The organism is Vibrio sp. (genome assembly GCF_984391705.1).
Window position 1 is genome coordinate 1 of sequence record NZ_CFHWOM010000014.1, and the last position, 57,671, is coordinate 57,671.

The following is a 57,671-nucleotide window of genomic DNA, read 5'->3' on the forward strand; positions in this document are numbered from 1 at the left end:
GTGGCATGCAGCAGCTTCAGCATTGCGTTGCTCACACCTTAACAGAGCGTTATGTAAATACAAATACACAAACAGTTTGTAGTTCGGTATAATTGAGGTGTTATTAAACTAGAGCTATGTCATACCATGAAATTCGTCGTTCCAATTACATTGATATCTACGTTATTACTGTCCTCAACGGGTTATAGCGCAACAAAAATTGATTCCAAAAATGCTCCTTTCCATGTGGGGGAAGATGTTATTGCTTGCGGTATTCTTAAAGAAGTTTCGCGCTTTAAGCGAGGAGTGTATCTAAATATGGATAATCGATTCCCTAAGCAATCTGTAACTTTTGTTGTATGGGAAGACGATTTGTCTACCTTTAGGCAAGAACATGGTGCGTTTCAAAGCCTCATTGGTCAGAGAATTTGTGGCAAAGGCATTGTTAATGAGTACAAAGGGCGCAGCCAAATAAGTTTGTATAACGCATTTTCACTGAAGTTAAGTAATTAGTTAAATAGTCTGATTTTTGTATCAAGGTAGTAACGCCATGAGCGATCATGTGTATATCACAAGAAGTAATATGCAGAAACTGGAGTCGTCTGCTAAAGCAAATACACGGAATGTAAGTGAACTTGTCCAATGTTATGATAGTCAGTTGACAAACTTATTATCGAAACCAGAGTTGGAGTTTTTGTCATCGACTAAGCTAGTGCTAGAGACCATTAACGAATCATATGCTTTACTCGAAGTTGAGTATTCTAAACTTCAGATTAAAACTACGCGATTACCACCGAACTCTAGATGGGTTTATCTTGGAGGAGCTCCTGCTTACCACAAAGATAAAAACTGCTCTAGACTGCATCAAGATTATCTGAACTTTGAAATACCGGAAGAGCTACCTGAAAGCCGAATCTCGGAATATAGGAAGTTTTTCATAGATAATCTCTCGCTTTTTCATGAGGACGCGGAAAGGTTTTATGTGCGAATTTCAACGAGATTTGGTTTAAAAACTAGTCAAGTTAGAACAATTCAACACGATAATTCCGGATATAATGAAATGCGTAACTCAGTATTCAATGTGGATCTTGCAACCCAAAATATCCGCGCGCATATTACTAAGATGCTTGATTACAAAAATTCTGATCCTACAGTACATAAACTAATTCACTCAGTTGGGTTTGCTACTCATAAAGCTATGGACTACAAATCCAATAAAAAGTACATAGACTTAGATGGTGATAACCCAGTAAAACAATGGCACCAGCTCAAGTTGCAGCTGAAAATCTTGTTAATAGATCACATGATAGCAGTAACGAACCCTGAGCTTGCCTTTAATCAATCAGTGCTCGATACAGCAGGTTTTATTTCTTGCAAAGAGTGTTCGGGTTTTAATAGCACTATTAAACTGTAGTAGTTAAGAAATCGCCTGCATGTAAGTATTTACATAACAAACTGCTCAAGAGGGATTCGCAACGCGTGGCATTTTCACTATGCGTTGAATTTAGTGATTAAGGTGGTTTGCGGCGGCTTTTGTATTGCGTTGCTCACCCCTTAGCAGGGCGTTAGGCAAAGGGCAGAAAAGTTCTTTGTTTTAATCTTCTTACTCCCTTTGGCCTTCGTTTTCCTTAGTCGGCAATTCAGCATTGTCGGCTTAAATTCTTGAACCTCTCCAACCGCAAAACATGCCAAATTTTGTGGGTTGCCTCATTGGGTTTCAGTGTTGGTTGGTGGTGAATTTCACTGGCTTAATTTGTGGGAAGGGTAAGGCAAGCAAAGCTTTCGTTTTTGTGGCTGGTCCTCAGCTTTGAGCTTCTCAGATTCAAAAGCAACTTAATCGCTGAAAGGCTGTGTTTCGTGAGCGTTGAACGTGAGGCTGTAACATAGTGACTTCAGTGGTTCTTGAATCACAAAAAGTCAGTGGGTGATTGGTTTGCTTATCGTGTTTAAGGTATTCTGTTTTCAAACTAAGTTAGTGAGTACGTGGAAAATTTGCCTAACAAACAATTCAAGCTGATTCGCAACGCTCGGCGCTTTCGGTTTCAATTGGTTTGGTGATTACGGTGAAGTGTTTGAGTACTTTGGCAGCGTTGCTCACAACTTAATTGGGCGTTATACGTTCAAAGGAGGAACGGTGGTAGTAATATATGGAATCAAAGAGCGTTTGAACCCTATCAAAGCTCAATTATCAGATGTAATTCAGACATCTATGACTCAAGTTCTTGAACTTCCTGAGAGTAAGCGCGCTCATCGGATCGTTCCACTGGATAAGTCAGACTTTTACTACCCAGAGGGTAGAACTGATGCCTACACGGTTATTGAAATTAACATGATGGCTGGGCGTAAAGTCGAAACCAAGAAAGCACTGATTAAGGCTCTATTTACAAATATTGAGTCTAGCCTTGGTATCTCACCAATCGACATTGAAATTATCCTCAAAGAGCAACCACCTCATTGTTGGGGCTTTCGTGGTATGACTGGTGATGATGTTCAAGATTTAACTTACAGCGTAAATGTTTAGGGGCTTCAATGGGGAAAGTGATTTTATCGGGCTACATTGATATCCCAGAAAATGAACTAGAAGTTGTCACAACAGCACTTGAGAAGCATATCGAGCTAACTCGTAATGAAGCGGGTTGCTTAATCTTTGAAGTAACTCAAAGTAGTGAGCTTTCAACTCGGTTTACTGTATACGAAGAGTTTACAGATAAAGCTGCGTTTGAGAGTCATCTGGCAAGGGTTAAAGCCTCAGAATGGGGGCGAGTAACAGGTAATGTGAAGCCGCACGTACAGTATCGAGGAACAGAACGTATAACAAACAATTTAAAAGTGATTCAGCACGCTTGGCATTTTTGGTTTGGGTTGAGTTCGGTGTTTACGGTGGTCAAATTAAGTGTCGTGGTCGCGTACTTCACACCTAAATAGGGCGTTATATGCTTGGAGCGCATCGAATATATATCATTTTTTAAAATGCTCATAGATTGGTATTGAGTATTCAACTAGAGTTTTGAGAATCGTGCAGTGAATTATAGAACCAATCATTACTGGTAGCCAATCAATGGCAGATTCTTGTCCATCCAGCAACTGTGCCAATGAAATCTCTATATCGTTGTTCGCTAAAAAGAAGCCTAATGCTGTGGCTCCCATTAGCATTGACAGCCAAGGTAAATTAGGTTCAATGTATTTATCGTTTTTCTCTTTATCTTTCTGTTCGCCTTCTGATAATTTCCAAAATAATAATTTTGTAAGGTTAATAATTATTACAAACGGGACTAATGATACAAAGAACCACTCAATTCCTATGTTGCGTCCATAAAGGTTATAAATTGCCCATAAAAAAATTAAAGATATAATATTGTCAATTTTTGCATGTGCTATTTTTTTAAGCAGAGTATATTCCAGTTTAGTATCTCTAAAAATATGTAAGCCGGGAGAAAATATAGCCAAAAATATACTGCTAACAATAGCTAACTGGACAGTTTCTTTATCAAATAGAAGATGCCCTAAACATAATGCTGCTCCATAAATTGCTGCTGTAATCTTGATCATTTTCTGTCGTTTAGAAGAAACTGTGGCGTGTTCAACCGCAGGAATCCAGTCCTGCATTTGTCCTATGCTATAGGCAATGAAAACGATAATAAATACATTTGGGTGCATGTTAATCACTTTCTAAGTGGAGTATTCTTGTTATTCTAGATGTTTATAAATAGAAGAGATGGTTATGAGGCTGAGTTCTCATTGTTGAGAAATCGCATATAACAAAGCATTTAAGAGTGATTCCTTACGCTTGGTGGTTTCGCTTCGCTCAAGTATAGCCAAGCGTGCGTCACACCTTAATGCGGCGTTAAGCTTTTTGGAGAGGATATGGAAATTCGAAGAATCTGTTCTGATGACTTAGATGGATTTTGGGAGCTTTGGCAAGAGGTGTATGACGAGGGTGTATATCTACGGAGCCCGCCCCCACCAAAAGACAAAATTGAAGTTGTTCTAAATAGAATCACCAAACAACAAATTCCTCAATTTATAGCAATCGTTGATAATAAGGTTGTTGCTAGCATAGAAGCTTTTCCGGGAACTATGTGTGGCATGGATACAGATGAAATAGGATTTGTAGGTGCTCAAGTTCATGCTGATTTTAGAGGACGGGGGATTGCTAAAAGATTACTGGAAACAGTATTGCTGGATGGTCAGCGTTTTGGTTTTAAAGAGTTAAGGTTAGATGTATATAAATCAAACCTCGTAGCTCAAAATTTGTATGAAAAGTTTGGCTTTAAATACACAGGACTAGACGGCGAAGTGATTTTTGAATCAGGTCGAAAGGAAGCTAGTTTAGGTATGAGCTTGTCTTTGGCGTAAGCATAACAAATTGTTCAAGTGTGATTCTCAACGCGTGGCATTTTTACTATGCGTTAGGTTTAGTGATTAAATTGGTATGCGGCGGCATCAGTATTGCGTTGCGCAGGCATTAGCAGGACGTTATAAAACAAGGAAAATTCAGAAGTGAAATTACAAACAGATAGATTGGAGATGGTTCAAATTACGGTTGATGACTGGGGATTGTTTCAGTCTTTAAATCAGGACCCGGCGGTAATCAGCTTATGCTTTGATGAGCCATCGCACGAGGCAATGAAAGAAAGCTTTGAGTCCAGGCTTCCTGCTTGGAACAAAGGATCAGAGCATTGGTTGTGTTTGACAATGACTCAAAAAGAAACGGGCCAAAAAATAGGTGTCACTGGTTTTCGTATCGTTAATGGCACTGCAGAAGTTGGTTATTTGATTCTGCCTCAATATCATGGTCAAGGTTTTGGAACAGAATCGTTAAGAGCTTTGGTTTCGTGGGCATCTGAAGAGCAAGGTATTCGTTCCTTTGGCGCTATAGTTACAGAAGGTAATATTGGCTCGGAGAAAGTATTGACCAAGAGCGGCTTTACTTTAAAAAAGGTCGTGCCGGAAGCCTATGAGATTGGCGGTAAACTGTACGCAGACCATATCTACAGTTGCGAAAAATAGATTAGTTGCAACTAAAGTCTGAGTCTTCACCCTATTAGCGCGTCTATGATTCCGATTTTGTTTAGTTACACATTACTCCTTTGATGGGGGCTGTTCTGAGATTGTTGCAATATCTTTCCTCTAAATTGATTTTTTACACTCAAAATTATCATGTGCACCTTGAGTGATAGCTCCTTAGTCAGGATAAGGTGATGGTATGCGCCAGTAAAACGATCATAAAGGAGAAAACATGAAACACCTGTTGACGGGGTGGGTTGCCGCAAAAATTTTAGTAGGCTGTAAGCTTGAGTATACTGGCTCATTGTCACATACCAGTTCAGTCAAGAGTCAAGGCCGTATTGATAGGGACTGCATCGAGGACTCTTTACTGAATGATCCCCAGTTTGAATCGGCTAATTATTAGAGAGATGTGGTGATTGTTCACTCTAACGGCTTTGATGTGGAAGTGACCTTTGATGAAAATCAGTTGGCGATATCCACAACTCGTAAACGTGAAAGTGAGGAGGATGGTATGGATATGAGCGTATTAAGTAATGTGTCTGAAAATATTAAAGAATCACTTCTACACTCCTGTCCTTTGCGCTCATGACTAGTGCGTAAATCAGATTTCTAACACTTGGCGTTGTCAGTTTGCTTTAGATTTGATGGCATGAACTAGTATCCTATATTCCGGCCAATAGTAAATTTTCGCTCAGAGCCTCCCATACGCATGTGACAGCGCGGCTACGCCCCTTTTTACCTAAACACACCAAATGGATTGGCTGCTTATCTGGGTGCGAGTAGTCTACAAATATAGGCACTAACTCGTTTGAGCGTAGTTCGCGTTCGATAAATACAGGGTCTACCATTATTATCCCTTGCCCTAGAGTCGCAAGCTGCACAAGTCCTCTGGCGTCATCACTTATCATGGTTGGATTCACTTTGATAGTATTGACTTCACCTTTGGGGTGCAGGAATACCCATTTGTCCAGCGTTACGGCATTGTTTTTAAACACTAAGCAGCGATGGTTAAGGAGGGATTGCGGTGAATCCGGTGTGCCATTTTGAGCTAAATAATGTGGGCTAGCAAACCAACCAAAAGTTTTCTCACCAATCTTTCGAGCCAACAACGAGGAGTCAGGTAAGTGGCCAATACGAATGGCTATGTCAACTTGATTATCTATAAGATCAACGACTTCGTCAGTCAGATTGAAGTCAAAGCAGATATCTGGATAGGTTTGACTGAGCTCAGTAATGTGCGGCAATAACAGGCGCTCTGCCATTAGCGTTGAGCTACCGATCCTAACCTTTCCTTGCGGACGAGATTGAACTTGTTCGCTGAGAGTTTCCGTATTGTGCAACACATTTTGAAGCTGCTCGGTGCTTTTTAGAAGTTCCTGTCCACTTTGTGTCAATGATAACTTTCGAGTGCTACGTTCCAGCAAGCGAAGATTAAGCGTTTGTTCAAGTTTAGCAATACGCTTGCTAACTGAAGAACGTGGCAATCCGGCTTTGTCAGCCGCACCTTGAAAACTGCCGCAAAGGGCGACAAGGTGAAAAAGGTATAAGTTTTCTAACTGTTTATGAAAAGCCACTAATTGTTTCTCTTATGGAACATATTAAATTCATTTTTGGTATCTAATTAGATTTAATACTACTTGGTATTCTTATTCAACTTAATAAATGGAATTTAAGGAATACTATGTCTTCTCAAACGATTTTAATTACAGGGGCAACTTCAGGAATTGGTTTTGAAGCTGCAAAGCACTACTTAAAACAAGGCTGGCGGGTAGCTTTTACCGGCCGGAATAAAGATAGAATTGCTACCGCTACCGCGATGCTACTAGATGAAGCCGATTCAGATGATCAAATACTTGGCGTATTGTGTGATAATGCGAATCCTCAGGATTATTCAACACTTGTGTCTGAAATCGTTAACGAAATGGGCAAACTCGATGCGGTTATCTTAAATGCCGGTGTGTTTTACCCCAAGCTTTTTAGTGAGACTGAACAGGATGAGCTGGAAAATACCATGTGCGTTAATTTCACAGGCCCAGCGATGTTGCTTCAAGCTCTGTTGCCTGTTCTCAATAATCCATGCAGCGTAGTCTATGTTTCAAGTATTGTTGTCGAACGAGCATTTCTGACGGTTTCAAGTTACAGTGCCAGTAAAGCCGCATTTGAAGCTTACGCTAACGTTTTAAACTTGGAACTCGCACCCCAAGGAGTACGTATAAATTACCTAAGACCGGGCGTCACTGCCACGGAGATCCAAAGTAAGGCGGGTATGAGTGAGAGCCAAGTCGATGATCTAAACGCTAGCTTAGCGAATATACCGTTAGGCAGAATGCTAGAGCCAAAAGAAATGTTATCAAGTCTTGAGTTTCTGACTAGCTCAAATTCACTGGCACTTAGAGGAGCGCATATCACGGTTGATGGCGGTTATTGTTTGTAAGTCTATAAGTATCTTATTTCTCGTCTATCTCTTTATATCTGCTAAGACTTACAAACTGAACATCAAAGCCTCAACAATGACTTGAGGCTTTTTTGTATGTCGAACTTCTAAGTGACTAGCCGCACATCAAATGGGAAATGAATAACCTGAACTATTTTTGCGTTCATAGCCGCAGGGTGGCTTGAATTGAATAGGTAGTTGGTAGATTCAGGAAGAATTGCGCTCGGAACTCTGGCCAGCAAAGTATTGCGCCCTTTTAGCCAATCGTTGCCAATGGTTTGTGTGGTTCGCTCGTTTGTTGTCCAATCGCCATTTAAAGTCGGTAAGAAGCTTTGAGTTAATTCATCATCATCGATCTCTACTTTGAGCAATTTAAATCGGTCGGGTAGATCTTCCAGATCTATGTCTAAGCCAGCCATAACTTCAAGCAGTGCTAGAGCAGGGTGTTCCGCCAGGTAGACGATTAACTGCCCTTGCGAGTGCCAACGACCACTTGCCTTGAGTCCACCAATGCCATGAAGATCCTCAAAGTCGGATATACGCCAAAGTATCGCCATTAAAAATACCCAGATTCGATTCTTAGCAGCAGTTGTTCGACAATGCTCGCGCCAAACTCATCTTGCATGGCCTCTTTTGGTGTGCGACCTTCTAGCTTTTTCTTTGGCTTACTGAGCCAGTTATTGGCTTTTTTTTCATTACCAAAAACAGCGACAGCTTGCGCTGTTAAACGTGCTGCTCGAATAATTTTTGCACTTTCATCGCGGGTCAGCTTTTCTGATTTGCTGACTCGGTGAGACAAGGTTCGGCTTGGTATAACCCAGTTAAGTTCTTGCTTATTGAACCCATGCTCCATCAAGGTGTTAATCACTGAAGGATCCACACCGTCACGAACGAGGTTTGATAGATCTAACTCGTTGTCAATCGACCATCCAAACCAAGCGTTTAAGTTGGCATTTGCTGCTATTTCCATTGCTGTAGACATGATTTGTTACCTCTTGGCAATATGCCTAAATATTAGCGCATATTGCTAATCTATCAAACTATTCAACTGAGTTGTGTCGATTTCAATCAAAATCATTTGAGAAAGAATGTCAAATAACGTAACTGGTAGCACGTTAAAATTCATTGATAATCAACTTAGTTTCAAAGGGTTAGCACCTAGTTCCAAAGTCGGACTGCAAACATAGATTACCGACTACATTTTTTGTTGCAGCTCGTTTTATGATGCATGACTGACTGGTAATTTATAAAGGAACAAGTATGAAAAGGACAATACTAGCATTAGGGCTTTGTTCAGCATTTATGGGGAACGCAAACGCAGCGCAGTGGAGCTACGACGGCCAGCATGGCCCATTACACTGGGGAGAGTTTGCGAGTGAGTGTGCTACAGGGGTAAACCAAAGCCCGATTAACATTGAGTCAGCGACGCAGGCTAAACTGGCAAAGCTGGCGTTTAATTATCAAGGAAAGGTTGTGTCGTTGCTTAACAATGGTCATACGTTGCAAACAGAAATTGAAGGGACCAATACGATAACGATTGATGGCAAGGTGTTTACGCTTAAGCAATTCCATTTTCACACCCCATCAGAGAATCATATAGACGGCAAGGAGTATCCCTTAGAAGCGCATTTTGTCCATGCAGATAAAGCCGGTCACTTAGCTGTAGTTGCAGTCTTCTTTGAACTAGGGGATGAAAATGTTGAGCTCGCCAAGTTGCTCAAGAATACCCCTAAGAAAGGAACGAATTCACCAATAGATGTTCCGTTCAACGCGGACGCTTTGTTAAGTGACACTATGGATTACTATCGTTTTAACGGCTCTTTGACAACACCACCTTGCTCTGAGGGGGTACGGTGGATCGTTTTAAAAACGCCTCTATCTGTGTCTGATGAGCAAGTAGCGTTATTTAATAAGGTGATGGGGAACAACAACCGTCCATTGCAGAGTTTGAATGCTCGGCTTGTCACTCAAACTGAATAAAAGAACGCCAGCGTTGTGCTGGCGTTCTTTATCTTTGGCCGATTTGCGAATACTGACGAAGTAAATCGGTTAATGTTGTCACCCACTCAAGCGCATTCTTGGGGCTTTGTTTAAGAATGACTTCAACATGATTACAGTGCGTTTCAAGGGGAATCGCGCTTTCAAGTTGGAATGACGATGCGTAAAAATGCCAAAGCAGTAAACGCTGCATACGAATTATGTTTTGCGCTTGGTTCTCAGATTCGCTAAACAACGCGGGAATCTCACTGAGAGCAATAGCGCTCATACGTAGCATTGCATCGAAGCGAGCCTCTAGTAACTTATCTTCAGACTCTGTCTCGTCTGCGTCAAAAGTAAACAGTTCATTCATAGACTCTTCAGGGACTAAGCGTTGAATCATGCGCATGCTTAGTTCTTCCAGTTCCTCACGAGGGGACCCAGATAGAGAAGCAAAAGTGTAATCGCGTTCCATTGTGAATTCTCAGGTATTGTTTTGTGCGTATTGTATCGAGCACTCATGGGAGAGCAAGGGACTAAACAAAAAAAAGCCCCACGGTAAATGGGGCAAGGTTTTGTTGTGTTTGTCTAAGCCGCTGACGTTGTTAGGAAATGAATTATGTTCACTAGTACGTTAGTTGACACATCTATAAAGCTAGAAGGAGTTCTGATATTTGCCCAATTTTATTTTGAAATGATAACGATTACATATGCTGAAATGTGATCTTGCTTCACAATTTTTGAGCAGTCAATTGTATAAGAACATTGTGTGTCATCATTCCAATTTCTATTTTTTACCAATAAAGCGTCACAGATCGTATAGAGAGTGAACGCTTGAACGTTTGCGTAAAAATATGTGATGAATATCTCATTCTGTTCGCTATACTTTCCGCCCGGTTAAGAGCAACTGCTCTGCCAATACAAGCCGTCACACGGAAAGGTGAATGACCCCACGGACCGGACCAGCTACCTATTGAATGCTTGTAGAGGTGATCTTTGATGAATGTTTTATTCGGTTTAATCGGTGTTGTGGCCCTGTTGTTGTGTGCAGTGCTGCTTTCTGAGAGTCGTAAGTCGATCAATTGGAAAACAGTGTCTCGTGCTTTGTTGCTCCAAGTCGGTTTTGCTGCTCTTGTTTTATACTTCCCTTGGGGCCAAGCTGCGCTAACCAGTCTCAGCAGCGGTGTTTCTAGCTTGTTAGGCTTTGCGGATGAAGGTATTGGCTTCCTGTTTGGTGATCTCGCGAATACAGGCTTTATCTTCGCTGTTCGTGTCCTCCCTATTATTATCTTCTTCAGTGCTCTAATCTCCGCTCTTTACTATCTCGGCATAATGCAAAAAGTCATCGAATTTATCGGTGGTGGTATCCAAAAGTTCTTGGGTACAAGTAAAGCTGAATCCTTAGTTGCTACTGGCAACATCTTCCTTTCTCAAGGCGAGTCGCCACTTCTTGTTCGTCCTTTTTTATCTCGCATGACTCGCTCTGAACTATTTGCGGTAATGGCTGGTGGTATGGCGTCAGTAGCGGGCTCCGTACTTGGTGGTTACGCAGGGCTAGGTGTCGAGCTAAAATACTTAATTGCTGCAAGTTTCATGGCTGCGCCAGGTAGCTTAATGATGGCTAAAATCATTGTTCCTGAGCGTGATACGCCTATTGATCAATCAGACATCGAAATGGATAAAGCGCAAGAAAGTAACGTGATTGATGCCTTGGCAAGCGGCGCGATGAACGGCATGAAGGTTGCTGTTGCGGTAGGTACCATGTTAATCGCATTCGTAAGTGTCATTGCGATGGTTAACACGGGTTTAGAAAGTCTTGGCGAAGTAGCGGGCTTTAGCGGTATTACACTGCAAGCATTGTTTGGTTACCTGTTCTCTCCACTTGCTTGGTTAATTGGCGTACCTTCAAACGAAGTGCTTATGGCGGGCTCATACATTGGTCAAAAAATTGTAATGAATGAGTTCGTGGCGTTCATTGACTTTGTTGAGCACAAAGCGCTGTTGTCTGAACACACCCAAGTGATCGTCACATTTGCACTTTGTGGATTCGCAAACATTGGCTCAATCGCTATCCAGCTTGGTTCGATCGGTGTTATTGCCCCTGAGCGTCGTGCAGAAGTGGCGAATTTAGGTATTAAAGCTGTACTAGCTGGTACGCTAGCTAACCTAATGAGTGCTTGTTTGGCTGGTATTTTTATCCTTTTATAATCAAACAATACGCATTTAAAAGCCCAGTAAGGAAACTTACTGGGCTTTTTTCGTTATCGTAAAAAGAAAGCAGCATTGGTTGCGAGGTAGTTAGAACACATCTCGCATTGGACGTAGTTGTTATGCATGGTATTGCGCTTATCACCTAAAAACTGATTTATAGCAAAATCTCACAATTTATTAGGCGTAGGATGGATGGTTGATGACGAACTATAAATTATAAATTAGAGATTTAGCTATGAATGAACTTGTTCAACGATTCCTTCGCTACGTAACGTTTGATACCCAGTCTAACCCTAGTAACTCTACTTGCCCGAGCAGCCCTGGCCAATACACCTTTGCTGAGTTTCTAAAACAAGAACTGATTGAACTGGGCTTGGCAGACGTTTCTCTCGATAACAATGGCTACTTAATGGCAAAATTGCCGAGTAATGTTGATTATCACGTTCCCGCAATTGGCTTTATTGCCCACATGGACACTGCGCCGGACGCCTCGGGAAAGAATGTTAAGCCTCAATTTATCGAAGACTACCAAGGTGGTGATATAGCTTTAGGCAAAGGAGATGAGGTTCTGTCTCCAATCCAATACCCAGACCTTCACAAGCTTCACGGTCATAACTTAATCACGACGGATGGAACAACGCTGCTTGGTGCCGATAATAAAGCGGGTATCGCTGAGATTATTTCTGCGATGGCGGAGCTGATTGCCCATCCCGAGATCCCACATGGCGATATTTGTGTCGGCTTTACGCCTGACGAGGAGATTGGTCGTGGAGCGAATCTGTTTGATGTCGAAAAGTTTGGTGCTCAATGGGCTTACACCATCGACGGTGGCCCTGTCGGAGAGTTGGAGTATGAAAACTTCAATGCCACCAGCGCAGACGTGATTTGCTATGGTACGAACGTTCATCCAGGTACGGCAAAAAACAAAATGGTTAATTCCATGAATGTTGCAGCCCAATTTCAACTAATGATGCCACTTGATGAAACACCTGAAACGACAGAAGGGTATGAAGGCTTTTATCACCTCAAATCAGCAGATATGTCAGTAGCACTGAGTGAATTAGGCTATATCATCCGTGATTTTGACCGTGAAGGGTTAGAAAAGCGTAAAGCATTTATGCAGCAAAAAGTTGATGAATTAAACAAAACCTTAGCTAAAGGAAGTGTAGAGCTGAAACTTACTGATAGCTATTTCAATATGAAAGAAATGGTCGAGCCCCACTCGCATATTATTGACCTAGCTAAAGAGGCGATGGTTGCCTGTGATGTGCAACCCCAGATCAAGCCAATTCGCGGTGGAACAGATGGTGCGAGATTGTCGTTTATGGGATTACCTTGCCCAAATATCTTCACTGGTGGTTACAATTTCCACGGTATTCATGAATTTATCAGTGTGGAAGGGATGGAGCAGGCAGTGCAGGTAATTGTGACCTTGTCAGAAAAAACAGCATTAAGTTTTCGATAATTTATCTATGCAACACTGATATCCCATTGATTATCGTGTACATTTATTCGATGTACATGAAAGTCAATGGTGATACGAATGAAACGAATTTTACTTGTTGCTAGTCACTTAGTTATTGGTGGCATAGGGTTCGCGCTAGGTATTTACGCATTGCCGATTCTTACTGAGCCTCAATCTCCCCCTATGCATGAGGTGGAGAACGTCACCAATAACGCCATCTTTACCGGTACTTTCCAGCGTGATCGTCAAGATAGCGACTTTCTTCATTGGGGTGAGGGATCGATATCGATAAGCGAGAAAAAAATCGCTTTTGTTGGAGAACTCGCCCCTGGCCCTGATTACAAGCTGTACCTCTCTCCTCAGTTCATTGAAACAGAGCAAGCTTTCAATCAGCATAAAGCGTCAATGGTTCAAATTGGGGATGTAAAAACATTCCAGCGATTTACGCTTCCATTGCCTGAAAGTGTGGATGTCACCAACTACAACACCGTCATCGTTTGGTGTGAAACCTTCGGTCAGTTTATTACTTCCGCAAGATTTAAGTAGTTGTTTGTAGGGGCTTTCTTACAAATTTTAAGGTGTGTCAGCCATAACCCTAAACCTTTGTCATATTTTGCTTTTATCAGATACATTTTGACACAGAAGTGACATTTGGTTTGAGCTCAAACGAATAATACGTGGCTTGCTCAACTTTTGTTAATTGCTCCCGAAATATAATACCTACTTGCAATAACGAAAACTAATACATGGGATAGCTCAGTTTTGTTTAGTCACCTATACACAAGATTAAGTACATTCTTTTTATTTCTACTCGTTGTGACGTCAGTGAACGCAGTCGCCGCAGAAATAGAAGTATCCGTTTCGCCTGCTAACGCTAGCTATGAAAATGGTAAAGCGATCGACTATCAAGTCACGCTAAAAAATACCACTGCAAAGCGAATCGCAGGTATCTCGATCGAGGATTATGTTGCAGATACAGAGGCAAACTCTGAGTCTGGTTTAGCAAAAGCCTTCAGTACAGTAACGATTACACCATCAAACAGTTGGGGTTCAACTCCAGGGTCTTCATTAAATAGTGATGGTAACCTTGTTGTAAATGATGCGGTATTGTTTCCCTACGGTGAAATCACCTACCAGTTTTCTGCAACGGTAAATGATACGATTATTGGTCCTATTGAGCTTGGCAAAGCGAAAGTCACTGTTGACCTTGATGGCGACGGCAGCGCAGAGTCTTTTGCACCAACGACAAGCAGTGTATTTAACCCAGTACCTTATGAGTATTCGTTGGCACTGAGCGTCGATAAAGCTAACTATACTGTTGGTCAGCCACTCACTTACACGCTAAAAGTAACCAATACGGGCTCTTATCAAGTGCAGGGCTTAGATATTGTGCAAGCATTTGAATCTCTGACGGTCGATGAGGTTAATGGTGGCAAAGTCGGTCCATTTAGCAATGTAGCGATTAGCGGTAAAAAGTCCGGCTCAGGCAGTAACTTAGGGCAATTTGCTAAAACGGGTGACTTGAGCGTGGAAAATGCGAAGGTTGCGGTAGGTGGCAAACTGACTTACACCATAGTTGCAGATGTTGTCGACTCTATTGTCGGCAATATTGAAACATCAGCGACAGCACATACTAAAGATGGCGATGTTGTCAGTGAAACTAAGGTAACGCCTCCCGCTGAACCTAACGTATCTATTACTCATGAAATTAACAAAACCAACCCATACCTAGTCAGTAGTGAACGTCAATTTACGGTAGAAGTGAGTAACAGCGGCGCCGGAATAGCTCATGATTATCATGTAAAACAAAATATCGCCGATCTAATATCTAACTTGGGGCTAGCGAATAACCTTAAGCCAGAACACAATCACAATGATGTGAGTGGTAATCCATTTGCGAGCTGGACAATTGATGTTACAGACTCAGGTGAAAACTCACTGTCGAGCTATAAATCTTCAGGTACACAGACGGATGTTGCTTTTGATGACACGATTTCTCTCTATCCAAACGAATCGATTACTTATCTCGTTAAGGCTAAAGTATCCCCGGTTGCTATTGGCGAAATTCAGGGGGCGAATGCCGGTGTATTCGATGAAGCAGGTAAGCTTGTTCAAGATGCTCAAGTAAGTGCGCGTGTTATGCCTGAGCGAGTGCTCAGTGTTAATGATCCTGAGATTAACATCGTTAAAAAAACGAAAGCGTCTGAATACGTACCTGGCAACACTGTTGAATACGAAATTGAAGTATCCAATTCATCGAGCAAGTACTTTGCTAACGATCTGGAAGTTGTTGATGATCTTACCTGTGTACAGACAGAACAAGCTGGTGGAGCAGGCGAGGGAGCTGCATTCAAACGTTGGAAACTAGAGCCACTTAGTTCTGAAGATAACCTAGGAACCGATCATGGCAGTTACAGCTATGGTAGCTGGACAACATCATCTGTGACAGTGTCACCCGATATCGCGCCGGGCAAGTCAGTTGTCTATAAACTGACAGCCGAGGTAAGTGATTCGAGTATTGGTCTTATCTTGGATAACAATCCGGCTTGTTCCGATAATGTGACTGAAGATGGCTCCGGTATTCAGATGCCTGAAGATAACCTGCGTGCGAGCAAAGATGTGAACTCGCGTTACTACTCTTCAGGTGATGTACTGACTTACACTATCCGTGTCGATAACGATGGCGATGGTTTTGCGAACCAGGTACAAGTTATTGATAAAGTAGGTGATGTTCAAACCGTCGATATCTACGGTAATGTCATTAATTCGTTCGATTCATGGGAAATCACAGCAGAGGCATTTCATTCAGATGGTTCCGCTTCAACGGCGTCAATTACTGGTATTACGGGCTCTGTGATTGATAAAGACCTTAATGTTGAAGCGACGATTGAGCCTCATTCTTACATTATTTACACCGTGGAAGCGAAAACGAATCCACTTGCTAATGGCCATATTCAAAACAGTGTGACCGTTGATGGTTCGGTCTACGCTGACCGCGGCTCTGATCCAAAAGACTTTAATATCGAATTGGTAAAAGAAGTAAAAACCAACTCAGATTCTGGTTTCCATACCGAGCATACGAGTTACTCGAAAATGGAAAACGAAGTGACCTACCGAATTCATTTGCGTAATGAAAAGGGTAACGGTTACGCGACTAATGTGAAGGTTAAGGATACCATTTCGGCAATTGAAGCGGGTTTGTTGGAGCCTGATAACGTCTCGAAAAAAGTGTTTAGTTCATGGACGATCACAGCGGATATCATTTCCGATGATCCTCTATTGAATGGTAACAGTAAGTACACTGATGTCGGCAAGTTTGAAGACAACAAAGACCTAGACACCGTAGCTCAAATTGCACCAAATGTTGAAGTTGTGTACACCATTACCGCGCAAATTGATCGCAGCAATGGCGACGAGATTGTATATAAGCAGTTTGAAAACAGCGCTGTCATCGAAACGCCGGATTCAGACTCACAATCTGGTATGCAAGATGCGGCGATCGTTTATCCAAAAGTACCCAATGTTGTTGTAGTCAAAACCACCAAAGAAAATGAATTCGTACCTGGTCAGTGGGTTGAGTTCGATGTAACGGTTTATAACCGTGGAGCAGGCTATGCCAATGAAGTTCGCGTGACCGACGATATCAAAGGTATGGATGTTTTCTCTAAGTGGGAGATAACCGCTTTTACCGATAAAAACAATTCACCTTACAAAACGGGCAGTTACCCTGATTCCAAATCCAATTACCCAGATAACGGTAATATCAATACTAAGATTGATATTGACCCTCAGACTGCTCAAGGTATGGGCTTCGTTACCTATAAGATTCGTGGCTTAGTTAAGAACGATTATAAAAAAGATGAAATCTCAAACACCGTAGAAATCCATGATCCGGTGAATAACCTAGATCAATCTGCGACGGCGGAAATCGGTGACAGTGGCGATGCTAAGTTGAATGTATCGATTCTCAAAACTGCAGATGTGACCCGTTTTGTACCTGGACAAGATGTGACGTATTTCATCTATCTCCAAAACAACAGTGAGAACGTTGCTGACAACTTGAAGTTAATCGACCCTCTTACAGAGATCAAAGCGACGCTAGCGAACAAAAAAGATAACACGATTGCGGACTACGATGGTCAATCTCCATTTGAATACTGGGAGTTTGATTACGGAGACAACAAAGGGTGGCAAGGTAAAACAACGGAAGATCTCGTTTACCCATTGGGTGGCGTGGATACTTCTTTTTCGCTAGAGGCCGGTCAAACGCGGGTTGTTAAGATTAGAGCGCGAGTCAAAGACAATGTTGTTGGCACCCGTAACGCTGGTGGCATCTTAGAGCCGATCATCGCTAATGATGCATACATTTTCCGCGACTATAAGCAAGTGACTGAAGAATCGCATATATCTCACCACGAGATGGAGAGAGTTGATAGCGGAGCTGACACCACTCGTGAGTTGTTAGTTAACGGTAAGAAGAGCCAATATTATGCTCCTGGAGATACGCTAACATACACAGTAAAAATCAGCTCGAACCGAGGTTATTACAATAACCACCGCGTAACAGAAAACATTAAAGGGGTAAACGTTCTTCTGTTGGACGGGACGACAGCAAATCCGTTTAAGGATGTTTTCTCGGTTGACGTTGAAACAGAAGATAGCGATGGAGGAGAAGGGACAACTGATGGCACTTTAGACGGTGTGGTGAAGGACAATGAAAACATCACGACTATGGTTGACGTTGCGGGTGGCGACTATGTCCTATTTACCGTTGAAGGTGTGGTGCGTGATGACGCCGCCGGAGATATTACCATCGGCGGTATTACGGTAGAGCCTTATGATTACCACCTAACCTTCAGCAAAACGGTTGAACAGAAAAACTATCAGCCCGGTCAGCCTCTAGTCTATCACCTCACCATTACCAATGATGGTAAGGGTGGCGCATACAATGTGCCTGTAGAAGATAAGATTTCAGACGTTAAAGTTGACTTGCTCGATGGCTCGAACGATTTTGCCTTTATTAATGGCTGGACGGTTAAGCCCAAAGTGCATGGTGGCAGTCCTGCTGCGCAAGTTGACTTGGATGGCACCATTGCCGATAACCAAGATATCATCACTCATGTCTCGGTACCTCCAGGTGAAACTATTTCATATACGGTAACGGCACCGGTTAATAAGTATGCAGTAGGCAGTATTGTTAACTTACTGAAAGTTGACTCGGATACAGTGAGTGCTGAGTCCAAAGCGGATACTAAGAAATACGATTTTGAAAAACACGTAACTAAGTTGTTCGATAAAGATGGTGTAACAGAACTGTCGGGTGGATATACACCGGGTGGCTATGTTGAGTATGAAATCCTACTTAAAAACAACAACAACGTTCACCTACAAGCGGTACCGATTGTCGATGATATTCAAGGCATCACCACAGACTATTTTGATGGCTCCATTGGTGCAGCCTTTGATTCATGGACGATCAAAACTGAGGTAGATGGCAGCCCAATGTCTAACGCTGGCTCTGTCTCAGACAACCACAATATTGATACTCAGTTTGATATCGCAGCGAGCAGTTTTGATCCAGCGGGTACTTTCGTGAAGTATACGATCAAAGCCAAAGTGTCTGAGAAAGCGGTCGGTTCCATCAAGAACGTTGCAAAAGTAGACAATAACCATAATTTGTCATCTGAACGCGTGGATATGCTCCCTTCCAAGCTTGCGAAGCAGCATGCCGCTTTTGAAGACGACAGTTATTCGGTCAAGAAAGTGTCTTTCAACCATAACCCAGATCAGCAAAAAGTGGTTTATCACCTACGTATCGAGAACAAAGGTAAAGGTACAGAATACAACGCGAGTTTGCTGGAGAAGTTTACAAAGCTGAAGTCTAAAATCGCTCAAAATGCTGCAGGTGAAAGTGACAACCAACATGGGGTTGTTTACGAGCCAGCAACATGGACGATAACGGCAACTAAATCTAATGAAATAGCCACAAGTATCGGCGGGTACACTGGAGGCACTAACCTTGATATCGACGTACCTGTTTTGTCGATCGCTGCGGGAGGCTGGATAGAGTTTAAAGTTGAAGGTCAGATTCGTGATGATGCGATGACCGCAATTACCATCACCCCAAAATATAACGGTAGCGGCTTTGGTAAATCGCAGATTAAGCCGGATCATTCAAATTTAGATGTATCGAAAGAAATCGTATCGATAGGTGGCAGAGCATACAGTAAAGGTGACACCTACAAGCCAGGTGAAGAAGTGGTTTACCGCTTTGTGGTGAAAAATACTGAACCAGTGTGGCGTGATAATGCGGTGATTAAAGATATTGTATCAGACATCAGCGTAGAGGTGATTGGTGGCAGTGAAGAGAAAGCCTTTGTTTCAACAGAGATTTCACATGTTATCAGCAATGGCTTAGACAGTGATGTTGATACCTACTTACCGAGTTATGACCCAGCAGGGGACCTGGATTTAGTGGCTGATATTGCGCCAATGGAAGAGCTTACCTTCACGATTAAAGGCACGATTCGACCGGATGCGTTAGGTGAGATAGATGCAAACTCAGCGACTGGCGGCGATCACACGGTCGAAACGGATGTTATCCCACCCGTTGCACCTAAATTGGTGTTTGAAAAGCTAGTAACAAGTACAACTGCAGATAGCAGTACTTGTCGCTTCCCGTCTAATACGGGCAGTGGCTGTGAATACAACCCAGGTGGTCAGGTGAGTTATACCATCACGGTGGAGAACCAAGGTGAAGGTATCGCGAATGACGTAACAATTGTCGATAGGCTCAGCAGCATTAAAACCTCAACAGGGGAGAAGGCGTTTAGCGGTCTTTCTACCACAGTGATGGAGCAGCCGAGTGCAGATCGTTTTGATATTTCGGGGAGCTATGAAGGTGCGAAGCCACTTGATGCCCGTTTCGATCTGATGCCGGGCGACAAGGTCGTGTTTGGACTTTCTGGAACGGTCGATGCAAATGCTACCGGAACGATTACCAATATTGCGAAAGTTGATGGTAAGAACTCCAATGAGATCATCCTTGGTCAAGGTGAAGCAGAAATATTAGCCCAGAAGAGTACAGACACCCCAACTTATGTTCCTGGCGGTGAGGTACGCTTCACCATGTTAATTGCTAACAAGTCTGACTCGAATGTTGATATTCAACTTGAAGATGAAATCTCTAAGTTCCTAGTCGAAACCGCAGATGGAACAATGCAAACAGCGTTAACTTCGTGGACCACGACAGCTGCGTTTGTCGGTAACTTGAGTGCAGCTCACAATGACGCAAGTGCAATCCAAACATCGGGTGATATCAATGCGTTGGTTAAACTTGGCGCTGCTGCATCAGCGAGTGAACCAACTATCTTGAAGATAGATGTGGTTGGTAAGGTACGTGATGACGCAGTAGGTAAGTTTGGCAATACCATGTATATCGATAGCAAGCCTTACGACCTACGCGAACACTTTATCTACCCAGAGCAGGGCGTGCTGGAAGTTTCTAAGCAGGCTTCTATCTCACCTGCGCTATACGCTCCAGGGGATTCAATCGGATTTGATATTGAGGTTGAAAACAGTGGTGCAGGTTATTTAAAACATGTCCGTATTGCTGATCTTGTTAAGAATATTAGAGCGGACGTGGTCGATAGCCTTGTTCCGGGTAGAGTTTTTGATTCTTGGAATGCAGCTAAGAGTTCGATCACTATAAAAGATCCATCTGCGAGTAAAACGTTCACTGTTTCGCAGACGCCGTTTGACAGCGCTGAGGGCTTTGCTGGTGAATATCAAATGGCTCCAGGGGCGACGATTTCCATCCATCTAGAAGGGACAGTAAACAGCAATGTCGTTGGTCCAATTACCAATACCGTGATGGCAATAGCAGACGGTATTGACCAAGTCCAAGACAGTGCAGTTTACCAACCGATAGATGCAGAAGTGACAGTGTCAAAGGTGGTCGATAAAGCTGTGTACCAAGCGCAAGATACGCTGACTTACACGGTCGTATTAACCAACACTCAACGAGTTTGGGCGACCAATGTTCAAGTGAGTGATTTAATTGATCGAATCACGGCTGAAACTATTTATGGCAGCGAAATGTCGGTATTTGAGCCGGGCAGCATTGAAATCACCGGTGTGTCAGATAAAGGCACCACGACGCTGCCAGCATTGTCGGGAAATTACATCGACAACACGGTTGATATTGCTCCAGAAGACATCATTACGCTCACAATCAAAGGTACACTAAAACCAGAAATTATCGGTGACGTTAGCAATACCGTGAGCGTGTCGTATGACGGAAAAACGCTTCAAGATGAAGCGGCAAGCACTCCCTTAACTCCTGAAATAGAAGTCACTAAGGAGCCGATTGAAGAGTTCTATTCTCCGGGAGAAATGAATGGCTTCACTATAACTGTACGTAACAAAGACGCAGCATTTGCAAATGATATTAGCGTAGAAGATTTAATTTCTGCCATTATGGTCAAGACCGCAGACGGTGTGGAGCGACAAGCATTTACTCGCTGGACGTATTCATACAAAGCTAATGACTCTATGACCAACGTAGATGTTAAAGCATACAGTTGGAATTCGGACATCGACAATCTTGTTGATTTAGCCCCTAATGACACGATTGTGTTTACGATTGAAGGCGAGATCGATTCAAAAGCGATCGGTGAAATCACGAATACCGCTAAAGTAACATTTGATGGAAAGGTCTCTGAGCCAACAGCCGTTATCAAGCCTAAGCCTGCTCAGATCTCTGTTACTAAAAACGCAGATCAAGAGTACTATCAAGCAGGACAACCGGCGCAGTTCGTCGTGACTGTTAAAAATGACGGGGAAGGTTTTGCTGATGATGTGGCGATCAAAGACATCATGAACGATGTCAAAGTGACGCTAGTGGATGGAACCGAAGGTAATGCGTTCGAGAGTTGGACCATTAAGACAGATGTTAGCTCTATGGACACAAGCCTTTCAGCGATACCATCAGGCAGCAACCCTGATATTGATACCATCGCGGATATGGCACCAAACAGTGAGATTACCTTCACGATTGATGGCAAGGTAAACCGCTACGCTACAACCGATATCTTTAACCGAGTGACAGTTGATTTCTCTTCCCAAGCGCAACTTTCCGCTGATGCTTTGATTAAGCACCGTCCAATTTCTTTAACCTTAGAGAAGTTCGTTGGTGAAACGGGTAATGAGACGGAGATGTCTTATGAGCCGGGTAAAGAGTCGACCTTCCGAGTGGTGTTGACCAACCAAAACGCAGCATTTGTTGCGGGCATCCAGTTGAAAGATCTGCTTAATTCCATGACAGTTGACACCGTTCATGGCAAAGGGGAGAAAGCTTTTGAAAACTGGACAGTTCAAGTCAATAAAGGCAATGAATTAACCACCATCGCTCCTGATCCAAGTGGCAGTAACCGTGAAGTCGATTCCATCGTTAACTTGGCGCCAAATGATACGTTAGAGTTAGTGATTACGGGTAAGGTTAACGACTATGCCATTGGTCAAATCGATAATAAAGCCTCGATGACAGTCAATGATGGTCGTTCGCAACGGTTTACTGCGACAGCGAGCTTACTGCCTGAGCCTGACAAGGTGGTGATTACCAAACAGGCGGATAACCCAATTTATACCGCGGGTGACAAAGCTACTTTCCGCATCAAGTTAACCAATGAAGGCAAAGGTTTTGCTAACGATGTCTTGCTTCGCGATGCTATGTCTCGCATTAAGGTGCAGACACGTCCGGATCTTACGTCAGGTAATCGCGAAGTGGTGTACGCATTTACAGATTGGACAGTCGAAATTAATAGCGCGGATGCTCGTACCAATGTTGAACCGAGCTCGATCGCCGCGAATTCAGACATAAATGCAGCCATGGATATCGCTCCGGGTGATACGGTTGAGTTTGTCGTCACAGGCACTGTCGATCCACGTGCTATGGGTGAGATCATCAATACGGCGCATAAGATTGATGAGTCCTCATCTAACGTCAATGTTGATGCGAGTCAGCCACGCAACGCGTCGGTTGAAAGTGTTAGCGCAATGATCGTGCCTCAAGCGGTGAGTTTCGCCATTGACAAAACTACGACCAAAGGCGAGAACGCTGAATATACGAATGATGATGACGACTTAACCTACCTGTTACGAGTGAGTAATGAAGGTTCAGCGTTAGTTTCTGGCGCTCAAATGATTGATGAGATCAGCAAACTAATGGGCGCGAACGGCAATAGTCTTTTTACCACCTGGGTGATGAAAATCGAAGAGTGGCCAACAGGGCAAATCAAAGGTCAGTTCACTGACAAAGACCTGCAACTACCTGATGGAAGCCTGTCACTCGATTTACTGCCTTATATGGGGAACGGCTATGTCATTACCATCACTGGCCAGCTCAATAAAGGGTTGGATGACAATATCACCAATACCTTTACTGTTACGGACCCTGCAACAGGCATTACCGCTTCAGACGATGTGACAATCCACGTTAAGAAGTTTGCTGACAACGAGGGTGAGCTGTTTGTTTCGAAAGAGGCGCTGAAAACGGATGCTCAAGTCGGCGATGTGGTCGAGTATGAAGTCATTATTCAAAACAACAACGAATCAGAGTTTAAAGGCGTTAAGTTAGTTGACCGATTCCCAGCAGGTTTTGCTTATGTTCCTGGTTCGACAGAAATGACCAATAGTGGTCCAGATGGTGAGTTTGATACTGGTGATGATGTCATTAGTACGGACGATCCAGCGGTAACCAGCAGTTTAACGTTTAACGTGGGAGATATGTTGGCGTATGGAACGGCAGACAAAACGATCACTGAAAAAGTTCGTATTCGTTACTTGTTGCGTGTTTCTGTTGGTGCGACGTTTGGCAAATATGTAAACACGGCTGTTGCGATGTCGCCTCCTGAAGGGCAAGTCACAGGTGCCTTAATGGTGAAATCGAACACAGCCACTGCGACGGTAGAAGTGTTGCCTGACAAGGTATTTGATACAGCGTCCATTATAGGCAAAGTGTTTGAAGACCATAACAAAGATGGCTTCCAAGCCGACGCAACCGCGTTTGATGTGGTTATCGCAGCGAATATTTCAGACCGAGACTACATCCCTGGCTCTACGGTTGTGGTAAGAAATGGCAAGGAACGCGTTCTACAAGATAGCGAGCATCAGGGCGGCAAACATCAAGGTCATGTCTATGGCGTCAAGATGGAAAAAGCGGGCGATTTTCAACATAGCTACAGTCATGCTACGAAGGAAGCAAACAAAGCAAGTTTCTATGACTCGGCGTTAGTGAAAGGGGCTGAAATCGACAAGTTGTTTGGTGTGTCGCGAAACAGAACTTTGCCGGAAAGTAATAAGGTGGCGTTCCAGGTTTCGACTAAAACGGATAGAGGCTTTAGCTTCAGTGTCGTTAGTGATGGTGGTAGCCGAATTGTGTTTGACCGGGAAGGAAACATTACCACCCAGCATGTCGGCGATCGTCAGCAAGGATTGTCTGCAGAGAACCTCGATGTCACGAGAAACCTATATAAAGATGGCGACCATTACCTATGGGAAATTGTTATCGAGAACAAAGGCATCTATGAAGACGGTATTCCTGGTGTTCGTTTGTTGACAGTCGAAGGCATAGTGATTGAAACAGACCAGTACGGTCGTTATCACGTGCCGGACCAATGGGTATTGGACAAGAAAGGCAAAAACTTTTTGGTCAAGGTGGATACTGACTCATTACCAACAGGCATGAAAGTGATCAGTGAAAACCCAAGAGTGCAGCGTATTTCGCCGAACAAACTGACGAAATTCAACTTTAGTATTTCTGTTGAAGAATAACAGTAATCGTGGAGACAACAATCAAAATAAATCACGATTGATGGGAAAGTTATGAATAAACTAAATAAGACTCAACTCGCAGTGTGTATCTTGGCTGCCATCCCAATGATGGCGGTCAGTAAGGATACGAGTAAATTGCAAAAGCTGGATTCCGATACGACCGGGATCGAGGTTGAAGCGCATAAACAAGAAGACAGCTCTCGTATTTATCTTGATGAAGGTGCCATTTGGGCAAGTCGAGATATTACACGCTTTAACCCGGTACTGGATGTCAGTGTCGGTGACGAGTTAGAAGTGGTTGAAGGCACTCTTAAAGATGATGTGAGTTTTACAGTCAGCTCTAACTACAGCTACTACATGGAGCGCTACCAGATAGAAATCTATCGGGGGGAAGATCGTTCACTATCCCAACCTTTAAAGGTAATTGAAGGTACAGAAGTCGCCAATGACATCGACATTAACTGGGATGGAAGCACTGACATTGGTTATGAATTTGCAATCGGTAACCAGCTTCAGTTTCGATTTAAAGCGTGGGACAAAGACGGCAATATGGATATCACCACCGTTGGGGTGATTGATTTGGTTCGTCCGGACTCTGAAATCGATATCGATCGTAATGATGCTCAAGAAGGTATCGGACGAAGCTTTGGTCGTGCAAAGCTAATGAGACATAACATTCCAACGAATGCTGGCTTGGCGAAGTTTATTGGCACCGGTTTAAAAGGGGTGGATAAAGTCGTCATTGGAGAAGATGAGTTTGAAGTCGAAGATGGTGACTTGTACGCTGAGCAGTTTTTGCCAGCTGATGCTTACATGTTCCCGACTAAAGTTATTTTTGACAACGGTGATGAACGTCGTTACCAGCTTTATGTTCGCATTCCGGAAACTTACTATGTACAAGCGGGTTTAGCTGACTTTTACATTGGTAAAAACAGTGTCACGGGGAACACAGGCGCGCTAGGGGTAGATGAACAATATCAAGATGACATCTATAACCAAGGGCGTATCGCCTATTTCAGTCAAGGTAAGTTTGGTGACAAGCTTCGTGTTACCACCCACTTCGACAGCAAAGATGGTCGAATCCAAGACATATTTAAGCATCCATTTGCCGCAGACTCTTCAGACGTTTTCGATATTCTCGAAGATGATGATGAGCTGTATTACGGGGATTATGGCGATGGAGCCAACATCCATAAGGTTGTAAATACCAAAGGTAAAGTCTACCTAAACCTTGAATACGATAAGTCTCAGGTTCTGTGGGGCAATTACAATACAGGGCTGACAGGAACGGACAACAACGACTACAACCGAAGCTTATACGGTTTTAAAGGTGACTACCGCACTCGTAGCACTACTCAGTTCGGTGAAGATAGGTTAAATGTGGTTGGCTTTGCTGCCTCCGCAGACTCCGCGTTTGCTCACGATGAACTACTAGGGACTGGTGGTTCACTGTACTTCTTGCGTCATGGTGAAGTTGTTCCGGGCAGTGACAAGGTGTACGTAAAAGTTGTTGATAAAAACAGCAGTATCACTAAACAAGAAATTCCGCTTCAGTCTGGACGAGACTACGAGATTGACCCATACCAGGGGCGAATCATTTTAATGCGTCCACTAAGTAATATCATTGCTGATAACTTTGGGAGTGTTATTGATGACACACCAACGGGCGGCTATGAAAACTACCTAGCGGTGGACTATGAATATGTGCCACGAGGTCAAGATGCGCGCGATGCCATGACCTATGGCGGCCGTGTTAAAGGTTGGGCGAACGATTACATTGGTATTGGCGCCAACTACGCGACTGAAGAGCGAGATAACCAAGACTATGAATCTTATGGTACAGATCTAACGCTTCGTGCGACCGAAGGTACCTATTTGAAAGCTGAGTGGGCGCACAGTAAAGGTCGTCAAACCGATTCAAATTATGTTTCATTTGATGGTGGCTTAACCTTTAGCCCAATTGGCAGTGACTTGGACGAACGTGAAGGTGACTCGTTGCAAGTGAAAGGTGTCGCAAACCTTTACGATATTGCACCGAATCTCTTTGGCGCGGTAGGTAATGACGTAACCGCTTGGTATAAATCCAAAGATGCAGGCTACAGTTACGCGAGTCAAAGCGATGATTTAGAACAAGAATCGTACGGCACAGAATTACGACTGCAAGCCACAGATCGCTTGAGCTTTGCGACGCGCTTTACCTCGATTGAAGAAACTGAGCTCGATGGGACGAAAACCACCGATACTCAACAGGCTGAATTGGAAGGTCAGCTGAAAGTAACGGACCACATCAAGCTGTCGGCGGCAGGTAAGCAAATTGAAGAGCTCAATAGTGAAAACGAGAAGGGTAAGGGAACGCTGGCCGGCCTTCGCGCAGATTACATTTGGGATAGTGACAACAGCGTGTATGTGAAAGGGCAGAAAACGGTTGATAAGCAAGATCAGTATGACGCCAATGACAGTGTCTCGGTGGGCGCTGAATTTAGAGTCTTTGAAGATTTAAAGCTTGGCGCAGAGTACACCACGGGGGATCGTGGTGATGCGACAGAAGCGACAGCGACTTATGATATTACCGATAACTACTCAACTTATTTGACCTATGAAGATGACACGTATGAAGGGGCAAACAACGTTATCATTGGACAACGAGCGGACCTGACATCTAACGTCGACTTTTACCAAGAAAACCAGTTTGTCGATGAAAACAACGGCAAAGGACGTATAGACTCGTTTGGCTTTGGCTACGACATGACGGATGATGTCGATTTCGGTATTGGATATCAACAAGGCTTTATTGAGAAAAAGAACGACCAAGATCCAACCAAACTTGAAGTTACAGAGAGAAAAGCGATAACCTTTACCACTAATGTGGATGTTGACGATGTGTCGTTCAAGAACAAGGTTGAATTCCGAGTTGATAAGGGCAACGAGAACGTCGATCCTGCTAAACGTAAAGTCGAGCAGTTTGTTACGACCAACCGTTATACTCAGCATCTAACTGAAGAATACACCCTCTTTGGTAAGTTCAACTATTCGAAATCTGTCAGTAAATCTACGGATGAAACGCTAGAGAGGTTCGTGGAAGGGACCGCGGGAGTCGCTTATCGGCCTATCTATAATGACCGCCTTAACCTACTAAGCCGCTACACCTACATTGCTGACAAAGACAACTTAGATCGTGATGTTGATTACTCCAATGAGCAGTCACATATCATTGAAGTTGAGGGCATCTACTCGGTCAACGCTAAAGTGGATGTTGGTGCTAAATACGCGCACAAAGACAAAAAAGAAGACTTTGAGCGTGCTTCCGGAAACGTTGAGACCGTCGAAAGTAATATTAATTTGTATGGTGTGAGCGCTTCTTACCACGTTATGAAAGAGTGGGATGTTACGGGTGAGTATCACTGGAAAACAGACACATTAAATGATGAATTGGAGCATGGTGCTCTGATTTCAGTGAACAAACACCTATCGGACAACTTTAAAATTGGTGTTGGTTACAACTTCTCTGGATTCGACAGTAATTTAGCGAATGACGATGATTACGACGCGCAAGGCGTATTTATTAACTTAGTTGGTAAAATCTAAGGATCACCCATGAGAAAGAACAGTATTAAACTTCTGATTGCAGGCTCGATCCTGGGTATTTCCGCTTGTTCGACGGATGCGTACGTGAGTAAAGAAAATATCGATAAGTTTGGCGATCCTCGAGTAGAGAAGTTTCTCATCCAAGAGTGTATTGTGCCTGAACGAGATATTCGCATTGCCATGGCTTCGCACTTTGAGTTTGATAAGTCTGATCTGCAAGCTGAAGACAAAGCGTCCATTGACCAACTTATCGAGAGTATTCGCCACTTGCACGGTCAAATTGCAGTAGTAGGGCATACGGACTACCAAGGCAGTGATGACTACAATGTGAAGCTGTCTCTGCGCCGTGCAGAAGCCGTAAAAGCATATATGCAAACTCAACTTGACCCAGTCCGTTACGATTGGGAAGTGAAATATTATGGGGAATCAAAACCGCTGGTGGCAGGGACATCTAAGCAGGCGAATGCGGAAAACCGTCGAGCCTATGTGGTATTCGAACAAACGCAAACGAAACAGGAAAATCCGTTCTGTGATCCCCCAAAACCTGAGCGTAAAGTTTTTGTTGCTATGACCTCACACTTTGACTTTGATAAAGCAGATTTAAAAGAAGTTGATAAGCCATCTTTGGAGGAATTTGCAAATAATCTCAAGGGGTTAAATGGACGCGTAATGATAGCAGGTCATACAGATTACCAAGGTTCATTGAGCTACAACGAAAAGCTAGCGGAAAGAAGAGCGCTATCTGTGCAACACTATTTGCAAACGAAACTAGACCCTAACCAATATGTGTGGGAAGTTAAATCTTTCGGAGAACTTAATCCGGTCACGCAAGAGCAATCGGTGGATGCTAACGCGTTAAATCGTCGAGCATTCATTGTCTTTAAGGAAGGGGAGTTACCGCCTCAACTTTAAACACACTACGCGTCAAGTGTTATCCAAAGGGGCTTAATGCCCCTTTAATCATAATAAGAAAGGGAGTAGAGAATGGAGAAAGTACAGGTCGTTATTGATTTTCTTCTGACTCATAAATTGGTTTTCACCGCACTTATCATATTCATTATCGCTTTGATAAGAAGATTAGTGCTGTGGAAAATTCGTGGTGATGTTGCGTTTGTATCGGAAGAACAACGTCACTGGATGTCACGGACAAAAAATGGCACATTTGCCTTAACGGTTCTTTTACTGTTTGTCCTTTGGCAATCTGAAATCAACGAGTTTGCACTCTCGGTAACGGCAATTGCAGTTGCGATAGTTGTGGCATCTAAAGAGATCATTCTCTGTTTCACGGGCTCTATCCAGCGAGCAAGCTCTCGTTCGTTTCGTATTGGAGACTGGATTGAAGTAGGTAAGATTTGCGGGGAAGTCATCGAACACAACATGATGGCGACTGTTATCCAAGAGATTGACCTTTACCACGGTCATTACCACTACACAGGTAAAACCGCCACACTACCTAACAGTATGTTTTTTACTTACCCAGTAAAAAACCTCAACTTCATGAAACGCTACGTTTACCATGACTTTTCAATAGTGGTACCTGCGTTTGTGAACCTCTATCCGATGATCCCGGACATGCTTGAGAAAATTGATAGCCATATCAGTTACTTCAGTGATGTGGCGAAACGATACAACACCGTTATTGAGAAGCATGCAGGAGTCGACCTACCGGGCTCTGAACCTCATATACACATTACAAGCGGCTCGACTGGCGAGCAGATTGTTCATTTCATGCTGTTCTGCCCAACAGACAAAGCCACACACTTAGAGCAAGAAATCCGAGCGGACTTTATGCAGCTTTACGAGGATAGATTCCCCAAAGAAAGCGAGAATAACTAAGGCTCATTGAAGAAAATAAAAGGAGATCAAGGATGATCAAGCAAGTTGGCCCAACCCTAATCAAAGAGAAACATAAGCTCACGTGCCATTGTGGAAGTGTGGAGTTAGAGCTCTCTCTTCCTAATGGTATAGAGAAACCTCGCCGGTGTGATTGCTCTATGTGCCGTCGTCGCGGAGCGATCGTTGCGTCGGTAAAATTAGATGGTATTAAAGTCCTCAAAGGGGACAACGAGCTTAGGCTGTATCAGTTTAATACCCACACCGCGAAGCATTATTTTTGTTCTAAATGCGGCATTTATACCCACCATCAAAGACGTTCTGCTCCAGATGAGTTCGGTTATAACCTAGGTTGTCTTGAAGGTGTGAATCCATTTGATATTGGTGAGGTAGTAACCAACGATGGGGTGAACCATCCCGCCGATCGCTAGCTATATCGATTCAGCACCTCTCGGCGTCAAATGGCTGTTATTGTGACGATAAAAAACGTGATTCGACCTATTGCCTGAAAGGGAGTATGTTGCGCCTGATTGCTTATATCTGTTATTTGCGTGGTGCAGCGCTTTGCTTCGCCCAGGATAAAACTACTAACTAAGGACTCGCTACTTATATAAGCCTTGCTCTTTGCGGAGCAAAACACCGCACCCGCAGGTGAAGTTCTATCCATAGAGCCTTTTGTACAGCTCAACTTGGATTTGAACTAGGCATTGCCATCACTCTGTGGTGCACGTCTTTAATTGTGATTTGACGTTAGGCTTAGTCAATGAAGTTCCTGTTGGACAATAAGCTAGTGTACGCATTCTTCGTCCGTATTTCGGAAAATGCTTATCTAAATGGCTTATGCAATGTATTTGTCATGCTACTTCCTGTCTCTTTACTCTCTGCGTTTAGCATGCTGATTGGAAATGGCTTAAATCTTGGTGGTTATTCTGAAATAGGCAGTCGTGTGCTGTTTGTTAGTACATTGGTTTGGAAAATGTTTCCAATCCTACTCTTGGTCTATTTTTCAGATTTCTTGGCGCGTTTACATCGTCTTTCTCGTACGACGGTGATTACTCCGTCACTCCTCATCTACGTGATCTTATGCAACGAGTGGGGATTGCTTCACGCAGGCTCGGTTCTGCCATCTAACTACCCATTGGCAATCATAACGCCAGTTATGATTGCGTTTTCAGTTCGCAGGTTGTTACGCAGTAAGCTAATCATTCGTTCAGAGCTCCCCAATGTTGTAGACCAATCGCTAAACTTAGTGATTGGTACATTACTATTGGTCACGCTTTACGTTGCGGCAGGCTATGGTGTCGGTTATTGGCTAGAAACCAATTCCTATCTTCAGGGGTTGTTGCCATCACTTGATACACATTCACTGTTTGATGCGGTTTGGTATGAATTTCTAAGAAATCTATTTTGGTCGATTGGGATCAACGGTCATATTATTTTTTCTCCTTATAAGTCAGAGCTGTACGCATTAACTCAGTCTAGTTTTGAGATGAATGCACAATTTGGTACGCCATTACCAATTTTGACCAGCAACTTTTATGACATCTACGCAGGGATCGGTGGTGCAGGTAACACTTTGAGTTTGGTGTTCTGCATGTTGTTCTTTGCAAAAAATAAAGGATATCGTGCATTGGCGTTGGCGGCGTTTGTACTGAGTGCATTTAACATTAACGAACCAATACTGTTTGGTTTGCCTGTTATTTTTAACCCTGTTTTGCTGATTCCTTTTATGCTTGCTCCGATTGCAGGGATCTTGATTGCATATTTTGCTATTTCGATGGGGTTTGTTCAGCCAGTATCAGAGTTTATCAGTTGGATGACACCGCCTTTATTGAGTGGCTATATGGCAACAGGCGGAGACTTCGCAGCGAGTATCCTTCAGTGCATTATTGTATTGGTAGGTATGGTGATTTACTTGCCGTTCTTTAAGCAAATGGATCAAATAATTGGTCGCCACAAAATCTTTTCTAAAGATACGTCGGACGAATTCTTTAACTACGAAGAGTTGGGTAGTGGGCGTAACGTGACTGGATTGTTCCCTCATATGAGCGGGAGTCTGGTGGCTCAAAAGGTCATCCGAGATTTGCAGGAAAATGGCGATTTTGTTCTTTTTTACCAGCCGCAATTTGATGTGAACAAAGAGTGTGTCAGCTCTATGGAGGTGTTGATTAGACATCGCGCCTACGACGGTACAATCTCGCCACCTACTTTCTTATCGAGTTTTGCAAAGCTTGGGCTAACGGCCGAAATGGACTTATGGGTCTTAAAGGAAGCTTTGGGTGAAGTTGGGCCATTGGCGAGCAATCCAAGTTTTAAAGTGTCCATTAACATATCACCCGATACTTTCTTGGTTCCAGGCTTCGCTAAAACGGTCATAAGACTGATTGATCAAAGTGAATTAAATTACCATCAAGTCGAGCTGGAAATTACCGAAGAGCTGCTCATTCAAGATGAAGAGACAACGTCTAGCGTTTTGCAAGAGCTTAGACTCTTAGGGATCCAAATTGCGCTAGATGACTTTGGTTCAGGTTATTCGTCAATTGGTTACTTGTGTAAATATGAGTTCGATAAAGTAAAAATTGATCGTTCTCTTGTTATGAACTTGAAGCACAGAAATGGTCGCGAATTATTCCGATTGACGAGTGAACTCGTGAGGACGACCGGCGCGGCAATTGTAGTTGAAGGAGTAGAGACTGAAGAAGAGCTTGAACTGATTCAAGAACAAGGTATTGGTTTAGTTCAGGGTTACTATTTCTATAAACCGATGCCATTAGAACAAATATGCCAGACGGTCGATTTTTGCAGCGAACGCTCTCATGAAGCGACGACTTTGATGGCTGTATAAATGAAAAGAGGAGCTTACTGCTCCTCTTTTGCTGCGTTTTTAACTAAGTCTATACTTGGCTTTTTTCTTTAACGCTATATTAACCAGTGCTATCAATACTGGCACTTCTATAAGTGGACCAATTACGCCAGCGAAAGCTTGATCAGAATTGATACCAAAAACAGCAATTGAAACCGCTATAGCGAGTTCGAAGTTATTCCCAGTAGCTGTGAAAGCGATAGATGCATTCTTATCGTAATCAATGCCAAGCTTCTTACCCACATAGAAGCTAACAAAGAACATCACCACAAAGTAAATGGCTAATGGAAGCGCAACGCGTAAGACATCCATTGGCAACTCAAGAATCATCTCACCTTTTAAGCTAAACATTAGTACTATGGTTGCGAGTAACGCGATAAGTGTTATTGGCGAAATACGTGGAATGAACTCGTCGTTGTACCATTGTTCACCCTTTTTAGCGACCAGGATCTTACGGCTTAAAAAGCCAGCAAGAAAGGGTACACCAAGATAAATCAGCACACTTTCTGCAATATCCAACATAGAGATATCAACGGCAAAGCCTTGGTAGCCAAATAGTGGAGGTAGCACCGTGATAAACAACCAAGCCATAAAACTGTAGGTCACAATTTGAAAAGCGCTATTAATGGCGACGAGTGCCGCGCCATACTCTTTATTGCCGCCACCGATATCATTCCAGACCAGTACCATGGCGATACAACGGGCAAGACCAATCAATATAATGCCAACCATATAGCCAGGGTGATCGCCTAGAAATGTGATTGCAAGAACGAACATGAGAATTGGACCAACAATCCAGTTCATGATGAGCGAGAGCGTTATCGCCTTTTTGTCTTGTTTGACTTTACCTAGCAGGGTGTAGTCAACTTTGGCCAATGGTGGATACATCATCAATAACAACCCGATCGCAAGAGGAATGTTCGTACTCCCAACTGAGAGAGATTCGTTCCATTCAGCCACGTTGGGGAAGAGAGCGCCGATACCTACACCAATAGCCATCGCAACAAAAATCCATACGGTCAAGTAGCGGTCTAAGAAGCCCATGTTATTGGCGGCACTTTGTTTCATCACTTGTGTGGTCATAATTTTGCCTTTTCGTTTATCGTCGAATGACGATTAATTGGTCGTGCTAAATACGGTTATAAACCCGTTAGATGTCGGATTAATTAAAAATGGAACCAAACAGCTGGTTGAACTCTTCAAGCGTGTCTCGCTTCACGCGGTAACACACTTTGGGAGGGTTAGGCTCAGCAAGAATAAAGCCTGCTTGCTTCAATATTCTAAGGTGTTCTGAAACAGTCGATTGAGCGAGTCCTAGCTCAGATACGAGATCGCTGTTTAAGCAACCACCAAGTTTATCTAGTGTAAACAGTATCTTAAGTATGCGTACGCGAGCAGGATGTGCTAATGCTTTGGCCTGCTTAGCGAGCAAAGCTTCTTGCTCAAGTTGGGCTTGAGTTGAGCTAAGAGCCTGTTGGTTGGCGAAGTTACATTTATCGGACATATATTAAATAGTTCATCGTCGAATTGCGATTAATATAGCGGGAAAACGAGGTCTCTGCAAATATAAGAATTGCTTTTATAAATTCATTGTAATTTATAAACAAAATCATAAGTTTGAGTTATATTGCTCTACAAACAACTAACAGATGTATGGCTATGCGAATAATAATACTCTTAATTTCTTTGATTTTAGTCGGATGTACTCAGCCCAAAGTCGTCACTCCAATTCAACCGGATACTAATTGGACTCAGGGTGAGCTAGGCAACGGGCTTAAATATCACATCTATCCGACCGATAGTGAACCCGTATCGTTGCGTCTCTATGTTCACGTTGGTTCTGCTCAAGAAAGTGCTCAGCAAAAAGGCTACGCTCACTTTTTGGAACACATGGCGTTCAATGGAAGCAAACATTTTACCTCTAACGATGTGGTTAACATGTTTGAGAAAGCTGGCTTAACCTTTGGTGCCGATATTAATGCCTACACCAGTTACTATGAAACCGTCTACAAGCTCGATTTACCTAACAACAATCAAGTTAATGAAGGGGTTATGTGGCTACGTGATATCGCAGACGGCTTAACCTTATCTTCTTCAGAAATTGAGAAAGAGAAAGGGGTCATTCAAGGCGAAATCCGTCGTACTCGACCTGAACACAAAAGCTTGTCTGAAAAGTACTACGATCATTTGATTAAAGGTACTTCGCTTGAGGATCTTGACCCGGTTGGTTCGGCATCGTCGGTGAGCAATGCGACAGCAGAGTCAATTAGTGAGTTTTATAAGACATGGTATAAGCCTCAGTATACAGAAGTCGTTATTACTGGTGACGTATCTGTAGAAGAGGCCAAGCAGCTTGTTGAAAAGCATTTCTCAAGCTGGAGTAAAACAGACGATGTTAAAGGTGACAGCACTAAGCGTGATACTCTTGTGTTGTCGGACTACACAGACACTATAGGCGAGTTTGATGCGCCAAGTCTGAGTTTGGTGATGGATCGCGCGCCAGCGAGAGTTGATACTCGTGAGCAGTTGTTGGCGTCTTGGTTTGACGAGATTGCTTTGCAGATCATTCATCAACGAGTGGAATCTGTTTTTCAAGAGTCGGCGATCCCACTGCAAAGCCTTGCTATTACACCTTACTACATGAATTACCGGCGTAATGCTTTGTTCTCTATCGCATTTAGCGTGGATAGCCGTCAAGCGGTGCAACAGGAATTCATTGATACCTTAGCGTCGCTGCGCGATTTTGGTGTCACTCAAAATGAGTTAGATACGTCTCTTGCGTATTATCAACAGTTACTCAAGGACATTGATTACAACTGGAGTCAGCAAGATGCGATTACTTATGCTGAAGACCGCGTGTGGGCGATTTCAACGCAGCAAACCAGCCAATCAAAACAAGACTATCAAGCAAGTTTAGATGCTTTGCTATCTGAGGCGAGCATGGAGCGCATTAATCAACAGGTCGAGTCGATTTTGACCGATGAGTACTTTATCATCTTTGGCGCCGATGAAACTGAGTCAGTTGAACAACTTGCTTCACAAATTCCGTTGCTTCGTGACGCCATGTTAGTGAAAGGAACGGCACCTGTCGCTTTGATTCAAACTGCAAAAGAGCTGACTGCACCTTCTCAAGCGGGCAGCGTGGTTAGCCAACAAACTCATAAGTATGGCTCGCATATTTGGACACTGTCGAATGGTATCGAAGTATGGTTGGAGAATGACCCAACGACGTTAGATACAGTCAACATTGTTTATGCGAGTCAAGGTGGTAAAGCGTCACTGCCTCCAGAGCTGTTTGCCGCTTCTCAATTAGCAATACCCGTTGTCGTAAGAAGTGGGGTTGGCGAGTTTAACGGCACTGAGTTTGACTCTTACCTCGCGAAGAATAACTTGGAAGTGTTCCCGTTTATTAATTTTACCCATCATGGCGTTGAGATGGGCGCGTCAAAAGATAAACTTGCTGATGCACTTAAAGTGATTTACAACATTGCTACTAACATCAATGTTGACCCACGTCAGATCAGTGCAATTCAGCAGGAAACGTATCAAAACCAAGAGCGTTACCTGGCGACACCATATGGCCAATGGGAACGAGCGATTAATCGCAACACTTACCAAGCCCGCAGTCGTCACTACTTCCAAACCGCACCTGATTTCGCGGCGGTAAACGAAGAACAGATTCGTCAAGTTCACCATGAACTGTTTGCTAAGAACCGCGGCAACAAGTTAGTCATTGTGGCTGATTTGACGCCAGAAGAGCTGACTCCGCTACTAAGTCATTTCATCGCTTCAATCCCACTGGAGAGTGCTCAAGCACCAGATTACCAAGTTGCTTACCAAACAAAGCCAGAAAAACGTGTTGATCTGGCTATCCACAATGAGCAAAGTGGTGTTTATTTGCTTCGTGTGACTAATCCGACTGCGCAAATGACGAGTGCAAAAACGGCATTTATCGACGATATGATCCAGAGATTATTGGCTAAACGACTGACTAGCTACGTACGCGAAGAGTTGGGCTTAGATTATGCGCCAGATGCTTACTCAGTGTCACATGACCAAGAGCCAAGTACCGATTGGTTTATAGAAGCGCAGGTCGCGCCTCAAGATATTGCTAAGATTGAAGCAGCAGTCGATAAGGTGATGGCGGATATTGTCTCACAGGTAAGCACGCAAGACTTTGAATTGGTTTCAAAGCAACTTTCAACCGCGCTGAATCCGCTGAAAGATAAGCCAGTTGATAGAACGTGGTTCTATGCTCGTTACTTGATTCATGGTTACGGTATTGATTCTTTGAACGATGTTGATGCGATGATTAGCTCGATTAAGCTTGAAGACTTTAGAGCAAGAATAGAAGAGTCCTTTGGCAAAAACGCCATTAGAGCCAAGTACACCTTAACACCAGAGGTTAAGTAACCCAGCTAGTAAAACAGCCGCTTTGAAGCGGCTGTTTTTTTACTTAGAATAACGCGCGAGCTTATGCCCAATCGCGAAACTGATGACTGCAATAGTCACAGTAATTAGCACGCTATACACATAACCCACTGTGGTGGAAACGCCAAATCCCCATACTAAAGAAAACACTAAACCTTGAAAAGCCTGATATGGCCACTGCAAGAGCGGAAAGTGTGAATCGCCTGCAAGGAGGTATGTCATGTCAGCTAAGCTGATTAGCACAAATAGTAGCCCGGTAAAGTTTTCTCTGCTCATTGGTGAAAATTGTAAATCTTGAGGTAAGTTTTAAGTAGTTTACCTCCATTGTTTTTTACGAGCTATTAGAATCCAACCTGCTAATGGCGAAAAGAATCATGCTTGATAAAGTGATCAATCTGATCAGGAACAAAGGTGCTGTAAATTAAACTGGTATGGCTTTTAGGCGTTTCTATGTGATCAGACATCCCATCAATTTTGGTTTCTTCAACGGTCACCGTTCCGTCCGATGGAAGTCGTCTGTCCATTAAAAGTAGCGCGCGAGCGCCAATTGGCAAGGTACCCGCAATACTTCCGAGTTTTTGAGGGAAGTGCCATTCACCTTGATGCTCACTTAAGCCAAAGTGGGGGGAGTTTCCTAGGAGTGTTCCCATGCCTAGTTCCTGAAGTCGAGTCACTATAGAAGCTCCGCGCAGAGGGGAGCCTATCGCAATAACATGAGAGATTTTCGAGTGACAACTTTGGCGAGATTGGAGGTATTGCTTAATGACTAGTCCTCCAAGGCTATGTCCGACCAAAATATTGGGCATCGTTGGGCTTAGCGCATTGTCTATAAGAGAGAATAGCCTGTGCTGATTGATAGCTACACTATTGTAAGTCAGTACTTTAGTCCGATAACCAAGGCTACGCAGATTACGACTCAACGGTTGCATCACCATTCCGTGCATGTATAGCCCATGTAATATGATGATTTTCATATAAGCCTCCTTGGGACAGGTGAACTAATAATACAGTGTTTTTTTGTCTGTTATCCAATAAATTTCTAATGTTTGAGCTAATAGTCTAAAAAGTTGAACAGCCAGAGAGCTATTGAGTTCACTGGCTGTTCGCTTATTAGGATTTAGTAAATCGGAACGTTTGAAGCTGGTTTTGGCTGCCTTCTTGGAATGCATAGCTGGACAGTGTCCATACGTTAGGCCCCGCAAAACCAAGCTCTACGTGTATGTCAGCTGTGTTGATGTTTTGGTAGACCACGTCATTAATGTTAGTTGGGTAGAAGTTGTAGCGGTTTGTACTTGATTGAAACTCACCGGCAAACTTCACTTCGATGTTCTTTGCGTTATTTGAAATATTTAGCTCATAGCCTGATTCTGGCGTATAAGAAAAGGCAGCAGTGAGGTTAATTCCTTGGTCATTAACCACGTTAATATCTGCTTGGGTTGTTTTAGCAAGCGAGCCTTGAGCCGTGACTGGCTGAACATTTCTTAACGTCTGGTCATGATTTTGAATCGTTACGTTCCAGCTACCAACAAAATGATTCAGCTCCGCCCAGTTTTGCTGGCCTGCTGGCTGTACTTGCGTACCGCCGATGGAAGCAATAGCGTCATCGCGAGAATTTGAACGTATAGACTCTCTATTGTTTTGAATATCGGCTTGGGCACCCGCCACACCACCTGTTACGCCTCCAGCGATTGCCCCTTGAATTGCTAGCTCCGGATCACCGGTAAGAGCACCCAATGTTAACCCCAGTAACGCACCACCTGCTGCTCCTTGTTTAGTTAGAGCATTAGGGTCGTCTTCACCAGGGGTGACACAACCTGTTAAAAGTGGCAAAGAAATAGCGGCGGCAATGGTAGTTTTAAGTGCTCTGTTCATCATATAGCTCCGGAATAACAAATATTGTTCTAACCTAAACCACCAATGTCAGGTGACCTTTAAGAAAGCGGCTTCGTTTGTTGCGAACTGTTTCTTAGTGTCTCTATTTCTTTAGTCGTAATAGGTTCGTGCTTTAGCTATAGATTACGTAAATGCTTTAACGGAGGCTAAACGTTGGTGGTTATAGCGCTGATAACCACCAGTTATTACCATGAGTGGATGTCACAATGAAGCTTTATATCTAGATGTAGAATTTACCTTTCGAGTAAAGTATACCGTCACCACCAACCGTGACCTTTTCGGGGGTGACATGGCAATAGAGGGTGCCGCCACGTTGTGATGCTTGATAGGCGATCATATGGTCTTTGTTTAGTATTTCTGACCAATAGGGAGCTAGCCCAGCATGAATAGAGCCGGTAACCGGATCTTCGTCACCACCATTGGCAGGCCAGAAGTAGCGTGAGACAAAGTCATAGTCTTCTGATGGCGCTGTTGCAACGACGTCGTAGGGAGCAAGCGTTTTTAGGTAGTCACTCTTTGTTTCGAGCGCCAGTATATCTTCTTCCTTATCATAAATAGCGAAATAGGCTTGTGCGTTTCGCAGCACTTGTTTAGGAGGAACAGATAGACCTTCTAAAAGATTGGCTGGCGGCGCAATAGGTGTTGGTGCTTGCAAAGGGAAGTCCATTAAAATCCTGCCTGAGTGATCTTTCTCCACTTCAATTGGACCAACAAAACGTGTTTCAAACATTAACCGGCATCCAGCATTAAAGAAGTGGAATAGGGTAAAAGCAGATGCGAGTGTTGCATGACCGCAGAACTCAATTTCACACAGTGGTGAAAACCAGCGAATTTCGTAATGGTCAATGGCGATTTGTTTGATAAAAGCCGTCTCAGACAGGTTGTTCTCTTGAGCGATTTTCAACATGATGTCGTCGCTGAGCCAGTCATTCAGTGGCACGACAGCCGCAGGGTTGCCCTTGAATCGCTCTTGTGTGAAGGCATCACATACAAATATTTCAAATTCCATATCTATTCCTTACCGATGTAGTAACACTCATTGAAATAGATTATTAACTTTTGTTACACACCTTAGGTGAGATAACTGGAGACTTGCGAGGTAGATCGGCTCAAATCATACCTCTGATACAAGCGCTCCAGCTAGGATTGGGAGCCGGCTAGAAGTTATAACGGGCTACTTACCTCATCAACCAAGTAGAGAATCGATTGATATGGGATACCACTATGATGAGACAAGCCAATTTCGCAGGTTCGGCTATTACTAAAGCCTCGTTTACAATTAGTTGGGACTTGTTCCTTTAGAGGGTGGACAGCGGCGGCATTGAGTTCTGGCGTGGTAAAGCCTTTATCGCCAGCCCAACCACAACAAGCAATGTGTTCAGGGACGATCACATGGCTAGTACAACGCTGAGCGAGTTCAAGCATCATATTGTCGAGCCCCATTTTACGTGAACTGCAGGTCACATGAAGCATGACCGTTTCATCGATCTTGTTGATGGTTAAATTAGGCAGTAAGTATTTTGCAACAAGACCTGCTGGTTCAAGCACTTCTAATGGCTTAGAAAAATGTTCAATGCTTCGTTTAGCACAAGGGCTGGTATCCATGAGAATCGGGTATTCACCTTCGAAGCTGGCTTGCCACAACACCTGTTCAAGTTGGTTCACTTTCGCTGTAGCAATGTCTGTCATACCTTTGCTGTCGTAGGGCATACCACAACATTGATCATTTATCTTTTCGGGAATGATAACTTCGTATCCAGCCTTCTTAATAAGTGACAATGTCACCTCTGTGAGGCTGCGTTGGTCTTCGGCATTCGTTTGTTGCCCCATGGTGCGAGAAGCGCAAGAAGGCACGTAAACCACCTTTTTGTCTGACTTGACCAAGAGTTCAAGCGACTTGTCTAGCCGATGGCTATTTGATTGTGGCGTTTCCGGTAACCATATTGGTGTTTTATTGTTAGTTAAGCTGCGTACACCATTAGTCAGTTTAGATACGCCATTTTCGCCAATTACTTTCACCGCGATTTGATTGGCTTTCAAAGACGCGCGAGTGAGTGATGTAGTGGCTGCAAAATGATCGGCGGTCCATTTCGCGATAGGTGTAAACTTTTTATACTTAGCGGTCCGAAGCTGCTTCACTAAGTCGCCCGTATTGATACCAACAGGGCAGCGGTCGGCACATAAACCAGTTGCTGCGCAGGTATCTAGGCCTTGATATTCGAATACTTTTTCTAATTCGCTTGCGGTGACCGACTCGCCAGCAGTTTTTCTACGTTGTAGCTCGCGATAAAGTACAATACGTTGCCTTGGCGATAAGGAAAGCGTGCGGGAAGGGCAAACCGGTTCACAGAAGCCGCATTCAATACAGCGGTCGACAATCTCATCCGCTGCAGGCATCGGTTTTAAGTTTTCGATGTGGGAATGAGGATTCTCGTTGATGATGACGCCAGGGTTGAGGAGCCCTTCAGGGTCAAACAGCTTTTTGATTTTTTGCATCAAAGCGTAGCCATCTTTACCCCATTCAAGCTCTACGTAAGGTGCCATATTACGCCCTGTACCGTGTTCGGCTTTGAGTGATCCCTGATATTTCACCGCCACTAATTCAGCAACGTCGTCCATGAAACCGCCATAGCGATCGATTTCCTCTTGAGAGTCAAACCCTTGAGTAAAGACAAAGTGCAGGTTGCCTTCCAACGCATGGCCAAAGATTATGGCTTCGCTGTAGTGGTACTTGTCAAATAGTGCTTGCAGGTCTCGTACACCATTTGCAAGGTTTTCTACGGGAAAGGCAACGTCTTCAATAATGACCGTCGTACCTACCTCTCTGACTGCTCCAACAGCAGGGAACATCCCTTTTCGAATACCCCATAAGGTTGCTACAGTTTTGACGTCAGAAGTGAAGGGTACAGATTCAATAATGGAGTAGTCGCCAAGTGAGTCCATAATTGATTCACATTGCGTATTTAGGTCATTTTGTGTGCTGGCGTGAGTCTCAACTAGCAAGGCTGCCGCTTCAATATCCAAGCCGCTCATAAACTCTGGCATACCCGGCTTATCTGCGACAGAGCGCAATGCTCGCCCGTCCATTAACTCAACGGCTGCGACAGGGGTTTTAGATAAGGTTGTTACTGCGCGGCTAGCTTCTTCTATGTCTGCAAAAACGAGTAGCGAAGAGGACTTATACTCATGCTCAACGACGGTGTTATATGTGATCTCCGCAATGAACCCAAGTGTTCCTTCCGAGCCGATAAGTAGATGTTCAAGCACATCGATAGGGTCGCTAAAGTCCACTAACGCGTTTAGGGCGTAGCCAGTCGTGTTTTTTAGGCGATATTTATGGCGAATACGTTCTGTAAGAGGCTGATTTTGCTTTGTCTCTTCAACTAATTGAACTAAGCCTTGATAGATGTCCGTACGGGTCACCTTAAACGCGTCGATACTTTGTTTACTAGATGTGTCTAGTGTTGTGCCATCGGCAAATACAACCTTGACGCTATCCACTGTTCGATAGGAGTTTTGAGCAGTGCCACAGCACATGCCACTGGCGTTGTTGGCGGCGATACCCCCGATCTTGCAGGTGTTGATGGAAGCGGGATCGGGGCCAATTTTACGTTTAAAAGGTGCTAGGTACTTGTTGGCGTCTGCACCTATGACTCCGGGCTGGAGAATGATTTTAGCTCCATCATCGACGATTTCATGACCACGCCAATCATCGGTAAGTGTAATTAACACCGAATCAGAAACGGCTTGACCAGAAAGACTAGTCCCTGCGGCTCTGAATGTGAAATGCACACCCAGTTCACGACAGCTTTGAATAGCAAAAATGACTTCGTCTAGATTTTTGAGTCTTAAAACGATTTGCGGCACCAAGCGATAAAAGCTCGCATCGGTGCCGTAAGCTAGGCGTTTTGCTTCTTGGGTAACAATACGCTCGGGGTCAATTTGTAGAGCAAGCAATGCTTCAAGCTGCTCATAAGTGGCTTTAGATATTGTGTTGGCCATCATTGCTTCCTTGTGCTGATGTCACGGGTGTTAGCTGTTGTTTATTGTTTTATCGAGTATTCCCGCGAGTCAAAGGTGTCACATTTGCTTCTGAAAAGCCGTGACACCCATTAAATTAATCAATTAGATGCGTACCAATGAATCTCGGTTTAAGTCTTGAATCGTTTTTGCCCCAGTCAACGTCATTGCAACACGCATCTCTTTTTCATACAGGTCGAGTAGGTTTTCGACTCCCGTTTGTCCCTGTGCAGCAAGTGCATAGATGTATGAGCGTCCTAACATCGCACAATCGGCCCCTAGAGCGAGCATACGTACTACGTCTAGCCCGGTGCGAATTCCTGAATCCACGAAGATCTTCATATCACCTTTGACGGCATCTGCGATAGCAGGCAGTGCCTTGGCGGAAGACATGACTCCATCAAGTTGACGGCCACCGTGGTTGGACACCACTATGCCATCAGCGCCGAATTTAACCGCATCTTTCGCATCTTCGACATCAAGAATTCCTTTAATTACCATTGGTCCGTCCCAAAAGTCTCGAATCCACTCTAGATCTTTCCAACTTATCGAAGGGTCAAAGTTCTCGCCTAACCAACCGATGTAGTCTTCGAGTTTAGTTGGCTCACCACGGTAAGTGGAGATATTGCCAAGGTCATGGGGCTTACCAAACAAACCTACATCAAATGCCCATTGGGGATGACGCATGGCTTGGAACACACGGCGCGCAGCTGCGTTAGGTCCACTCATTCCGGAGTGCATATCGCGGTATCTGGCCCCAGGCACTGGCATATCTACCGTAAAAACGAGCGTGGTGACGCCTGCGGCTTTAGCCCGCTCCAAGACGTTCTTCATAAAGCCACGATCTTTCAACACATAGAGTTGAAACCACATTGGGCGTTCAATGGCTGGTGCGACTTCTTCAATCGGGCAAACAGATACTGTAGACATGGTAAATGGAATGCCTTTGTTTTCTGCGGCCTTTGCTGCTTGAACTTCGCCACGTCGAGCGTACATGCCGGTTAAACCAACCGGTGACAAGGCGATAGGGAGCGCCATTTTTTCACCGAAAATTTCAGTATCGAGGCTAAGCTCTGACATGTCATTTAACACACGCTGTTTGAGCGCGATCTCTGCTAAATCTTCTGTATTACGTCTTAGTGTATGTTCGCCATAAGAGCCACCATCAATGTAGTGAAACAAAAATGGAGGTAATTTCGATTTCGCCGCTTTGCGGTAGTCTGTAGAGGCAGAGATAATCATAAATTCAATCCTAAATTCGTATTTTGGCCTTTCTTAGAAGGCTAGAACAAAAGCTGGTTAGGGTGGCGTTAATACCCGCTTGGAGTGACACTAGTGCCGTTCTTGTCAGGGGATGGGTATTAACGCCATGGATGCTATTTCACTAGAGCGTCAGTTATGTGCAGACCATAAATGGCAAATAGGCCAATCGCACCAGTTAAAACAAGATAGTAGAAGGTCGGAATGATCGTTTTTCTTAGCGTTGCCCCTTCTCGGCCAAGTAGGCCAACTGTTGCTGACGCTGCAACGACATTATGAATCGCTATCATGTTACCCGCGGCTGCGCCAACGGCTTGAAGAGCAACAACGACCGCACTGGATATAGAGAGCGTTTGGGCTACTTCAAATTGGAACTGACTGAACATCATATTGGATACAGTGTTAGAGCCAGCAATAAATGCGCCTAGAGCTCCGACCGTAGCGCTTAGTGCTGGGAAGGCTTCGCCAACTAGGCCAGCTGCAAAGTTTGCTGTAGTTACGGGCATGCTAGCTAAATCTGCGCCATTGACACCTGAGTTGATAAAAATGCGCACCATAGGGATGGTGAAGACGAGTACAAAGCCAGCCCCAATTAGGGTTTTGCTCGACTCTCCAAACGCTTTAACTAGCGGGGTTGCGCTGCGAGCTTGAAGCAGTACAGCAACTAACGCGACAAAGACAAGAATGCCGCCCGGCAGGTATAGAGGTTGGATGGCGGCGCTGATACCTGTTTCACCCAGAATGTTGCTAAAAGATAAACTAACACCAGTTAACATGGCTTTGAAATCAGAACTGACGCGACTTGCCACGAGTACAACAGCTAACAAAACGTAAGGAAACCACGCCATTGCCATGCTCATCGGTTTAGTTTTTGCGTCATCCAGGTCGATTTTTAATGAGCCTAACCATTCAGCTGGCCATTTATCTTCTTTCTCGAAGTCCCAGGTTGTTTTAGGCACTAAGAAGCCACGTTTTGCCGCAGAAACAACGATTGTAAGGCCAACCAGACCGCCAATCAAAGATGGAAACTCTGCGCCGAGGAAGATACCAGTTAATGCATACGGAATGGTAAAGGCCAAACCAGCAAAAATGGCGAATGGCAGAATATCTAAGCCTTCTGTCCAGCTCTTATTCTTGCCAAAAAATCGGGTCAGCATCATGGCCATTAGAACTGGGATAAGCGTTCCAACAGTCGCATGAATCATCGCAACGCTTGACGTAATTTGCTGAAGGTAAGCGTCCCACGTAGAGCCATTGGCAATTAAGGCTTCAGAAATGTTGTGGGTATCTAGGCCTTTGTTTACACCAACGATGATTGGTGTGCCGACTGCGCCAAAAGATACAGGGGTCGATTGAATCATCATCCCCATTAATACAGCGGCTAACGCAGGAAAGCCAATCGCGACTAAAAGAGGAGCAGCAATCGCAGCAGGTGTACCGAAGCCAGAAGCGCCTTCAATAAATGAACCAAAGCACCAAGCAATGATGATGGCTTGAACGCGACGATCTGGAGAAATATTGGTGAATCCGTTACGGATAGTCGCTATTGCACCAGTGTGCTTTAAGGTATTGAGCAAGAAGATTGCGCCAAAGACAATCCATAACACTGCGACAGTAATACCTAATCCTTGGAAAACTGACGCCAATACACGTGTGGTAGACATGTCCCAGCCCAATAGGGCAATGACAACGGTTAGACCAAACGCCACGGGCATCGCGCGTTTAGCTGGCCAATTGAGGCCGACTAGTAGTATGGCAGCCACCACAATTGGTGAGAAAGCCACTAGGGCAAGTAAAGTTTCACTCATTGGTACATCCTCGTACAGGCATAATCCCTTTACATTCTTGCTAGGGACGACTTGTTAAATCTGGGCTCTAAAGAGTCTCTTAGATTTTATATTTGTGATAATTGTGTTAATTCGAGGTGAATTTACCCCTTTCTTTTTTATTGATATAGGGAAATAATGAAAATAATTAATTCCAAAAATGACATAATCAATGCGTGCAGATGACCTAATCCTATTTTCTCAAGTCGTGGAAATGGGCAGTTTCAGTAAAGTTGCTGAAGCAAATAACCTTACAAATTCGGTAGTTAGCAAGCGAATAGCTCGTTTAGAAGAAGAATTGGGTGTTCAGCTATTATATCGAACAACGCGTAAATTGACGCTGACAGAGGCTGGCAAAGCGCTGACTCATGGGGCGAAAAATGTGAAGCAAGCCACCTTGGAGGCTATGGATGCGGTTTCAGGCTTTGGTGAAAATATCAGTGGCCACATCAAAATGTCGGTGCCAACGATATCCGGCGATTTGATTTTGGCGGATGCCGTTGCTGAGTTTTGTAATACCCATCCTGGCTTGAGTGTTGATATGTCATTGGATAATCGCTTCGTTGATTTAGTTGAGGGTGGCTACGACTTGGTTATTCGTACCGGTTACCTCGAGGATTCGAGCTTGATTGCTCGGCATATTCTCGACTCTCAGTGGGTGGTGTGCGCGTCTCCTGCTTACATTGCTCGAAATAGTAAACCGGTGAAACCAGAAGATCTTATTCAGCACAATTGCTTGCAGTATGCTTATCAAACTACGGGGGCGAGCGAGTGGGAATTCAAAGGTCATGAGGGGAACTATATCGTTCGAGTCTCTGGATCGTTCTCGACAGATAATGCGACCGCGCTGAGAAAAGCAGCCTTGGGTGGGCATGGGATCGCCTACGTACCAAGGTGCCTCGTTTATCACGACATTCGCAACGGACAATTGGTGGACTTGTTTCCTGAGCTGGTGGGTAAAAGACTAGGTATTTATGCTGTCTATCCGTTTACGCGACAGCCGCCTAATAAAGTGAAGCTTTTGATTGAGCACATTCGTGCTCGTTACTTAGCAATCTCTCATTACTTTTAGATAAACGGCAAATATTCGATAGAAAGAAAAACGCCGACGCATCCATGCGTCGGCGTCAAGTCGGCGGCCAAACCGATTTAGTACTTAAAGCTTAGGCTGCTTCTTCCGATTCGTCCAAGTCAAATGAAGCGGCAATGAGCTTTTTAGTGTAATCGTTCTTAGGGTAATGGAAGATTTCGTCTGCAGTGCCTTGCTCCATCACTTCACCTTTTTGCATTACAAGTACACGATCAGACAGCGCTTTCACCACACTCAAGTCATGACTGATAAACAAGAACCCGATGTTGTGCTTCTTCTGAATGTCTTTAAGAAGGTCGATAACGGTTAACTGCACTGAGCGATCAAGTGCAGACGTTGGTTCATCTAAAAGAATGAATGAAGGCTCAAGGATCAGAGCGCGTGCAATCGCAATTCGCTGACGTTGACCACCCGAAAACTCGTGGGGATAACGGTTGATCGAGTGCGGATCCAATCGAACCTCTTCTAACGCTTTACGAGCACGTTGCATACGTTCAGATTTAGTCATTGTCGGCTGGTGGACCGTTAAACCTTCAGTGATGATTTCACCAATCGTCATGCGCGGTGATAGGGAGCCGTACGGGTCTTGGAAGACCATTTGCACATCTTTCTTAAGATCAAAGCGTTGCTTGTCTGTTAGCTTGCCAACATCTTGGCCTTTGAAATGTATGGTTCCACTGCAAGGCAGTAAGCCGATAAGTGCGCGCCCAAGAGTAGATTTACCCGAGCCTGATTCGCCAACGATACCCAGTGTTTCACCTTGTTTGAGTTCTAATGAAATCCCTTTAACGGCTTCAAAGTACTGGTTTTTGCTTTGAATGAAATGAGATTTGATTAAGAATTTCACGCGAATGTCATCTGCTTTAAGTAGGGCAGGAGCGTGTTCTTCGATAGGATCTTTACCGCCACGTGGGATAGAGTTGATCAGCATTTTAGTGTAGTCGTGCTGAGGGCTAGCAAAGAGCGATTGGCATTCGCCTTCTTCAACAACATCACCTTTACACATTACTACAACCCTGTCTGCAAGGTGTTTTACCACACCTAAGTCGTGGGTAATGAACAAGATCGCCATGCCGAGCTTGGTTTGAATTTCTTTAATTAGGTTAAGCACTTCGGCCTGAACGGTAACATCTAATGCTGTTGTCGGTTCGTCAGCAATGAGAATGTCAGGTTCGTTGATCAGAGCCATTGCAATCATAATACGTTGCAACTGACCGCCAGAGAATTCATGGGGATACTTGGTGTACGCTTGTTCAATATTTGGCAGGTGAACCAAATCAAACAGTTCTAGTACTTTCGCTTTTGCTTGTGAACGAGAGACTGGGCGGTGGCACATGATGGCTTCCGCCACTTGAATTCCCACACGCATGTATGGGTTAAGTGACGTCATTGGTTCTTGGAAAATCATTCCGATACGATCACCACGAATAGATTGCATCGCGGCTTCCGATTTATCGAGCAGCTCTTCACCTTCAAAAATGATGCTAGATTGTGAGTGAACGATAGCGTTGTTTGGTAGAAGCTGCATCAGCGCATTTGATGACACGGATTTACCACTGCCAGATTCTCCTACAATTGCGAGAGTTTCACCCTTAAATAGCTCAAAGTTCACATCCTTAACCGCGTCAACGATGCCATCGTTGGTGGTAAAGCTAACTGAAAGGTTTTTCACCTTTAGTATTGGCGTCTGTGACATGTGTATTCCTTTATATTTTTAATTTATGACGCGAGAGTTATCCGTAGCTCCATTGAAGGTTTTCAATGCGGCGAAATGGTGATGGGCTTTTTGTACTTGTTCGTACTCAAGCATCCATTGTGCATTGCGCTGCGCGGTACAAAATGCCCCCATATGGCGGAGAAGTTCATCGCTATTTTTTTCTAAAATATGGTGAGTAGCTTTCACCAAATCTGAAGTTTCAATGGACATAAATTGAAGCAGTGCGTAACTCTGATTAAGGAGGTCAAACGCGCGTTGGTGTTGCCCCATCTTATTAAGTATTTCTGACTGAGAAACTGCAGCGTCTCGTAAACCAGTTAATAGACAGCTGAACTGACAAGGTTTGGTTTCTTCACTATCCATTGCAGATTGAATATGGGTGGGTAAATGGTTAAGAACTTGATCATACAGGTAATGGGCTTCCGGCCAGTGGCCTTGTTCCAGTAATTGCTCCGCTTTTAGGTAATGCGTCCAGCATTGTTGTAGATCCATGTTCATTTACTCCACCAAATTCTTGATAGAGCATATTTAAATGTAAATCACTATTGATTGCAAATAATTATCATTTAAATGTAATTTTTGCATGAGATCGGTTGATATTTAATCGAACGAGCTCAATTTAAGCCTAAGTCACTAAAATATAACTAAATCTAGCCTAAACTAAGGCTATATGACCGAATAAAAACAACAACAAGGAAAGATGATATGGCAATTCAACGACTTGATGCGAGCCAGCTATACCATGCTGCGGAGTTGGAAATACTGCCGAGCAAATCGACCAAAGAGCTGGCACCAATAGATGAGATAGTTGGTCAGGAACGTGCTCAAAAAGCAGTAGAGTTTGCTATGTCCATTAAGGAAAAGGGCTACAACATCTACGCGATTGGCCAAAATGGTTTAGGCAAGCGCACCATGATTTTGCGCTATTTAAATCGTCACAAGCATGATGAGAATGAGCTGTTTGATTGGTGTTATGTTGCGAATTTTGAAGATATTCGAACGCCAAAAGTGCTTAAGTTGCCTTGTGGTATTGGTAGTAAGCTTAAGCAAGATATTGAGAAAATGATCTCTAAATTGCTCAATGCGATGCCTTTGGCGTTTGATAACGAGCTTTACTATAGCCGGGCAGATCGATTGAAAAACCAGCTTGCGCAAAAGCAGGAAGCAGAACTATCGGTCATCACGAAAGAGGCGAAGTCGAAGGGCATTAGTTTAACTATTACCACTCAGGGTGATTATCAGTTTGTTGCGATGAACGGTGATGAACTCCATAGTGAAGAGTCGTTTGATGCCTTGAGTAAGAAAGAACAAGAGTACTTTGGCTCGACGATCGACGATCTTGAAGTGCAGTTGCGCAATATGGTTCGTCAGCTGACTGAGTGGGAAGAAGCTTACAGCGAAAAGATCAAAAAGCTGAACGATGATGTGACGCTTGATGTGATTACCCATTTTATCAAGCAGTTGAAAAAGGATTACTCAGGTTACCCGGAAATCAAAGTTTACCTAACAGAACTCCAGCAAGACATCGTCGATAATGCAGATATTTTTTTAGAGCAAAGCGCAGAGCAAGGGGAAGTAGCTACTGCTTCACTGGATAAGAAGCTGCCGCGCCGTTACAAGGTTAACGTTCTTGTAAGCCGTAAAAATAGCGATTTCCCAATCGTAGTTGAGGAGAATCCTAACTATCACTCATTGTTCGGCTACGTCGAAACTGCGACTTTTAAAGGAACCGTATTTACAGATTTCTCCTTGATACGTCCTGGTAGCTTGCATAAAGCGAACGGAGGCGTGTTGTTGATGGATGCGCAAAAAGTTCTTGAGCAACCTTATGTATGGGACGGTTTGAAGCGTGCATTGCGTGCGCGTCAACTTAGCTTCTCTTCGCTTGAAAAAGAAGTGACCCTAACAGGTGCGGTTTCGTTAGACCCGGAACCAATCCCGCTGGATGTAAAAATCATCTTGTTTGGTGATTATCGGACTTACCAATTGCTACAGCATTATGATCCAGAGTTTAGCGAGCTATTCCGTGTTACGGCGGACTTTGAGGACGAAATGCCTCGCTGTCCGGAAGCAGAGCTGCAATACGCGCGCTTTATCTCCAGTGTGGTGAATGACAACAACATGCTGCATTGTGACAAGAAAGCGATCGCAAGAATTATTGAGCACAGCTCCCGTCTTGCTGGGGATCAAACCAAGCTTTCTTTGCACTCTGCGAACATAGCGAATTTGCTGCGTGAGTCTAACTACGTAGCAAGGCAAGCTAACTCTAATATGATTCGCTCAAGCCATGTTGAAGAGGCATTGGCGAATCAAGAGCTGCGTGTAAGCCGATTAAAAGACAGCGTAATGGAAGGCTTTATCAACGGAACAACGTTACTTCATACAGTCGGGGAAGCTGTTGGTCAGGTGAACGCCCTGTCGGTTCTGAGTACCAGTGAGTATATGTTCGGTGCACCTAACCGTATTACAGCCACTACCTGTTATGGTGAAGGCGATGTCATCGATATCGAACGCAGCGTTGATCTTGGCGGCAGCATCCACTCTAAAGGCGTGATGATCTTAAGCGCGTATTTGTCGTCCGTGTTTGGTAAAACGGCGAAAGTGCCACTAAACACAACCATCACATTTGAGCAGTCTTACGGCGGTGTCGATGGTGATAGCGCAAGCATGGCCGAGTTCTGTGCAGTGGTATCGGCATTTTCAAAGCAGCCTAACCGCCAAGACATAGCCATTACTGGCTCTATGAACCAATTTGGAGAATCCCAGCCTATTGGTGGAGTAAACGAGAAAATTGAAGGCTTCTTCGATGTGTGTGGCATTAAAGGTCGCACCAACGAGCAAGGGGTAATCATTCCTCGTTCAAATATGCATAACTTAATGTTAAGACCTGATGTCGTTAAAGCCGTTGAGAAAGGGGAATTCCATATCTGGGCAATTGATCACGTAACGGAAGCTATTGAGCTGTTTATGGGCAAACCAGCAGGGGAGCCAAGTGAAGAGGGTAGCTACCCAATTGATACGATTTTCGGAATTGCGCAAGCTAAACTGAATGCGTTAAGAAAATAATGCGTCGATGACATTACGGTTCTTAAGCCGCCAATAGTAAATGCCAGTTCAACAAATGAACTGGCATTTTTGTATCTTGCTAACGAAGAGTCGCTATGCCGATAGCTCTTTTCGAATAAGCTCTGCTCCAGCACTAAGTGCGTTGAGCTTGGCTGAGGCGATATCACGAGCAAGAGGTGCCATGCCGCAGTTTGTGCAAGGGTACAGCTTGTCCGCATCAACATATTTCAATGCTTCACGAAGTGTTTCGGCAACCTCTTCCGGTGTTTCAATTTCGGTGGTCGCTACATCGATCGCTCCAACCATTACCTTTTTGCCGCGAACCAACTCAAGTAACTCGACGGGCACTCGGGAGTTATGACATTCCAGCGATATAATATCGATGTTCGATTGTTGCAGCTTAGGGAAGACCTCTTCATATTGGCGCCATTCTGAGCCCAGCGTTTTCTTCCAATCAGTGTTCGCTTTGATGCCATAACCGTAACAAATATGCACCGCGGTTTCACACTTAAGTCCTTCAATTGCACGTTCTAAGCAAGCAATACCCCATTCATTCACATCGTCGAAAAAGACGTTAAATGCAGGCTCATCAAATTGGATTATATCGACACCAGCAGCCTCGAGCTCTTTGGCTTCTTGATTGAGGATCTTTGCAAACTCCCAAGCAAGCTTTTCGCGGCTTTTATAATAGCCATCGTAAAGTGTATCGATCATAGTCATGGGGCCAGGCAGTGCCCATTTGATAGGCTTATCCGTTTGTTGGCGCAGAAACTTAGCATCTTCAACAAACACTGACTTAGGACGAGAAACAGGGCCAACAACGCTAGGTACGCTTGCTTCGTAACGGTTACGTATAGTCACGGTTTTACGTTGCTGGAAATCAACGCCGTCTAAATGCTCAATAAAGGTCGTGACGAAATGTTGTCGTGTTTGCTCGCCGTCGCTGACGATATCGATTCCCGCGTGCTGTTGGTCTTGCAACGACAGGTTTAATGCATCTTTCTTCCCATCGACAAGTTCTTCGCCTTCAAGTTTCCAAGGTGACCACAGTGTTTCGGGCTCTGCTAGCCACGAAGGTTTAGGTAAACTGCCAGCGGTTGATGTTGGTAATAGTGTTTTCATAATCAATGCCACCTTATACAGCGTATGTTGCGGACCAATTCTCTAGTATGGATTGGTATGGTTTAATAAAGTTTTCTTCAGCGAATTTACCTTGTTTGATGGCTAATTGGCTGCGTTCAACTCGGTCATAAACAATTTGAGTAAGAGAGTGATCAGAGTTTTTTAAATTCGGTTTATAGCATTTGCCCGCGACGGCGTTTGCGTTATAAATTTCTGGTCGATAGATTTTTTGGAATGTTTCCATGGTGCTAATGGTACTAATTAGCTCTAGGTTGGTGTAATCATTGAGCAAATCACCGAAAAAATAGAACGCAAATGGGGCAACGCTATTTGGCGGCATGAAATAGCGTACTTGTAGCCCCATTTTTTGGAAATATTGTTCCGTTAAAGAAGACTCATTCGGTTGGTATTCATAACCTAATATTGGGTGCTGGTTTTCAGTTCGGAAGTAGGTTTTATTGTCTGACACGCTTAGACAAATGACAGGCAGTTTTTTAAAGTGCTGCCCGTATGTTTTAGACTCGACGAAATATTTAAATAGTTTGCCGTGCAGGTCACCAAAGTCATCTGGGACAGTGAACTTTGGTTGGTCTTTATTATGGTCTAATAATCGAACGCTGAAATCGTAATCACGGACGTATGATGAGAAATTGTTGCCTACGATGCCTTCGATGCGCTCATTGGTTTTATGATCGATTACGTAGGTTTTTAATACTTCTATAGAAGGGAAGCTTTCATTGCCTTCAACGATATCCATATCGACAGATACGATCTCTAGTTCAACAGAATAGCGGTCGCCATTAGGGTTGTCCCAATTCGCCAAGGCGTTAAATCGATTGTCGATCATCTTTAATGCATTGTGCAGATTCGCTTGGCGGCTCTCACCTCGTGCCAAATTAGCAAAGTTTGTTGTAATACGTGTACTATCGGCCGGCTGGTAATTTTCATCAAGGCTGATGCTTTTGATTGTAAAGTTGAATTCTGTACTCATGGCGGTGTAGTCCTATTTCCTGAGATGAAAGCTGAAAAACGAAGTGCTCGCCCTGAGATGTCTGATTGTTGTTTTCTCAGTTGCCACCCTCGGTCTAGTCAATAACTCGTTGAGCGAGTGAGGGTTTATAGAGCAATGATTGATTTATACCGTTGTTTGCCGAGTTAATAACAGCGGAAATCCTTCACATTCAATATGAGAAAAATTCATGTTTCATATGATTAATGAAAAGATATATTGATGTGCTACAAGCGGGAATCGAAATATTCCGCAAATGGATAAATGAATTAAGGATAAAGTGAGTGGCGGACTTGGTGTTGTTATTTTTATATTGTGCACTATTGGGCAGTGGTGTTGGGTTTTTGGCTGGATTACTCGGTATTGGCGGAGGTCTAGTCATTGTTCCGATTCTCAGTCTAATCTTACTTCACTTTGATGTTCTTCCAAGCGAGCAAGTCGTTATTTGTGCCATTGCAACGTCGCTGGCATCTATCTTGTTTACATCGACCTCATCAGCCTTAGCTCATCATAAAAATGGCAATGTACCTTGGCAGATCACTCCTTGGATAATGGCAGGTGTTGCTCTTGGTGCGTTAGTGAGTGGATTTATGGCAGCACTGTTACCTGAGCAGGTAGTACGCATTGTGTTTGCCGTTAGTGTTGTTTTGATAGCATTGAAGATGATCTTTAGTGGCAAAGGAGATACGCAAGTAGAGCGCCCCATGCCAAGTAAAGTATTGCTTACGATACTCACCACTATTACCGGTGGTTTATCAGCGATGATTGGCATTGGCGGAGGAGCGTTGTTGGTGCCATTGCTGACGTTTTTCTCCGTTGATATGAAAAAAGCGATTGGTTGCGCATCAGCGTGTGGTATTGTTATCGCATTAAGTGGTTCAATTGGTTACATAACATCAGGTAGCAGTCAGTTTGCCTTGGTGGATGGTTTTGCGGGTTTCGTGTATCTGCCAGCGCTGATAGGTATTGTAAGTACATCTTGGTTTACCGCGCCCCTTGGAGCGAAAGCAACCCAAACCTTGCCTGTGCCTATCATTAAAAAAATCTTTGCCGCACTGCTGCTTGCCATGGCAACCAATATGGCTGTGAACTAATTGAGGGTTCTAGAGCCAAGCATGCTTTCACTGCTTGGCTCTAGAATGCTATAACCAGATTTGGTTAATCGGCGTTTTAGGTTCGTAATGGTAAGCGATTTGAGCTTGTAGCAACTCTGCAGTTGCGACCGCATCTGTTAGTGCGTGGTGGGGCGTGTATTGTGGTAGTCCATAGCGTGTGCGGCTTGCTCCTAACCGAACTGATGCCGGTTTACGACCTCGGAGTTTATTGAATATACCGCCTTTTGCTTTTTGCTGGAGCTGGGTTTCAATGTGCATGGTATCGACAACCGGAAACTCAATCCCTTCATTTATACGGGTCAGAAGTGCGCGATTAAAAAACTCTCGCTCGATACGCTTATAGTGAACCACCATTATTTTACCGCTCATTTCTGACAAAATATCGGGAAACACGTCACTTAAATCCGGAGCATCCAAGACATCTGAGTGGGTAATTCCGTGGATGATTACCGAGTCTTCTTCTAGCTGTTTACGTGGACGCACAGTCCAGTGTTTTGCTTGGTTGATCAAAATTCGGTTAAGTGTGAAAGGGACGGTACCAATTGTGATGATGTCATCTTGCTCGGAGTCTAGACCCGTAGTCTCAAAGTCCATCGCGAGAAAGATAACCTCGTCCAGCGGAGTGTCGGGTGCGACAACACCTTGTTGGTAGAAAGCTTTTAAATCGGTATTCTGCGCACATTCGAGCTTACGCTTAAATTTGCTTGGCCAGTCGATACTGGGTGGAGAGACGAGTTTATTGAACATCAGACACCCTACTTAAAGTTGTTGCTGGCTTGATAGCGGAACTTGAGAAAATTCTGCGCGTTACTCAGGATCTGGAATGCATCTTTCAGGTTTCGACGCTCAAAGTCAGACAGGTTTTCAGGCTCGATATTGTTATCGGGATCAATTTGATTCTCAACATCGAATGCCTGATGGCGAATGCGTACCATCGATATAAACTCTAGTGCGTCACTAAGATCACGTGCTTTGCCTTTTGGTAAAATACCGGCTTCGTGAATATCATCTAAACGTTCAAATGAGTTCTTTGAACGGGAGCCGACAGCAAGGGCGTGAACACGAATCAAATCGGCCAGTGGAGCGGTGCCTCGACGTTTAAGGTTGATGGAGTTTTTATGTTGACCATCTTTCTCCATCACAAAATCTTTAAAGAACCCGAGTGGTGGCGTTCGGTTCATGGCATTACGCGCCAAACAAGCTAAGAATCGATTGTTCTTACGAGCGCGGCGGACAATGAAACCATTGAGTTGCTCTGCCCACTTTAATCGACCATAAACGCCGTCTAAGTCAAAGAAAATCGACGCATTAAGCAGCGCTTTAGGGTTGGGATCATCAATCCAGTCAGCAAAACATTCTTCCCACTCCGTACGTGTCATGCGCCAATCAGGGTTGGTGGCCATGATGTCACCCGTGCAATAAGTGTAACCGCACTTATCAAGGCCGTCACACACGCGTTTAGCAAGCTCAGCAAAGTAGGCGTCGTGCTCATCTTTAATAAAGGTGTTATCGAGGATAATAGCGTTGTCTTGGTCAGTAACGAGCAACTGTTCGTCACGCCCCATTGAGCCTAAGGCAACAAAACAATAAGGAACGGGAGGTTCGCCAAGCTCTTCTTCAGCTAACTCGATAATACGCTGTTTGAAGCTCCGACCAATCACTGACATGGCACTGCCAACCATATGAGAGTTAGCGTCTTCGTTAACCAAACGGACAAAGCTATCTTTTACTTGCTCAGACAAAGAGGCAAGCTCATCAATAGATTGTTGCTGGAAGATGCTGCTTACTAGCAACAGCGAATTTTGAGACTCGTAGCGAACGATGTCGGTTGCTTCAATAATACCAATCGGTTTTTTGTCTTTTAAAACCGGAAGGTGATGAACGTTGTAGCGAAGCATGGTGAGCATGGCTTCGTAAACATAAGCATTGTGAT

42 protein-coding genes (1 of these 42 running past the window's edge) are annotated in these 57,671 nt (G+C 43.9%); 23 read left to right on the forward strand and 19 right to left on the reverse strand.

All coding sequences use genetic code 11. The annotated features are described in order from the left end of the window. Positions 1 to 126: 126 nt before the first annotated feature. The 4 genes from AC4MRV_RS10370 to AC4MRV_RS10385 all read left to right on the forward strand — a co-directional run bounded on the left by AC4MRV_RS10370 (position 127) and on the right by AC4MRV_RS10385 (position 2,904). The gene (locus AC4MRV_RS10370) at positions 127 to 492 is read left to right on the forward strand and encodes a hypothetical protein (RefSeq protein WP_172572440.1); all 366 of its coding nucleotides are present in this window, start codon (positions 127 to 129) and stop codon (positions 490 to 492) included. A 70-nt stretch (positions 493 to 562) separates the two neighbouring features. Continuing rightward, a complete protein-coding gene (locus AC4MRV_RS10375) occupies positions 563 to 1,393 on the forward strand; it encodes a hypothetical protein (protein ID WP_491187270.1) in 831 nt (276 codons plus the stop codon). Between the two features lie 720 nt (positions 1,394 to 2,113). After that, positions 2,114 to 2,500 (forward strand): tautomerase family protein, encoded by a 387-nt coding sequence (locus tag AC4MRV_RS10380; protein WP_491187271.1) that lies wholly within the window; start codon positions 2,114 to 2,116, stop codon positions 2,498 to 2,500. Positions 2,501 to 2,508: 8 nt separating this feature from the next. Then, entirely contained in the window at positions 2,509 to 2,904 is a 396-nt protein-coding gene (locus tag AC4MRV_RS10385; protein ID WP_491187272.1) for a putative quinol monooxygenase, read from the forward strand. Positions 2,905 to 2,937: 33 nt separating this feature from the next. Here AC4MRV_RS10385 and AC4MRV_RS10390 read toward each other — a convergent pair whose 3' ends face one another. After that, a complete protein-coding gene (locus tag AC4MRV_RS10390; protein ID WP_491187273.1) occupies positions 2,938 to 3,636 on the reverse strand; it encodes a hypothetical protein in 699 nt (232 codons plus the stop codon). Between the two features lie 207 nt (positions 3,637 to 3,843). Here AC4MRV_RS10390 and AC4MRV_RS10395 point away from each other — a divergent pair, with 207 nt between their 5' ends. The 4 genes from AC4MRV_RS10395 (at position 3,844) to AC4MRV_RS10410 (ending at position 5,578) form a co-directional block, all read left to right on the forward strand. Beyond that, entirely contained in the window at positions 3,844 to 4,335 is a 492-nt protein-coding gene (locus tag AC4MRV_RS10395) for a GNAT family N-acetyltransferase (RefSeq protein WP_491187274.1), read from the forward strand. Positions 4,336 to 4,506: 171 nt separating this feature from the next. After that, entirely contained in the window at positions 4,507 to 4,989 is a 483-nt protein-coding gene (locus AC4MRV_RS10400; protein WP_491187318.1) for a GNAT family N-acetyltransferase, read from the forward strand. A 229-nt stretch (positions 4,990 to 5,218) separates the two neighbouring features. After that, complete coding sequence (locus AC4MRV_RS10405; RefSeq protein WP_491187275.1) at positions 5,219 to 5,392, forward strand: hypothetical protein; 174 nt, start codon at positions 5,219 to 5,221, stop codon at positions 5,390 to 5,392. A 9-nt stretch (positions 5,393 to 5,401) separates the two neighbouring features. Then, positions 5,402 to 5,578, forward strand: coding sequence for a hypothetical protein (locus AC4MRV_RS10410; protein ID WP_491187276.1), 177 nt, complete (start codon positions 5,402 to 5,404; stop codon positions 5,576 to 5,578). Positions 5,579 to 5,651: 73 nt separating this feature from the next. On the opposite strand, the gene AC4MRV_RS10415 is transcribed toward AC4MRV_RS10410, so the two are convergent. Beyond that, the gene (locus AC4MRV_RS10415) at positions 5,652 to 6,563 is read right to left on the reverse strand and encodes a LysR family transcriptional regulator (protein ID WP_491187277.1); all 912 of its coding nucleotides are present in this window, start codon (positions 6,561 to 6,563) and stop codon (positions 5,652 to 5,654) included. A gap of 107 nt (positions 6,564 to 6,670) precedes the next feature. Here AC4MRV_RS10415 and AC4MRV_RS10420 point away from each other — a divergent pair, with 107 nt between their 5' ends. Next, positions 6,671 to 7,423: an SDR family NAD(P)-dependent oxidoreductase gene (locus tag AC4MRV_RS10420; protein ID WP_491187278.1), complete on the forward strand. Its 753-nt coding sequence runs from the start codon at positions 6,671 to 6,673 to the stop codon at positions 7,421 to 7,423. Between the two features lie 107 nt (positions 7,424 to 7,530). On the opposite strand, the gene AC4MRV_RS10425 is transcribed toward AC4MRV_RS10420, so the two are convergent. Next, complete coding sequence (locus AC4MRV_RS10425; protein WP_491187279.1) at positions 7,531 to 7,980, reverse strand: RES family NAD+ phosphorylase; 450 nt, start codon at positions 7,978 to 7,980, stop codon at positions 7,531 to 7,533. After that, positions 7,980 to 8,405: an Xre family toxin-antitoxin system antitoxin gene (locus AC4MRV_RS10430; RefSeq protein WP_491187280.1), complete on the reverse strand. Its 426-nt coding sequence runs from the start codon at positions 8,403 to 8,405 to the stop codon at positions 7,980 to 7,982. Before AC4MRV_RS10430 ends, AC4MRV_RS10425 begins: the two co-directional genes overlap by 1 nt. A gap of 278 nt (positions 8,406 to 8,683) precedes the next feature. Here AC4MRV_RS10430 and AC4MRV_RS10435 point away from each other — a divergent pair, with 278 nt between their 5' ends. Next, positions 8,684 to 9,403 (forward strand): carbonic anhydrase, encoded by a 720-nt coding sequence (locus AC4MRV_RS10435; RefSeq protein ID WP_491187281.1) that lies wholly within the window; start codon positions 8,684 to 8,686, stop codon positions 9,401 to 9,403. 28 nt (positions 9,404 to 9,431) lie between these two features. Here the strand turns inward: AC4MRV_RS10435 and AC4MRV_RS10440 are convergent, their stop codons facing one another. Beyond that, positions 9,432 to 9,875, reverse strand: a complete 444-nt coding sequence (locus AC4MRV_RS10440; RefSeq protein WP_491187282.1) for an exoribonuclease R — start codon at positions 9,873 to 9,875, stop codon at positions 9,432 to 9,434. Between the two features lie 524 nt (positions 9,876 to 10,399). On the opposite strand from AC4MRV_RS10440, the gene AC4MRV_RS10445 reads away from it, so the two are divergent. The 9 genes from AC4MRV_RS10445 to AC4MRV_RS10485 all read left to right on the forward strand — a co-directional run bounded on the left by AC4MRV_RS10445 (position 10,400) and on the right by AC4MRV_RS10485 (position 33,171). Next, positions 10,400 to 11,608 carry a NupC/NupG family nucleoside CNT transporter gene (locus tag AC4MRV_RS10445; RefSeq protein ID WP_491187283.1) on the forward strand — a complete coding sequence of 403 codons (1,209 nt, stop codon included), beginning with the start codon at positions 10,400 to 10,402 and terminating at the stop codon, positions 11,606 to 11,608. A 238-nt stretch (positions 11,609 to 11,846) separates the two neighbouring features. After that, on the forward strand, positions 11,847 to 13,076 hold the full coding sequence (pepT, locus tag AC4MRV_RS10450) for a peptidase T (protein ID WP_491187284.1): 1,230 nt from the start codon (positions 11,847 to 11,849) through the stop codon (positions 13,074 to 13,076). Between the two features lie 78 nt (positions 13,077 to 13,154). After that, entirely contained in the window at positions 13,155 to 13,622 is a 468-nt protein-coding gene (locus tag AC4MRV_RS10455; RefSeq protein ID WP_491187285.1) for a DM13 domain-containing protein, read from the forward strand. 279 nt (positions 13,623 to 13,901) lie between these two features. After that, positions 13,902 to 24,908, forward strand: coding sequence for a DUF11 domain-containing protein (locus AC4MRV_RS10460; protein ID WP_491187286.1), 11,007 nt, complete (start codon positions 13,902 to 13,904; stop codon positions 24,906 to 24,908). 51 nt (positions 24,909 to 24,959) lie between these two features. Continuing rightward, positions 24,960 to 28,493, forward strand: a complete 3,534-nt coding sequence (locus AC4MRV_RS10465; protein ID WP_491187287.1) for a hypothetical protein — start codon at positions 24,960 to 24,962, stop codon at positions 28,491 to 28,493. Positions 28,494 to 28,502: 9 nt separating this feature from the next. Beyond that, the gene (locus AC4MRV_RS10470; RefSeq protein WP_491187288.1) at positions 28,503 to 29,405 is read left to right on the forward strand and encodes an OmpA family protein; all 903 of its coding nucleotides are present in this window, start codon (positions 28,503 to 28,505) and stop codon (positions 29,403 to 29,405) included. Positions 29,406 to 29,477: 72 nt separating this feature from the next. Then, positions 29,478 to 30,329 (forward strand): mechanosensitive ion channel family protein, encoded by an 852-nt coding sequence (locus tag AC4MRV_RS10475; protein WP_491187289.1) that lies wholly within the window; start codon positions 29,478 to 29,480, stop codon positions 30,327 to 30,329. A gap of 32 nt (positions 30,330 to 30,361) precedes the next feature. Then, on the forward strand, positions 30,362 to 30,757 hold the full coding sequence (locus AC4MRV_RS10480) for a GFA family protein (protein ID WP_491187290.1): 396 nt from the start codon (positions 30,362 to 30,364) through the stop codon (positions 30,755 to 30,757). A gap of 332 nt (positions 30,758 to 31,089) precedes the next feature. Next, the gene (locus AC4MRV_RS10485) at positions 31,090 to 33,171 is read left to right on the forward strand and encodes an EAL domain-containing protein (protein WP_491187291.1); all 2,082 of its coding nucleotides are present in this window, start codon (positions 31,090 to 31,092) and stop codon (positions 33,169 to 33,171) included. Positions 33,172 to 33,210: 39 nt separating this feature from the next. Here the strand turns inward: AC4MRV_RS10485 and arsB are convergent, their stop codons facing one another. Both arsB and AC4MRV_RS10495 read right to left on the reverse strand, forming a co-directional pair. After that, entirely contained in the window at positions 33,211 to 34,272 is a 1,062-nt protein-coding gene (gene arsB, locus AC4MRV_RS10490; protein ID WP_491187292.1) for an ACR3 family arsenite efflux transporter, read from the reverse strand. A gap of 79 nt (positions 34,273 to 34,351) precedes the next feature. Beyond that, the gene (locus tag AC4MRV_RS10495; RefSeq protein WP_491187293.1) at positions 34,352 to 34,693 is read right to left on the reverse strand and encodes an ArsR/SmtB family transcription factor; all 342 of its coding nucleotides are present in this window, start codon (positions 34,691 to 34,693) and stop codon (positions 34,352 to 34,354) included. 155 nt (positions 34,694 to 34,848) lie between these two features. Between AC4MRV_RS10495 and AC4MRV_RS10500 the strand changes: the two genes are divergently transcribed. Then, positions 34,849 to 37,602, forward strand: coding sequence for a M16 family metallopeptidase (locus AC4MRV_RS10500; RefSeq protein WP_491187294.1), 2,754 nt, complete (start codon positions 34,849 to 34,851; stop codon positions 37,600 to 37,602). Between the two features lie 374 nt (positions 37,603 to 37,976). Here the strand turns inward: AC4MRV_RS10500 and AC4MRV_RS10505 are convergent, their stop codons facing one another. The 6 genes from AC4MRV_RS10505 to AC4MRV_RS10530 form a co-directional block, all read right to left on the reverse strand. Continuing rightward, positions 37,977 to 38,594 (reverse strand): esterase/lipase family protein, encoded by a 618-nt coding sequence (locus AC4MRV_RS10505; RefSeq protein WP_491187295.1) that lies wholly within the window; start codon positions 38,592 to 38,594, stop codon positions 37,977 to 37,979. Positions 38,595 to 38,730: 136 nt separating this feature from the next. After that, positions 38,731 to 39,492 carry a YMGG-like glycine zipper-containing protein gene (locus AC4MRV_RS10510; RefSeq protein WP_491187296.1) on the reverse strand — a complete coding sequence of 254 codons (762 nt, stop codon included), beginning with the start codon at positions 39,490 to 39,492 and terminating at the stop codon, positions 38,731 to 38,733. A 241-nt stretch (positions 39,493 to 39,733) separates the two neighbouring features. Beyond that, entirely contained in the window at positions 39,734 to 40,522 is a 789-nt protein-coding gene (locus AC4MRV_RS10515; RefSeq protein WP_491187297.1) for a PhzF family phenazine biosynthesis protein, read from the reverse strand. A gap of 155 nt (positions 40,523 to 40,677) precedes the next feature. Further along, the gene (locus tag AC4MRV_RS10520) at positions 40,678 to 43,515 is read right to left on the reverse strand and encodes an FAD-binding and (Fe-S)-binding domain-containing protein (RefSeq protein ID WP_491187298.1); all 2,838 of its coding nucleotides are present in this window, start codon (positions 43,513 to 43,515) and stop codon (positions 40,678 to 40,680) included. Between the two features lie 123 nt (positions 43,516 to 43,638). Further along, entirely contained in the window at positions 43,639 to 44,775 is a 1,137-nt protein-coding gene (gene lldD, locus AC4MRV_RS10525) for an FMN-dependent L-lactate dehydrogenase LldD (protein WP_491187299.1), read from the reverse strand. A 134-nt stretch (positions 44,776 to 44,909) separates the two neighbouring features. Continuing rightward, positions 44,910 to 46,601: an L-lactate permease gene (locus tag AC4MRV_RS10530; protein ID WP_491187300.1), complete on the reverse strand. Its 1,692-nt coding sequence runs from the start codon at positions 46,599 to 46,601 to the stop codon at positions 44,910 to 44,912. A gap of 190 nt (positions 46,602 to 46,791) precedes the next feature. Between AC4MRV_RS10530 and AC4MRV_RS10535 the strand changes: the two genes are divergently transcribed. Next, the gene (locus AC4MRV_RS10535; RefSeq protein WP_491187301.1) at positions 46,792 to 47,691 is read left to right on the forward strand and encodes a LysR family transcriptional regulator; all 900 of its coding nucleotides are present in this window, start codon (positions 46,792 to 46,794) and stop codon (positions 47,689 to 47,691) included. Between the two features lie 91 nt (positions 47,692 to 47,782). On the opposite strand, the gene AC4MRV_RS10540 is transcribed toward AC4MRV_RS10535, so the two are convergent. Both AC4MRV_RS10540 and AC4MRV_RS10545 read right to left on the reverse strand, forming a co-directional pair. After that, complete coding sequence (locus AC4MRV_RS10540; RefSeq protein ID WP_491187302.1) at positions 47,783 to 49,405, reverse strand: ABC transporter ATP-binding protein; 1,623 nt, start codon at positions 49,403 to 49,405, stop codon at positions 47,783 to 47,785. A gap of 18 nt (positions 49,406 to 49,423) precedes the next feature. After that, complete coding sequence (locus AC4MRV_RS10545; protein ID WP_491187303.1) at positions 49,424 to 49,918, reverse strand: hypothetical protein; 495 nt, start codon at positions 49,916 to 49,918, stop codon at positions 49,424 to 49,426. 213 nt (positions 49,919 to 50,131) lie between these two features. Between AC4MRV_RS10545 and AC4MRV_RS10550 the strand changes: the two genes are divergently transcribed. Beyond that, complete coding sequence (locus AC4MRV_RS10550) at positions 50,132 to 52,492, forward strand: Lon protease family protein (RefSeq protein WP_491187304.1); 2,361 nt, start codon at positions 50,132 to 50,134, stop codon at positions 52,490 to 52,492. A gap of 93 nt (positions 52,493 to 52,585) precedes the next feature. Here AC4MRV_RS10550 and AC4MRV_RS10555 read toward each other — a convergent pair whose 3' ends face one another. Beyond that, a complete protein-coding gene (locus tag AC4MRV_RS10555; protein WP_491187305.1) occupies positions 52,586 to 53,614 on the reverse strand; it encodes a methionine synthase in 1,029 nt (342 codons plus the stop codon). A 13-nt stretch (positions 53,615 to 53,627) separates the two neighbouring features. Further along, positions 53,628 to 54,605 carry a DUF1852 domain-containing protein gene (locus AC4MRV_RS10560; RefSeq protein ID WP_491187306.1) on the reverse strand — a complete coding sequence of 326 codons (978 nt, stop codon included), beginning with the start codon at positions 54,603 to 54,605 and terminating at the stop codon, positions 53,628 to 53,630. A 302-nt stretch (positions 54,606 to 54,907) separates the two neighbouring features. Here AC4MRV_RS10560 and AC4MRV_RS10565 point away from each other — a divergent pair, with 302 nt between their 5' ends. Next, the gene (locus AC4MRV_RS10565) at positions 54,908 to 55,717 is read left to right on the forward strand and encodes a sulfite exporter TauE/SafE family protein (RefSeq protein ID WP_491187307.1); all 810 of its coding nucleotides are present in this window, start codon (positions 54,908 to 54,910) and stop codon (positions 55,715 to 55,717) included. Between the two features lie 48 nt (positions 55,718 to 55,765). Here AC4MRV_RS10565 and AC4MRV_RS10570 read toward each other — a convergent pair whose 3' ends face one another. Together AC4MRV_RS10570 and AC4MRV_RS10575 are read right to left on the reverse strand one after the other, a co-directional pair. Continuing rightward, on the reverse strand, positions 55,766 to 56,485 hold the full coding sequence (locus AC4MRV_RS10570) for a 3'-5' exonuclease (RefSeq protein ID WP_491187308.1): 720 nt from the start codon (positions 56,483 to 56,485) through the stop codon (positions 55,766 to 55,768). Positions 56,486 to 56,493: 8 nt separating this feature from the next. After that, a protein-coding gene (locus AC4MRV_RS10575) for a DUF294 nucleotidyltransferase-like domain-containing protein (protein WP_491187309.1) crosses the window boundary here: on the reverse strand, positions 56,494 to 57,671 show its 3' portion. The gene runs 712 nt beyond the window's last position; the window shows 1,178 of its 1,890 coding nt (coding positions 713-1,890); its start codon lies beyond the right edge, outside the window; it ends in the stop codon at positions 56,494 to 56,496.

Excerpts from the sequence above, each read along its gene's own strand:
- AC4MRV_RS10370 (WP_172572440.1), top strand. The coding sequence starts at position 127 with ATGAAATTCGTCGTTCCAATTACATTGATATCTACGTTATTACTGTCC.
- AC4MRV_RS10375 (WP_491187270.1), top strand. The coding sequence starts at position 563 with ATGCAGAAACTGGAGTCGTCTGCTAAAGCAAATACACGGAATGTAAGT.
- AC4MRV_RS10385 (WP_491187272.1), top strand. The coding sequence starts at position 2,509 with ATGGGGAAAGTGATTTTATCGGGCTACATTGATATCCCAGAAAATGAA.
- AC4MRV_RS10390 (WP_491187273.1), bottom strand. The coding sequence starts at position 3,636 with ATGCACCCAAATGTATTTATTATCGTTTTCATTGCCTATAGCATAGGA.
- AC4MRV_RS10395 (WP_491187274.1), top strand. The coding sequence starts at position 3,844 with ATGGAAATTCGAAGAATCTGTTCTGATGACTTAGATGGATTTTGGGAG.
- AC4MRV_RS10400 (WP_491187318.1), top strand. The coding sequence starts at position 4,507 with ATGGTTCAAATTACGGTTGATGACTGGGGATTGTTTCAGTCTTTAAAT.
- AC4MRV_RS10405 (WP_491187275.1), top strand. The coding sequence starts at position 5,219 with ATGAAACACCTGTTGACGGGGTGGGTTGCCGCAAAAATTTTAGTAGGC.
- AC4MRV_RS10420 (WP_491187278.1), top strand. The coding sequence starts at position 6,671 with ATGTCTTCTCAAACGATTTTAATTACAGGGGCAACTTCAGGAATTGGT.
- AC4MRV_RS10425 (WP_491187279.1), bottom strand. The coding sequence starts at position 7,980 with ATGGCGATACTTTGGCGTATATCCGACTTTGAGGATCTTCATGGCATT.
- AC4MRV_RS10430 (WP_491187280.1), bottom strand. The coding sequence starts at position 8,405 with ATGTCTACAGCAATGGAAATAGCAGCAAATGCCAACTTAAACGCTTGG.
- AC4MRV_RS10435 (WP_491187281.1), top strand. The coding sequence starts at position 8,684 with ATGAAAAGGACAATACTAGCATTAGGGCTTTGTTCAGCATTTATGGGG.
- AC4MRV_RS10440 (WP_491187282.1), bottom strand. The coding sequence starts at position 9,875 with ATGGAACGCGATTACACTTTTGCTTCTCTATCTGGGTCCCCTCGTGAG.
- AC4MRV_RS10445 (WP_491187283.1), top strand. The coding sequence starts at position 10,400 with ATGAATGTTTTATTCGGTTTAATCGGTGTTGTGGCCCTGTTGTTGTGT.
- pepT (WP_491187284.1), top strand. The coding sequence starts at position 11,847 with ATGAATGAACTTGTTCAACGATTCCTTCGCTACGTAACGTTTGATACC.
- AC4MRV_RS10455 (WP_491187285.1), top strand. The coding sequence starts at position 13,155 with ATGAAACGAATTTTACTTGTTGCTAGTCACTTAGTTATTGGTGGCATA.
- AC4MRV_RS10465 (WP_491187287.1), top strand. The coding sequence starts at position 24,960 with ATGAATAAACTAAATAAGACTCAACTCGCAGTGTGTATCTTGGCTGCC.
- AC4MRV_RS10470 (WP_491187288.1), top strand. The coding sequence starts at position 28,503 with ATGAGAAAGAACAGTATTAAACTTCTGATTGCAGGCTCGATCCTGGGT.
- AC4MRV_RS10475 (WP_491187289.1), top strand. The coding sequence starts at position 29,478 with ATGGAGAAAGTACAGGTCGTTATTGATTTTCTTCTGACTCATAAATTG.
- AC4MRV_RS10480 (WP_491187290.1), top strand. The coding sequence starts at position 30,362 with ATGATCAAGCAAGTTGGCCCAACCCTAATCAAAGAGAAACATAAGCTC.
- AC4MRV_RS10485 (WP_491187291.1), top strand. The coding sequence starts at position 31,090 with ATGAAGTTCCTGTTGGACAATAAGCTAGTGTACGCATTCTTCGTCCGT.
- arsB (WP_491187292.1), bottom strand. The coding sequence starts at position 34,272 with ATGACCACACAAGTGATGAAACAAAGTGCCGCCAATAACATGGGCTTC.
- AC4MRV_RS10495 (WP_491187293.1), bottom strand. The coding sequence starts at position 34,693 with ATGTCCGATAAATGTAACTTCGCCAACCAACAGGCTCTTAGCTCAACT.
- AC4MRV_RS10500 (WP_491187294.1), top strand. The coding sequence starts at position 34,849 with ATGCGAATAATAATACTCTTAATTTCTTTGATTTTAGTCGGATGTACT.
- AC4MRV_RS10505 (WP_491187295.1), bottom strand. The coding sequence starts at position 38,594 with ATGAAAATCATCATATTACATGGGCTATACATGCACGGAATGGTGATG.
- AC4MRV_RS10510 (WP_491187296.1), bottom strand. The coding sequence starts at position 39,492 with ATGAACAGAGCACTTAAAACTACCATTGCCGCCGCTATTTCTTTGCCA.
- AC4MRV_RS10515 (WP_491187297.1), bottom strand. The coding sequence starts at position 40,522 with ATGGAATTTGAAATATTTGTATGTGATGCCTTCACACAAGAGCGATTC.
- AC4MRV_RS10520 (WP_491187298.1), bottom strand. The coding sequence starts at position 43,515 with ATGGCCAACACAATATCTAAAGCCACTTATGAGCAGCTTGAAGCATTG.
- lldD (WP_491187299.1), bottom strand. The coding sequence starts at position 44,775 with ATGATTATCTCTGCCTCTACAGACTACCGCAAAGCGGCGAAATCGAAA.
- AC4MRV_RS10530 (WP_491187300.1), bottom strand. The coding sequence starts at position 46,601 with ATGAGTGAAACTTTACTTGCCCTAGTGGCTTTCTCACCAATTGTGGTG.
- AC4MRV_RS10535 (WP_491187301.1), top strand. The coding sequence starts at position 46,792 with ATGCGTGCAGATGACCTAATCCTATTTTCTCAAGTCGTGGAAATGGGC.
- AC4MRV_RS10540 (WP_491187302.1), bottom strand. The coding sequence starts at position 49,405 with ATGTCACAGACGCCAATACTAAAGGTGAAAAACCTTTCAGTTAGCTTT.
- AC4MRV_RS10545 (WP_491187303.1), bottom strand. The coding sequence starts at position 49,918 with ATGGATCTACAACAATGCTGGACGCATTACCTAAAAGCGGAGCAATTA.
- AC4MRV_RS10550 (WP_491187304.1), top strand. The coding sequence starts at position 50,132 with ATGGCAATTCAACGACTTGATGCGAGCCAGCTATACCATGCTGCGGAG.
- AC4MRV_RS10555 (WP_491187305.1), bottom strand. The coding sequence starts at position 53,614 with ATGAAAACACTATTACCAACATCAACCGCTGGCAGTTTACCTAAACCT.
- AC4MRV_RS10560 (WP_491187306.1), bottom strand. The coding sequence starts at position 54,605 with ATGAGTACAGAATTCAACTTTACAATCAAAAGCATCAGCCTTGATGAA.
- AC4MRV_RS10570 (WP_491187308.1), bottom strand. The coding sequence starts at position 56,485 with ATGTTCAATAAACTCGTCTCTCCACCCAGTATCGACTGGCCAAGCAAA.